The organism is Alcanivorax sp. IL3 (genome assembly GCF_047495465.1).
Lineage (GTDB): Bacteria > Pseudomonadota > Gammaproteobacteria > Pseudomonadales > Alcanivoracaceae > Alcanivorax > Alcanivorax jadensis.
Genome location: NZ_CP179931.1, coordinates 340887 through 398138 on the forward strand (window position 1 = coordinate 340887; position 57252 = coordinate 398138).

At 58.7% G+C, this 57252-nt stretch carries 49 protein-coding genes and 3 pseudogenes (2 of these 52 running past the window's edge); 30 read left to right on the top strand and 22 right to left on the bottom strand.

Annotated elements, in window-relative coordinates; genetic code table 11:
* The 7 genes from ACMG4M_RS01665 to ACMG4M_RS01695 all read left to right on the top strand — a co-directional run.
* Nucleotides 1-547 carry the 3' portion of a hypothetical protein gene (locus ACMG4M_RS01665; protein ID WP_035245930.1) on the top strand. The gene continues 50 nt to the left of window position 1, outside the view, so 547 of the gene's 597 nt are visible here — the last part of the coding sequence; the start codon falls outside the window, past its left edge; its stop codon occupies nucleotides 545-547.
* Between the two features lie 199 nt (nucleotides 548-746).
* Nucleotides 747-1919 (top strand): glycosyltransferase, encoded by a 1173-nt coding sequence (locus tag ACMG4M_RS01670; protein ID WP_156964838.1) that lies wholly within the window; start codon nucleotides 747-749, stop codon nucleotides 1917-1919.
* Nucleotides 1919-3376, top strand: coding sequence for a GMC oxidoreductase (locus ACMG4M_RS01675; protein ID WP_414430614.1), 1458 nt, complete (start codon nucleotides 1919-1921; stop codon nucleotides 3374-3376). Before ACMG4M_RS01670 ends, ACMG4M_RS01675 begins: the two co-directional genes overlap by 1 nt.
* 129 nt (nucleotides 3377-3505) lie before the next feature.
* Nucleotides 3506-4732, top strand: coding sequence for an FG-GAP-like repeat-containing protein (locus tag ACMG4M_RS01680; protein ID WP_414430615.1), 1227 nt, complete (start codon nucleotides 3506-3508; stop codon nucleotides 4730-4732).
* Nucleotides 4733-4792: 60 nt separating this feature from the next.
* Nucleotides 4793-6028: an FG-GAP-like repeat-containing protein gene (locus tag ACMG4M_RS01685; protein WP_414430616.1), complete on the top strand. Its 1236-nt coding sequence runs from the start codon at nucleotides 4793-4795 to the stop codon at nucleotides 6026-6028.
* 96 nt (nucleotides 6029-6124) lie between these two features.
* Nucleotides 6125-7255 (top strand): hypothetical protein, encoded by a 1131-nt coding sequence (locus ACMG4M_RS01690; RefSeq protein WP_414430617.1) that lies wholly within the window; start codon nucleotides 6125-6127, stop codon nucleotides 7253-7255.
* Nucleotides 7256-7261: 6 nt separating this feature from the next.
* Nucleotides 7262-8449, top strand: coding sequence for a glycosyltransferase (locus tag ACMG4M_RS01695; RefSeq protein WP_035245943.1), 1188 nt, complete (start codon nucleotides 7262-7264; stop codon nucleotides 8447-8449).
* Nucleotides 8450-8565: 116 nt separating this feature from the next.
* Here ACMG4M_RS01695 and ACMG4M_RS01700 read toward each other — a convergent pair whose 3' ends face one another.
* From ACMG4M_RS01700 to ACMG4M_RS01715, 4 genes are all read right to left on the bottom strand, one after another.
* The gene (locus ACMG4M_RS01700; protein WP_414430618.1) at nucleotides 8566-9207 is read right to left on the bottom strand and encodes a hypothetical protein; all 642 of its coding nucleotides are present in this window, start codon (nucleotides 9205-9207) and stop codon (nucleotides 8566-8568) included.
* A 3-nt stretch (nucleotides 9208-9210) separates the two neighbouring features.
* Nucleotides 9211-10557 carry a VIT and vWA domain-containing protein gene (locus tag ACMG4M_RS01705; protein WP_414430619.1) on the bottom strand — a complete coding sequence of 449 codons (1347 nt, stop codon included), beginning with the start codon at nucleotides 10555-10557 and terminating at the stop codon, nucleotides 9211-9213.
* Between the two features lie 298 nt (nucleotides 10558-10855).
* Nucleotides 10856-11344 (bottom strand): hypothetical protein, encoded by a 489-nt coding sequence (locus ACMG4M_RS01710; RefSeq protein WP_414430620.1) that lies wholly within the window; start codon nucleotides 11342-11344, stop codon nucleotides 10856-10858.
* A 133-nt stretch (nucleotides 11345-11477) separates the two neighbouring features.
* Nucleotides 11478-11963: a YajQ family cyclic di-GMP-binding protein gene (locus ACMG4M_RS01715; protein ID WP_035245952.1), complete on the bottom strand. Its 486-nt coding sequence runs from the start codon at nucleotides 11961-11963 to the stop codon at nucleotides 11478-11480.
* A gap of 142 nt (nucleotides 11964-12105) precedes the next feature.
* On the opposite strand from ACMG4M_RS01715, the gene ACMG4M_RS01720 reads away from it, so the two are divergent.
* The 4 genes from ACMG4M_RS01720 (at nucleotide 12106) to ACMG4M_RS01735 (ending at nucleotide 16577) form a co-directional block, all read left to right on the top strand.
* The gene (locus tag ACMG4M_RS01720; protein WP_414430621.1) at nucleotides 12106-12774 is read left to right on the top strand and encodes a hypothetical protein; all 669 of its coding nucleotides are present in this window, start codon (nucleotides 12106-12108) and stop codon (nucleotides 12772-12774) included.
* A 117-nt stretch (nucleotides 12775-12891) separates the two neighbouring features.
* A complete protein-coding gene (locus ACMG4M_RS01725; RefSeq protein ID WP_414430622.1) occupies nucleotides 12892-13851 on the top strand; it encodes a hypothetical protein in 960 nt (319 codons plus the stop codon).
* A gap of 14 nt (nucleotides 13852-13865) precedes the next feature.
* A complete protein-coding gene (locus ACMG4M_RS01730; RefSeq protein ID WP_035245957.1) occupies nucleotides 13866-14132 on the top strand; it encodes a hypothetical protein in 267 nt (88 codons plus the stop codon).
* A 96-nt stretch (nucleotides 14133-14228) separates the two neighbouring features.
* Nucleotides 14229-16577, top strand: a complete 2349-nt coding sequence (locus ACMG4M_RS01735; RefSeq protein ID WP_414430623.1) for a helicase-related protein — start codon at nucleotides 14229-14231, stop codon at nucleotides 16575-16577.
* 82 nt (nucleotides 16578-16659) lie between these two features.
* Here ACMG4M_RS01735 and ACMG4M_RS01740 read toward each other — a convergent pair whose 3' ends face one another.
* Nucleotides 16660-17901: an OmpA family protein gene (locus ACMG4M_RS01740; protein ID WP_414430624.1), complete on the bottom strand. Its 1242-nt coding sequence runs from the start codon at nucleotides 17899-17901 to the stop codon at nucleotides 16660-16662.
* Nucleotides 17902-17903: 2 nt separating this feature from the next.
* The gene (locus ACMG4M_RS01745; RefSeq protein ID WP_414430625.1) at nucleotides 17904-20177 is read right to left on the bottom strand and encodes a choice-of-anchor F family protein; all 2274 of its coding nucleotides are present in this window, start codon (nucleotides 20175-20177) and stop codon (nucleotides 17904-17906) included.
* A gap of 287 nt (nucleotides 20178-20464) precedes the next feature.
* Between ACMG4M_RS01745 and ACMG4M_RS01750 the strand changes: the two genes are divergently transcribed.
* Nucleotides 20465-21748, top strand: a complete 1284-nt coding sequence (locus tag ACMG4M_RS01750) for a pyridoxal phosphate-dependent aminotransferase (RefSeq protein ID WP_414430626.1) — start codon at nucleotides 20465-20467, stop codon at nucleotides 21746-21748.
* A gap of 288 nt (nucleotides 21749-22036) precedes the next feature.
* On the top strand, nucleotides 22037-23446 hold the full coding sequence (locus tag ACMG4M_RS01755; protein WP_414430627.1) for an aldehyde dehydrogenase: 1410 nt from the start codon (nucleotides 22037-22039) through the stop codon (nucleotides 23444-23446).
* 58 nt (nucleotides 23447-23504) lie between these two features.
* On the opposite strand, the gene ACMG4M_RS01760 is transcribed toward ACMG4M_RS01755, so the two are convergent.
* Together ACMG4M_RS01760 and ACMG4M_RS01765 are read right to left on the bottom strand one after the other, a co-directional pair.
* Complete coding sequence (locus ACMG4M_RS01760) at nucleotides 23505-24776, bottom strand: ABC1 kinase family protein (RefSeq protein WP_272975103.1); 1272 nt, start codon at nucleotides 24774-24776, stop codon at nucleotides 23505-23507.
* Nucleotides 24777-24918: 142 nt separating this feature from the next.
* Nucleotides 24919-25686: an outer membrane protein gene (locus ACMG4M_RS01765; RefSeq protein WP_272975104.1), complete on the bottom strand. Its 768-nt coding sequence runs from the start codon at nucleotides 25684-25686 to the stop codon at nucleotides 24919-24921.
* 246 nt (nucleotides 25687-25932) lie between these two features.
* Between ACMG4M_RS01765 and katG (ACMG4M_RS01770) the strand changes: the two genes are divergently transcribed.
* Nucleotides 25933-28101 carry a catalase/peroxidase HPI gene (gene katG / locus ACMG4M_RS01770; RefSeq protein ID WP_339841916.1) on the top strand — a complete coding sequence of 723 codons (2169 nt, stop codon included), beginning with the start codon at nucleotides 25933-25935 and terminating at the stop codon, nucleotides 28099-28101.
* A gap of 184 nt (nucleotides 28102-28285) precedes the next feature.
* Complete coding sequence (locus ACMG4M_RS01775; RefSeq protein ID WP_272975105.1) at nucleotides 28286-28861, top strand: NUDIX hydrolase; 576 nt, start codon at nucleotides 28286-28288, stop codon at nucleotides 28859-28861.
* 85 nt (nucleotides 28862-28946) lie between these two features.
* Here ACMG4M_RS01775 and katG (ACMG4M_RS01780) read toward each other — a convergent pair whose 3' ends face one another.
* Complete coding sequence (katG, locus tag ACMG4M_RS01780) at nucleotides 28947-31193, bottom strand: catalase/peroxidase HPI (RefSeq protein WP_349380535.1); 2247 nt, start codon at nucleotides 31191-31193, stop codon at nucleotides 28947-28949.
* A 249-nt stretch (nucleotides 31194-31442) separates the two neighbouring features.
* On the bottom strand, nucleotides 31443-31649 hold the full coding sequence (locus ACMG4M_RS01785; RefSeq protein ID WP_035245969.1) for a cold-shock protein: 207 nt from the start codon (nucleotides 31647-31649) through the stop codon (nucleotides 31443-31445).
* Between the two features lie 273 nt (nucleotides 31650-31922).
* Between ACMG4M_RS01785 and ACMG4M_RS01790 the strand changes: the two genes are divergently transcribed.
* Nucleotides 31923-32525, top strand: a complete 603-nt coding sequence (locus ACMG4M_RS01790; protein ID WP_272975106.1) for a lysophospholipid acyltransferase family protein — start codon at nucleotides 31923-31925, stop codon at nucleotides 32523-32525.
* Between the two features lie 187 nt (nucleotides 32526-32712).
* Nucleotides 32713-33975, top strand: a complete 1263-nt coding sequence (locus ACMG4M_RS01795) for a glutamate carboxypeptidase (protein WP_272975107.1) — start codon at nucleotides 32713-32715, stop codon at nucleotides 33973-33975.
* 161 nt (nucleotides 33976-34136) lie between these two features.
* On the opposite strand, the gene ACMG4M_RS01800 is transcribed toward ACMG4M_RS01795, so the two are convergent.
* A complete protein-coding gene (locus tag ACMG4M_RS01800; RefSeq protein ID WP_339841907.1) occupies nucleotides 34137-34586 on the bottom strand; it encodes a hypothetical protein in 450 nt (149 codons plus the stop codon).
* 348 nt (nucleotides 34587-34934) lie between these two features.
* On the opposite strand from ACMG4M_RS01800, the gene ACMG4M_RS01805 reads away from it, so the two are divergent.
* Nucleotides 34935-35021, top strand: coding sequence for a YHYH domain-containing protein (locus tag ACMG4M_RS01805; protein WP_232222028.1), 87 nt, complete (start codon nucleotides 34935-34937; stop codon nucleotides 35019-35021).
* Nucleotides 35022-35239: 218 nt separating this feature from the next.
* Here the strand turns inward: ACMG4M_RS01805 and ACMG4M_RS01810 are convergent, their stop codons facing one another.
* From ACMG4M_RS01810 to ACMG4M_RS01855, 10 genes and pseudogenes are all read right to left on the bottom strand, one after another.
* A complete protein-coding gene (locus ACMG4M_RS01810) occupies nucleotides 35240-35728 on the bottom strand; it encodes a hypothetical protein (RefSeq protein ID WP_052042537.1) in 489 nt (162 codons plus the stop codon).
* Between the two features lie 387 nt (nucleotides 35729-36115).
* The gene (locus ACMG4M_RS01815; RefSeq protein WP_414430628.1) at nucleotides 36116-36892 is read right to left on the bottom strand and encodes a hypothetical protein; all 777 of its coding nucleotides are present in this window, start codon (nucleotides 36890-36892) and stop codon (nucleotides 36116-36118) included.
* Between the two features lie 46 nt (nucleotides 36893-36938).
* Nucleotides 36939-39707, bottom strand: a complete 2769-nt coding sequence (gene polA, locus ACMG4M_RS01820; protein WP_414430629.1) for a DNA polymerase I — start codon at nucleotides 39705-39707, stop codon at nucleotides 36939-36941.
* Nucleotides 39708-39897: 190 nt separating this feature from the next.
* The gene (mnhG, locus tag ACMG4M_RS01825) at nucleotides 39898-40272 is read right to left on the bottom strand and encodes a monovalent cation/H(+) antiporter subunit G (RefSeq protein WP_414430630.1); all 375 of its coding nucleotides are present in this window, start codon (nucleotides 40270-40272) and stop codon (nucleotides 39898-39900) included.
* A complete protein-coding gene (locus ACMG4M_RS01830) occupies nucleotides 40262-40537 on the bottom strand; it encodes a cation:proton antiporter (RefSeq protein WP_035245977.1) in 276 nt (91 codons plus the stop codon). The genes mnhG and ACMG4M_RS01830 overlap by 11 nt, the downstream gene beginning before the upstream one ends.
* A gap of 144 nt (nucleotides 40538-40681) precedes the next feature.
* Nucleotides 40682-41155: a Na+/H+ antiporter subunit E gene (locus ACMG4M_RS01835; RefSeq protein WP_414430631.1), complete on the bottom strand. Its 474-nt coding sequence runs from the start codon at nucleotides 41153-41155 to the stop codon at nucleotides 40682-40684.
* Nucleotides 41152-42644 (bottom strand): annotated as a pseudogene (locus ACMG4M_RS01840) (Na+/H+ antiporter subunit D). The gene ACMG4M_RS01835 and the pseudogene ACMG4M_RS01840 overlap by 4 nt, the downstream one beginning before the upstream one ends.
* Nucleotides 42641-42988: a Na+/H+ antiporter subunit C gene (locus tag ACMG4M_RS01845; RefSeq protein ID WP_062815256.1), complete on the bottom strand. Its 348-nt coding sequence runs from the start codon at nucleotides 42986-42988 to the stop codon at nucleotides 42641-42643. The pseudogene ACMG4M_RS01840 and the gene ACMG4M_RS01845 overlap by 4 nt, the downstream one beginning before the upstream one ends.
* Nucleotides 42985-43452 carry a Na+/H+ antiporter subunit B gene (locus ACMG4M_RS01850; protein ID WP_273010105.1) on the bottom strand — a complete coding sequence of 156 codons (468 nt, stop codon included), beginning with the start codon at nucleotides 43450-43452 and terminating at the stop codon, nucleotides 42985-42987. Before ACMG4M_RS01850 ends, ACMG4M_RS01845 begins: the two co-directional genes overlap by 4 nt.
* On the bottom strand, nucleotides 43445-45772 hold the full coding sequence (locus tag ACMG4M_RS01855; protein ID WP_414430632.1) for a putative monovalent cation/H+ antiporter subunit A: 2328 nt from the start codon (nucleotides 45770-45772) through the stop codon (nucleotides 43445-43447). Before ACMG4M_RS01855 ends, ACMG4M_RS01850 begins: the two co-directional genes overlap by 8 nt.
* A 375-nt stretch (nucleotides 45773-46147) precedes the next feature.
* Between ACMG4M_RS01855 and ACMG4M_RS01860 the strand changes: the two genes are divergently transcribed.
* The 6 genes and pseudogenes from ACMG4M_RS01860 (at nucleotide 46148) to ACMG4M_RS01885 (ending at nucleotide 51864) form a co-directional block, all read left to right on the top strand.
* On the top strand, nucleotides 46148-48940 hold the full coding sequence (locus tag ACMG4M_RS01860) for a monovalent cation/H+ antiporter subunit A (protein WP_414430633.1): 2793 nt from the start codon (nucleotides 46148-46150) through the stop codon (nucleotides 48938-48940).
* Nucleotides 48940-49274 (top strand): annotated as a pseudogene (locus ACMG4M_RS01865) (Na+/H+ antiporter subunit C). Before ACMG4M_RS01860 ends, ACMG4M_RS01865 begins: the two are co-directional and overlap by 1 nt.
* Nucleotides 49271-50751: pseudogene (locus tag ACMG4M_RS01870) on the top strand (monovalent cation/H+ antiporter subunit D). The pseudogenes ACMG4M_RS01865 and ACMG4M_RS01870 overlap by 4 nt, the downstream one beginning before the upstream one ends.
* The gene (locus ACMG4M_RS01875; RefSeq protein ID WP_414430634.1) at nucleotides 50748-51233 is read left to right on the top strand and encodes a Na+/H+ antiporter subunit E; all 486 of its coding nucleotides are present in this window, start codon (nucleotides 50748-50750) and stop codon (nucleotides 51231-51233) included. Before ACMG4M_RS01870 ends, ACMG4M_RS01875 begins: the two are co-directional and overlap by 4 nt.
* Entirely contained in the window at nucleotides 51227-51496 is a 270-nt protein-coding gene (locus ACMG4M_RS01880; RefSeq protein WP_035245990.1) for a K+/H+ antiporter subunit F, read from the top strand. The genes ACMG4M_RS01875 and ACMG4M_RS01880 overlap by 7 nt, the downstream gene beginning before the upstream one ends.
* A 35-nt stretch (nucleotides 51497-51531) precedes the next feature.
* Complete coding sequence (locus ACMG4M_RS01885) at nucleotides 51532-51864, top strand: Na+/H+ antiporter subunit G (protein WP_297765455.1); 333 nt, start codon at nucleotides 51532-51534, stop codon at nucleotides 51862-51864.
* A gap of 877 nt (nucleotides 51865-52741) precedes the next feature.
* Here ACMG4M_RS01885 and yihA read toward each other — a convergent pair.
* On the bottom strand, nucleotides 52742-53386 hold the full coding sequence (gene yihA / locus ACMG4M_RS01890; protein ID WP_297765457.1) for a ribosome biogenesis GTP-binding protein YihA/YsxC: 645 nt from the start codon (nucleotides 53384-53386) through the stop codon (nucleotides 52742-52744).
* 169 nt (nucleotides 53387-53555) lie between these two features.
* On the opposite strand from yihA, the gene ACMG4M_RS01895 reads away from it, so the two are divergent.
* The 6 genes from ACMG4M_RS01895 to ACMG4M_RS01920 all read left to right on the top strand — a co-directional run.
* Nucleotides 53556-53849: a c-type cytochrome gene (locus tag ACMG4M_RS01895; protein ID WP_297765459.1), complete on the top strand. Its 294-nt coding sequence runs from the start codon at nucleotides 53556-53558 to the stop codon at nucleotides 53847-53849.
* 23 nt (nucleotides 53850-53872) lie between these two features.
* Nucleotides 53873-54514 carry a c-type cytochrome gene (locus ACMG4M_RS01900; RefSeq protein ID WP_272974704.1) on the top strand — a complete coding sequence of 214 codons (642 nt, stop codon included), beginning with the start codon at nucleotides 53873-53875 and terminating at the stop codon, nucleotides 54512-54514.
* 174 nt (nucleotides 54515-54688) lie between these two features.
* On the top strand, nucleotides 54689-55324 hold the full coding sequence (locus ACMG4M_RS01905) for a thiol:disulfide interchange protein DsbA/DsbL (protein ID WP_414430635.1): 636 nt from the start codon (nucleotides 54689-54691) through the stop codon (nucleotides 55322-55324).
* Nucleotides 55325-55335: 11 nt separating this feature from the next.
* A complete protein-coding gene (locus ACMG4M_RS01910; RefSeq protein ID WP_272962505.1) occupies nucleotides 55336-56238 on the top strand; it encodes an endonuclease/exonuclease/phosphatase family protein in 903 nt (300 codons plus the stop codon).
* Nucleotides 56239-56412: 174 nt separating this feature from the next.
* A complete protein-coding gene (locus ACMG4M_RS01915; RefSeq protein ID WP_272962506.1) occupies nucleotides 56413-56910 on the top strand; it encodes an NUDIX hydrolase in 498 nt (165 codons plus the stop codon).
* 160 nt (nucleotides 56911-57070) lie between these two features.
* Nucleotides 57071-57252, top strand: the 5' portion of a protein-coding gene (locus ACMG4M_RS01920) for an alpha/beta fold hydrolase (RefSeq protein WP_272962507.1). 1513 nt of this gene lie beyond the right edge of the window; 182 of the gene's 1695 nt are visible here — the first part of the coding sequence; the start codon lies at nucleotides 57071-57073; the stop codon falls past the right edge of the window.

The window sequence follows — 57252 nt, forward strand, 5'->3', positions numbered from 1 at the left end:
ATTCTTCCGGCTTTTCGGTGATGCCTTTCATCTTTATACGGACACCGGAGAGCTGGCGCTATATTCCAACATGAAGCGCTTCCGCATCCGCGAGGACATTCGCCTGTATGCGGATGAAAGCCAGGAGCAGGAACTGCTGCGTATCTCCACCCGCAGCATTTTCGATTTTGCCGGCGCCTATGACGTGCATGATTCACAGAACAATGAGCATGTGGGCACCTTACGGCGGGCGGGTTTCAAGTCGTCCTTTCTGCGCGACCACTGGACTTTCCTCGATAGCGAAGGCCAGGAAATCGGCACCCTGGAAGAAGACTCCATGCTCAAGGCACTGGTGCGTCGCTATATCGAAGTGTTGGCGTTCTTCTTTCCGCAGCACTACCACGCCAGTGTGGGCGACAAGCCTGTGGCGGAGTACCGGCAACGGTTCAATCCCTTCATTCTGAAACTGGATGTGGATTTCAGTGCGGATCATGACGGGCGGCTGGATAAACGCCTGGGGATTGCCGCCGGAGTGCTGTTGTCCGCCATCGAAGGTCGACAGGAGTAAACCATCCCGGACAAATATTGCTCGGTGACAGGGCAGTACTGGCCATGGGCTTTGATGGTCAAAAACGCAGGATGGCGACGCTTGACTGAGCAGGTCATGCCCATTGTGTTATCCATCGTTGCAGGGAATACGAGCTTGCCTGAAAAGCCGGAACCGGCCACTCTGTGGCCGCATCAGGAGGCGATGATCGGGGGCGGGGATGGCGACAATTCTGTTTTGTTGGGAAATGGGTGAGGGCATGGGGCATCTGATGCCCGTGCGTAAAGTGCTCAAGGCTCTGGTAGAGCAAGGGCATGATCTGGTGGTTGCTGCGGTGGAGGTGCACACGGCCCGTCGGGTATTGGGTTCTTTTAGCAAGTCCATTGTCCAGGCTCCCTCCCAGGTTGATAAGCGCTACCCCTTGGGGCGCCCAGCGGAAGGTGTTGCTGACTTGCTTTCGCTCAATGGTTTCGCCGATAACGCGAGTCTCAAGGGTCGGCATCATGCCTGGTGCCAGCTGGCGACATTGTTCAAACCTGACCTGGTGATAACAGAGCACAGCCCCGGGGCCTTGCTGATGGCAAGAGCCTTGCGTATCCCGGTTGTCCATGTGGGAACCGGTTTTACCCTGCCCCCTGAGCAGTTCCCAATGTGTTTCCCCGGTTTTGCTGTTGGCGACAATGGCAAGCGTGAACAGCGCCACCTGGATGTGTTCAACAAACTGATTGGCAGCTCGGGTGGGCAGCCCTTGAACCACCTTCACGAGCTCTTTAACAGTGTTGCGGGTCGATACCTGCTGAGTTTTGCGGAGTTGGATCACCTTGGTCCTCGGGATGGCGTTCCTTATATGGGAGTGGAAGTGCCCGAAGATGGTGAGCGTCCCGTCTGGCCAGATGCCGGCCAGCATCAGGTGTTCGCGTATCTGAAGCCGTTTGCAGCACTGGAGGGATTCCTGACGGCAGTAAATGCTTTGAAACTGTCTCTTTTGCTGGTTCCGGACCGCATTGACCCTGCTATTTTGCGTCGGCATAAAAGTTCCAATATCCGGGTTGTGGAGGGGCGGCAAAGTATGAAGTCGGTAACTCGTGACGCGGACCTGATCGTTTGCAACGGCAATCATGGTACGGCCGCTGCGGCAATGCTTGGCGGAGTTCCCTCACTGTCTTTCCCTCTGCACCAGGAGCAGGAGGCCTGCGCCCGCAGGGTGGCCAGCTCCAGCCTGGGTGCCATGCTCCCGGTTAAAGACGGCAAGGCCATTCCCCCTCTCCTGGAAACAATGTTGCGTAGCCGCGCCATGCAGGAATCCTGCGGCAAAGCCGCCTCCCGGTATCAGGGTTTTGATTATCAAGACAGTGTTAACCGCATGGTCCGGGAAATCGGAGCGTTGCTGTGATGAAGCGGCGGGAATTCATTCGCGATGTGGCTCTAAGTTTGTCGCTGTCACCGGTGGCATTGCTTTCTGGTTGCCAGAGAAAACTCTCTGCGGAGTTTGTCATCGTCGGCTCCGGCCCTGCGGGCATAGCCCTGGCTGACAGCCTGGCCCAGGCGGGGCGGCAAGTGTTGGTGCTGGAAGGAGGGGCAGCAGAGCCTGATCGGGCGTTACAGGACATGCATGCTGTCGAAGCGGGCAAGTGGGGCCTGGCCTATAACTTTGGCTGGGCAACCCAGCGACTACTGGGCGGAACCACCAACCTCTGGCAGAGCCATTCGCCGCGCCCCCTGGAGCAGGAACTGCACGCTGCCAGCTTGCGTGGGGTGGGGAAGGACTGGCCCTTTTCCATGGACAGCCTGACGCCCTGGTTGCAGTCGGCCGAGCAATGGCTGCATGTGCGTCCGTCCGAGCCGGCCATGAATCCGGCCTTGCCAGTCAATCCTTTCATTGCCAGCAGCGAAGGGCTTCGCAAGCTGTTGACCGGAGCGGGGTATCAGCACCTGGAAGCCGGTGCCTACGGCATGGTTCACCATGAAGGGATGGATGCGCTGCGATTACTGGAAGACGGAGAAATTGACCGCGTGGCCGGGTTGAACACGGTTGCCCTGAAAGATCGCACTACGGTTCGCCGTATCCGCATGAGCGGCGGGCGGGCCGTGGCGCTGGAATGTGCCGACCGGGAGGGCAAGCCGCTGGAGGTGGAGGCCGGTACGGTGATTCTCTGTGGTGGTGGCGTGCAGACCCCCAGGCTGCTGTGGAACAGCGCCAGCAGCAACGGCGGAGCGGCACCGGGCAATCATAGCGATTGGCTGGGTGCAGGCTTTATGGAGCATCCCGGGCAACAGATTTATGGGCGCCGGGAGAAAGCGTTGTTGCCGCAAGGGGCAACGGAGACTCATTTGCATGTCCGCGACATGCTCCATGACCCGGCCTATGACGGCATCCGGGGAACGCTTTTCCATGTGGGGCTCAAACCCGGGCCGCAGGGCTCGGAGTTCACCATGGTCGAGGTATTGTTTGAGCAGGAAGCCAGCAGACAAAACCGTATTCTGCCCGGCCAGAAGACCGATGCCCTGGGTGACCCCCTGCCCAGGGTTGATTATCGCCTCACCGCTGAAGACCGCCGCACCATCAAGGTCGGAAGTGATCTGCAGCGCCAGCTTGCTGAAGCAGTGGGAAGTGTCGACAAGCAAACCGCACTGAGGCCCGGATCGCATCATCTGATGGGGGCGACACGCCTTTCGCTGGACCCCCGCGATGGTGTGGTGGATGCCAACCTGAAAGTCTGGGGTACCGAAAACCTGTATGTGGCTGGCAGCAGTGTCTTCCCCAGCGGGATGACTGTCCCTCCAACCCTTATTCTGACAGCGTTGAGTCAGCGCCTGGGGGCGCTCCTTTCGAAACAGAAAAAGCAATGAACTTAATTCATTCCGATGTTTTTATGCGAACCATTTCACATTGTTGGAAAAGTGACCTAATATCGTGACGAAATGTAAAAAAGCGGCCAAGGATTAACGGCCAGACTCTGGGGTTGATGGGGGAAAATCATGTCTTTATTTAGTCGACAGCCGCTGGCTGCTGCTATTCGTGCGTCTATGCTTGGTGGTTTCGCCATCATTGCCAGCCCTTCATACGCTGGTTTCACCGAAGTGACCGAAAACAATCCGTTCGATGCTATTACCTCTGGCACAGTAATGCCGTCCCTGACTTTGCAGGATTTTGATGATGATGGTGATCTCGAGGCCGTTGTCTTCCATGCTGCGGACGCTGACAGTTTTCCCTATTACGGCAGTGATATCAGCTTTTATGAAAATACCGGCTCTGCCCAGAGTGCCGAATTCACCCAGGTCGCCGACGTTCCCATCTCCGGTTACGGTGGTGATACCTTCGAGGTAAACCCGTTTGCGAATTCCTGGACCTATAGCTCCTATGGCCACCCGGTGGCTGCTGGCGATCTGGATGGCGACGGGGATGCCGACTTTATTGGCGGTTCCAACACCTCTAGCGTGGAAATGTGGTTTGGGGTCACGACTACGGATGCCTATGGCGTAGCCACTAGCCTGGCCGACGGCTACCACAACGGCACGTATTACTGGTTTGACAGTCCCTATTACGGCCAGGGCCTGGTGCCTTATCTGGACGAATACGGCGGATATGCCTCAGCGGTACCTTTGGATATTGATGGTGATGACGATATGGACCTTGTCGTCATGGATAACCAGTTTGTTCGTGTCTATCAGAATAACGGCAGTATCGATGGCGTGGTTCAGCTGAATGAACTCACCGGCAGCAATAACCCCTTTTATGCGGGTGCTTCCAACAGCGTTTATATGGGTATCCCGGATGATATTCCTGCACTGAATCATTCAGAACACTACGGCGCCCCTCTGGCCGCCGGCGATGTGGATAACGACGGCGATACGGATGTCATCGTGGGGGTGCGTAACGGACCCGGGGATATGCTCTTGTTCGTGAACACCGGCACTGCTGGCATGGCCGTGTTTGAGCAACAAGCTGACGCCTCCCTGGACGTATCCACCGACATTTATGCCGCCCCGGTGATGGCCGATATCGATAACGACAATGATGACGATCTGGTCGTTGCTGAACAGCAGGCCAGTGGGGCTGCGTCTTATCGACTGTTCCTGAATGATGGCGCTGGTGCTACGGCGAACGAAAATAACACAGGAAATAGCAGCAGCTCGTCAGGTGGTGCTGTCGGTGGATTGCTTATCGGGCTGTCTTTGTTGCTGCTGCGTCGTCGTCGGCGTTAACGCTATACAGCCCGGTTTCTGCCGGGTTGTTATTTATCGGATACATAAAAGGAGATATTCATGAAGAAATTTCAACGTCGCCGTCTTGCCGTGACTGTCGCAGCCTCCGTCGGCCTTGTCGGGGTCGCTAACGCCGCTTTCGAGGAAGTGACCGAAGCCAATCCGTTTGACGCTATTACGTCCACCGGTGAAAACCCGTCGCTGGTGATGATGGATCTGGATAATGATGGCGATAAAGATGCTGTGCTTTTCCATAATTATCAGAATGACAACTACCCATATAACTATGGCGGAACCAGTGTCTGGGAAAATATCGGTAGTGCAACCGCGCCAGAGTTTTCTCATGTCCCTGATGTGAGCTATGCCGGCCCCGGTTATGCGGGTCAGGACATCGCAGTGAGCCCTTTTGCGGATGATTATGACCGCTATTATGGCCACCCGGTGTCTGCTGCTGACCTGGAAGGTGATGGTGATCTGGATTTCTTCGGTGGGCAGGACTGCGCCTATAGCAGCGCCCAGCTTTCTTTCGCCGAAGTTGAGAGCGATGAAAGTGGGGTTGTCACCGGTGTGACCCATTATCCGTTCACGTACAGTGGTGGTGGGTATGGCTCCAGTGCCAATCCGTTTTACGGTAATGTGCTGGCACCGAGCGCCGCCTACGCTGGCTGTGGATCTGTAAGCTTTGCTGCCGGGGATCTTGATAACGATAGCAAGATCGACATCGTCAGTGTGGATGAAGATACGTTGCGCGTATTCATGAATACGTCTATGACTGTCGAAACCACCCCCTATACTTTCATGGATCTTGGTGCCAACAGCCCATTGGTGGAAGCCAGTGCCTTGACGGCGCCCTATTACGGCGCCCCGGCTGTCCTTCACGATGTGGATGCCGACGGTGATCTGGATCTGGTGATGGGCACTGTTTCCGCTGCACCACTACGCCTTTTCATCAACGAGGGCACGGCCTCCACGGCAGATTTTGTCGAGGTCGAAGATACGTCCGGCAGCCTGGATGTGACCTCCACCGGTTGGGCTGCGCCCACCTTTGCCGACATGGATGGTGACGGCAAGGATGATCTGATTGTCGTAGAGTTGAATATGTCTGAGCCAGAACTCCAGCCTAGACAGTCTGAGAGACGGATTTCTTTGGAAGGCTCGCAAAGCATTCGTTATTTCCGCAATACTAGCGCGGATGACAGTGTTGCTGCGGAAGAGTCTTCTTCTAACGGCGGTTCCCTGGGTATCGCTGCTGTGTTGATGGGCATGCTGTTTGGGCTGCGTCGCCGCCGTCGCTAAGCCTTGGTCCCTCAAATAGAAGCGCCCGGGTTTTGCCCGGGCGCTTTTTTTTCGTCTCAGGCATGATGAAGCAAACGCTAATAGGTTGAGTGATCCATGTCTTTTATTGCTATTTGCGGCACTGGCTTTATCGGAGTCGGCCTGGCTTTGGCCTTGGAACGGCATCCCCGGCTGAAGGTCAGCCAAGTATATACGCGCCGCCCGGTGCGCGAGGTAGAGCATCCATTCCCGGAGGTTCTTACTAATGACCGTGAAAAGCTTCTTTCAGGCTGCGACTTGCTGGTGGAATGCAGTGGCGATGTCTTGCTTGCCAGTGAGATTGTCGCTGCCGCGCATCAACGCGGGATTCCTGTTGTCACCATGAATTCGGAATTTCACGTTACTGTTGGCAGTGCCTTTGTGGACACGGGCTATCTCACGGAAGCGGAAGGGGACCAGCCGGGCAGTTTGGCAGCACTGAATGAAAAAGTGACGGCCATGGGATTTCGGCCGGTGGTCTTCGGAAATATCAAAGGGTTTCTCAACACGAAACCATCCCGTGAGGATATGGTTTTCTGGTCAGAAAAGCAGGGGATCAGCCTTCCTCAGGTCACCGCCTTTACCGATGGCACCAAGATTCAGATTGAACAGGCTCTGGTGGCCAATGGGATGGGCGCAAATCTGCTCCGTTCAGGCATGATGGGGCCGGATTCCCCCGACCTGGAGGCGGCGGCAAAGCAGCTGGCGGAGATGGCAGAAGAGCACGAAGCCGGGCCAGTGAGTGACTATGTGCTTAATGCCGGTGGTCCTGCCGGGGTGTTTGTTGTTGCACGCCATGATGCGGAACAACAGCGCTTTCTCAAATATCTCAAGTTGGGTGATGGGCCTTACTACTTTTTGCTGCAACCCTTTCACCTTTGTCATCTGGAAATGGTGGGAACGATAGAGGCCGTTCTGAATGGCAGGCAACCCCTGTTGAATAATGGAAGAAAACCCTCTGTCGGAGTGTGTGCGATCGCAAAGGCCGACATGGAAGCTGGAGACATTGTGACGCGAGCCTTGGGGAGTTTTGCGTTCCGGGGCGAGACCCTTCCCTTTGAGCAACATCGTGATTTTGTGCCGATAGGGTTGCTGCAGGATTGCCAGCTGATCGATACCATTCGCGAAGGCGACAGGGTTCGCTGGGATCATGTAACGGTGCCAGATTCACTGGCGCTGCGCCTTTTCAATACCTTGCTGGAAGAGTGATAAAAGATGGCGCATCTGGTCGTTGGCTGGGAGCTGGGGCATGGCATGGGCCATATCATGCCACTGCGCATGCTTGCTGAAGTTTTACTGGAAAAAGGACATCAACTGACATTCATCGTGCGAGATGTCTCTGCGGCACAGCGCGCGTTGGAAGGTCTGGATGTTGTCTGGTTGCAAACTCCTCAAGTGACCTACCGCCCCTGGGAAATGACTCGCACCGATTGCTACTCTCAATTGCTGGGTAATATCGGATTTCGGGATCCCGAAAAACTGATGTCTACGGTTACCGGGTGGCGCAGCCTTCTCAGCGCGTTGCAGCCGGATGCCGCACTATTGGAATTCGCGCCATCAGCAATGATTGCCTGTTATATGGAACGTATTCCGTTTGCCTTGCAGGGCAATGGATTTTTTTGTCCTCCTGCCGAGGAGGAGCCCTTCGGGGTTATCAGCAACAAGTTGTCTGAAAAACAGCGAAGACATCAGGATGTCATGTTGCTGGACAGCATAAACACCGTTATTGGTGATAGTCGACCTGCGCTTGAGCATGTTTCTGAACTCTATCGGCTATCTTGCCTGAACGTACTGACCAGTTTTCGCGAGCTGGATCATTTCTGCCGTGACAATGATGATATTTTCCGTGGCGCCTGGGTACCGTCGATTCCAATTTCACCGCGCTGGCCAAAAGGGGAGGGGAAGCGGATTTTTGCCTATCTGACTGCCCGCCCCGGGGTCGACAAAGTCCTTGCGATGCTAAGTCGAACCGGTTTGCCGACCCTGGTGTATTGCCCTGGTGTTGAGGGTAAATTCCGAGCTCCGTTCGAAAACCAAAAGTGTCGTTTTCTTGATGGGTTGGTAGATATCAAGAAGCTGGCTGAGCAGTCCTCTCTGGGTGTGTTTCATGGCAATCATTCCTCCACCGCCATGTTCATGCTTGCAGGTACTCCGACTATGCAGATACCTCTGTATATGGAGCAGTTGATGTTTGCCCGCCGAATCAAAGCCATGGGAGCCGGGGAGATCGCTACTCTCGACCAGCCTCAACGGATTGCTGCGGGGATCAATGCCATCATGTCCAGTCCTGGCTATGGCGAAAGCGCGAGACGTTTTGCGGATCAGTATCGTGATTACGATCAGAATTGCGCCATTCGGCAGGCAGCGGCGGACCTGGAAGTGGCGCTTGGATTAAGCGCGTAGAAGCGTTTTTCGCCGCCACTATTCTGCGTTGTTGCTCATTGACCGGAAAGATTTCACTGTGCATCCGGGCAATGAGCCTGACTTTCTTCAGCATTATTTTTTCTGATAAATTACCTTTATAAAATGTTCTCCGAGTTGTCGGGTTTTCGTCGCAGTCCGCCGCCGATAAGCAGGATCAGGAAGGGCAGTAGTGCGCCGATACCGAAGGCGCCGCCACTCCCGCCCCCGCCGCCGCCGCTGTAGGAAGGCTGGTTGCTGGTGTACATGGGCTGTGCCTGGTCCACCCGGTTGCTGGTGGGGGCCTTGGTCTGGCGTTGAGCCTTGGCCAGTTTTTCGATGTCCCGACGTTTGGCATTGCGACGCTCAATACCGTATTCCGCGAACACCTCATCGCGCAGCACCACCATGGAGGTGTAGTTAGTGACCAGTCCGTATTCCAGGCCCAGGTCGACGATGCCTTGCTGCAGGTCCTTTTCTTCACCGAAATAATTAATTTCCCGCTGCATGTCCTGAATGGTGGCATAGGCCCACAGTCGTTCCAGTTCCGGGTTATCGCCGCCGGTGGCGGGGAAGTCGAAACGGGTTTTGTATTGCTTGTCCTGGCCACCCACGTTGGCACGCAGGGTCACGTCCGCCGGGCCGTTGCCCCAGTAGTGACCGAGCAACACGATCTGGCGGCCATGGTAGATGCTGCCGATGCGCTGCGGTTGCAGGTCGGCGGTGCGCACGCCGTCGATATCGATCTCCACGTCGTTCATGGCCTAGTGGGTGAGCTTGGCGGTGGCGTTGAGAATCTGCCCGGCGATGTCATCGCTGTTGGAGACGCTGATAGCAAAGCCGTTGCTGGCATCGGTCATGGCGGTGAGCATGGGCCTATTGCTGCTGTTGCCCATGACAAAGGTGAATAACCGAACGTCGTGGCTTTCCAGCAAGTCGATGAAATCTTTCTGCTGGGTCTTGCCCACGTTGGCTACGCCATCGGTGACCAACACGATGCCGGTGGGACGATCTGCGTCGAGCGGTTTCAGGGCCAGGCTCAGGCCGCCGAACAGATTGGTACCGCCACGGGATTTGAGCTGCATGACTTTGTCCGTGTAGCGACGAATGCTGTCCGGTGTGGCATCTACAAAGCCGTTGGTAAGTTCTTCGGCGCGGTCATCAAACAGCACAATGCGAAAGCGGTCTCCGCCGAGCAGTTTGCCCAGGGCCTGGCTGACGCCGTCCGCCAGGGTGGCCAGCTTGGCATTCATGGAACCGGAAATATCCAGCACGAACACCCAGTCGCTGCCGGTGCTAATGGCTGGCAGATCATCACCAGGGGTGATGCTGAGCATGAAGGTGCCGCGGTCCTTGCCCGGTGCCTTGTAGGCTACCAGGTCCACGCTGCCGGGCAGGTCCTGCTGGTGGCGCCAGTAGACGACGATGTCCTGATTCAGGGTGAAGGCATTGGTCGGCTGGCCATTGGCGGGCGGGGGCGCGAAGTTCGCTCTTTCGCTGTTTTCGTCTTCCTTGCTGGTAACGGTGGCCGCGCGATTATCCAGTTTTACCTGCCATTGTTGTGGGTCCAGTTGCTGGATCTTCGCCTCGGGATGCTTGGGTAGGCGGAGGGCGTCCACCGGGTAGCCGCTACGCAGGTTCAGGGTAAAGCTGAAGTGTTCTTCCAAACTGTCGTTGGCGGTCCAGAACGCCAGCTTCTTCTCGTCCACGCCGCCTTCTTCCAGCGGGTACACATAGCGGCCGATGCCGGTATCCACAAAAGCGGGCTGCATATAGACCAGCCGTACCCGTGTATCCTGGCCGGCGCGCACCGGTTGTACCCGCACATCAAAGGCCTTGTAGCTGTCCTTTTCGGTGAGGCCTGCCTCGCGACCGGCGGCTTTTTCCTGTTCGTAGACCTGGCGGGCCTGCTGTTTTTCCAGCACTTCGCCGATCACCGGCTTGCCGTCGATCCACACGGTGAATTCGGCAACGGTGCCGCGCTCGGGGACCGGGAAGCGGTAATAGGCTTCCAGATCCTGATCATTGGGGTTGTGGAAGACCTGCTCCACTTCGGTGATGGCGTAGCCGTCTTCCACGTCCACGGTGACATGTTGTTCGCGGATCTGCAAGTGGTGGCAGGCTGCTGTTGGCCGGCGTCATCAACCCGGCGGCGAGGGCCGGTGTAGTCATGCTGCCCAACAGCAGGACCAGGCCGGCCAACAAACGGGTAAATCCGTTCCTGAAACCCATGATGATTCTCCTTGTTATCAATCACGGGAACAGTTGTAGGGCATTGGAGAGATTTTGTTAAACGGTGTTCATTAACAATTCATGTCGCGAGGTGTTCAATAGGAAGGCAAGTCTGAATCATCAACTGCTTGTTCGGCCCCAGGCACGGGTCGCAATGACCCGTGGAGCGATCTTCGATCAGCGTTTCAGTTGCTGCCGGGTCTGCTCAATTAGTGCAGCAAAATCCGGTTTGGTGATGAAGGCCAATACCAGGCTGTATACGCCATTCAAAATGGCCAGGTGGGCATCTCCCTGCATCAGACAGAAGGCGATAACGATCATGGCAACAAAATCGATCAGGCCCAACAGAATGAACATGCTGGTCTGCACTTGCATGGCGGCTTTCTCACCGTCGTTGGCTGGGGTGCTGCCTTGCAGGGGGCGCTGGGCAATGGTTGCCGGAGCCATCAGCAGGTTGCGCAGCGGTCTTGCCACCACCAGCATCAGTGCCATGGCCCCCAGCGCGCCCATGCGCAGGGTGTCCTGGGGTACCAGATCCATGGGCGCCTGATACTGGCCGAACCAGATCATCAGGGCGATGGCGATACCGATCATCATGGGGGCGGCGAGGACGGTAAACCAGAGCAGGTTGAGGCGTGGCACTGCCGGGTGCGAAGAAGCGGACATGAAGTCTCCTTGATTATTGTTATTGGTCCTTGAGCCAGCGAGCCCTTCGCCAGCCTCTGTAGGAGCTATGCTTGCATGGCGAACTTTCCCAACACCGAATTCGCCATGCAAGCATAGCTCCTACAATTAGTACCTAGTCTCTGAAATTATTGAACTGCAGCGGTGTTTCAATGCTTGATTCGCGCAGCAGTGACATCACCGCCTGCAGGTCATCACGCTTCTTGCCATTCACGCGAACCTGGTCGCCTTGAATGGAAGCCTGCACCTTGAGCTTGCTGTCCTTGATCATCTTTACGATCTGCTTGCCGAGGGGTTGCTCAATGCCCTGACGGAAAGTCAGTGTCAGCGAAAAAGTCTTGCCGCTATGTTCAGGCTTTTCCGGACGGTCGGCGCCAGCGACGCTGATGCCCTGCTTGACCGCCGCCTTGGCAAACAGCTCTTCCAGTTGCTGCACCTGAAAATCCGACTGGGTCTTCAGTGTCACATCCAGACCATTCTGCTCAATGCTGGCCTCGACGCCACGAAAGTCGAAACGGTTGGCTAGTTCGCGGTTGGCGTTATCCACCGCGTGGCGCAGGGCCACTTCATCAATTTCAGAGACGATATCGAAAGAAGGCATGGTAAGTCCGCAAGCATATTCCGTTGTAAGAAGGTTGCGATTATAGTCTTTTTGGTCTGCGGGTGCCCGTCAGGGTATCGACAGGCTTCATCGTTCAGGAAGAACGGCAAAAAAAACACCATAAAGATCGCGAGGGAACGTAATGAGTCAAGCTAATGCAATCGTCGTACTGTGTCCAAAACGCCCGGATTTAGCCGGCCAGCCTCTGCTGGGGCATGTGGGGTGGGGATTTGAACTGCCGGATGGGCAGTGGATGGTGGGAGCCGTGGAAGGTGACGGCTGGGCCAACGGAAATGGCATGAACGGCTTCTGGTCACGCAGAGTGTCGGGAGAAAGGCAGGCCACCCAAGTGTTTGCCAACATGGTGCATCATGGGGCGGAGTATAATTATTTCAAATATCTGACCATGACCAGTCAGGTATGGCCCGATCCTGATGCGGCATTGCGTGTTATGGCCTGGGTCAGCGCCCAGCCGTACCAGTTGTTCGGTCGCAACTGCATGAATTCCACCTACGATATTCTGCGCGCCTTTTCCCGTGGTGGGCATTTCAACGGCAAGATCCTGCCCAGCCCCGATTTCAACTGGATTCCCAATGGCTGGTTCAATGCCATTCAGGTGCCACAGAGTGATTATCACCATCTCCCTCCCGCTTCGCAGTCGGTACAGACGTTTGCGGCAGCCGAGGCCGATCTGCAGGAAGTCGCGGAATGCCCCGACTGGCGCAAACCGGAGTCAGAGGATTATTTGCCGCTAGGGGAGACACCAGAGGAGCCCGTTCCGGCGGTACAGGTAGTTCCGCCGACGGATTAACCGGGAGTGAGGCGACCGGCAAATTGGTACGCTCGCTTTATATGCAATAAATGCCTGTCTGGTTAGAGTATGAGCGCACACCGGAGTGTGCGAACTCAACCCTGCCAGGAGGCAAACATGTCACTAAAGGAACGGTTGTCTGCGGACAACCTGCTGGATTCTCTCCCGGTTTCCCGGGATCTTCTCACCCGCCTGGGCGTTCTTGGCGCCCAGGTTTCCCGCAAAATCGCCATCGATCAAGTCAGCGTGCAAGACGGCACGCTCAGTAACCTGCGCGTGGACAAGGTCACTTTGGGCAGTGCCAGCATCGGCAATCTACACGTGGAAAATACCCAGGCCTCGGTGGATAGCGCCAAAGCCGTGCTCAACCAGGTGCGAACCATTGTCGAGCTGGGGTTCCGCCTGGACTGGAAAATTGACTTGGGCTGGCTAGGCAGCTGGGATGGCAACGAGGATATGGGCAGCCTGGATATCCCGGTGGATCTGGGCACCATCACAGTGCCGGACCTGGGTAATATCGACCTGCAGATTCCGGCCATTGATATTCCCGGTCTGGTGGCGCAGATGAAACCCATCGACCAGCTCAATCTGGGGAACCTGGATCTGTTCGGTATTCGCCTGGATAAACTGGGCCTGCCCAGCGCCGGGTTGTCCGTGACCGGTATGGGCATCGGCGAGCTGTCGCTCAGTTCCTTGTCGGTGCCAGGAGCGAACGGCGAAACCCTGCGGGTGAATCGGGCGGCTCCGACCGAACAGCTGGTCCTGCCCGGCGCCAGCCTGGAAAACATCAGCATCCCGTCCGTGACCATGCCGGCGGCCACCAGCCAGGCGTTCAATGTGGATGCCACGGCCTCGGATAAATCCCTGGGCGTGGATCTGGGCATCCTCAAGGTGAGCATCGCTGTCACCCCCACGGTGCATTTGAACGTGGGCAGCATGACGCTCAGTGATGCCAAGCTCGGTGCCACCCTGGGCAAGGTGTCGCTCAACGACATCAGCCTGCCGGTGGCCCTGGAGGGCATCAGCGGCGGCGAGCTGGGGCTGAACAGCATCAGCGTTAATAAACTCACATTCTGAACAGGGAGGTTGTCATGACATTGAGCCACAAGGAATTCGAAAAACGCTGGGAGCAGGCCCACCGCAAACAGCACATCACCCAGAAGAAGTCGTCCATTGCTCCGTTGGTGCACCTGTCGGTACTGACGATTCTGGATAACTACATGCACCAGCTGCACAAGGCGGTGGATGGCCATGCGCTCAGCAAGGAAGAGTGCGACGCGGTCTGTGAAAAAATAGCCGAGCTGAAACCGCTGGCCAAAAAAGCGGATGCCAAGGCGGCGAAATATCTGAAGGTTTGACCCTCCCTCCATGCGCCACTGCCGTCCAGTGGCGCTTGGTTCCTTGCGCCAAGCCCCTTACCATCGCGGTTTGATTCAGGGCGGATAGCAGGAGCCATGACAGATCACGATTCCCTTCCCATTGATGGACTGAAAACCCAGGTTGACGCGGCGTTGGCCGATGGCTCCATAGTGGTTTCAGCGGCCACAGGCTCAGGCAAGTCTACTCGCCTGCCGGTGTGGGCCGGGGCGCTGGGTCCCGTGTTGGTGGTTGAGCCGCGCCGCGTGGCTTGCACTGCACTGGCCACTTTTCTGGCGTCTTGCCGTCGCGAACACGTGGGCCAGTCTGTGGGCTACGCGATCCGTTTTGACCAGGCATTCAATGAAGACACCCATATCGTTTTCGTAACCCCAGGTATTGCTCTGCGCTGGTTGCAGGAAGGTCAGTTGGGGCGTTTTGCCACTATCATGCTGGATGAATTTCACGAGCGCCGCTGGGATACCGACCTACTGCTGGCCCTGCTGCGTGAGCACGGGCAATGTCGCTTGATTGTCACCTCGGCGACTCTGGATGGTGACCGCCTGTCGCGCTATCTGGATGCCCCGCATCTGATGTCTGAGGGACGTGGTTTTCTGGTGAGAGAAAACTATCAGGCCAGCAACGACCGGCAGATGCCATCGCGCCATGATCTGGCCAACCGTGTGCACAAAGCGGTTAGCGCAGGGCTGGCAAACACAAACGGTGATGTACTGGTGTTCATGCCCGGTCGCGGTGAAATCCAGCAGGTCGTATCCGTGCTCAAGGGATTGGAGGCGGATGTCATCCCCTTGCATGCGGGGGTGCCGGCGGCCGGGCAGCAGCTCGCCCTGCAGTCTGGTGCCCGTCGGCGCATCATCGTTGCCACCAATGTGGCGGAAACGTCCGTTACCATTCCCGGTGTCACCCTGGTGGTGGATAGCGGTATGGAGCGCCGAACTCATCAGCGTAATGGGCGAACGGTACTTTCCCTGCAACCCATCTCCCGGGCCAGCGCCGATCAGCGAAAGGGGCGTGCCGGGCGAACCGCGCCGGGAAGTGTCATCCGCTTGTGGGGTCGAAATGCTCCACTGGAGGAGCGCACTCCACCGGAAATCCAGCGCGAGGAGCTGGTGGATCTGGTGCTGGCATCGGCCTGTGTTGGCACACCGGTGGATACGTTAGTTTTTCCCGATCCCCTGCCTCCTGCCACACGGCAACGGGCTCTGGGTCAGCTCGCTGCCCTGTCCGCCGTGGATGAAAAGGGACTGGCTACGGCACGTGGCCTTGCCCTGTCGGCCCTGCCGGTGGATACCTTTTTTGCCCACCTGATCATGGCCATGCCCGACGCTGACGCTAAAGGCTACATGGTGGATCTGGCGGCGGCTCTCAGCGTCTGGCGGCGGCCGGTGACGTTGCCGCGCGGCGAGGAAGGGCGGCAGGTCATGGCAGCCTGGCAGCCACAGCCCTGCGACGCCACGACCCTGATACAGGCAGTCCGTCAACGACCGCCCCGGGAACTGCAGCCGAACCTGGCAGCAAGAGATGAGGCGCGCAAGCTGGCAACACAGATGCGTCGGACTCTGGGTCTGCCGGAGATACCGGATTCGTTACCCAAGTCTCTGTCGGGTGTCTGGGGAGCGGCCGCCCGGGTGGCCCCGGATGCCGTATTTGTGCGGCGGGAAAAACGCAAGCGCCGTGAGGCCATGGGTAACGGAGTCAGTGAACTATGGATCGGTGATGACTCTCGTTTTGACGATAATGTGGAAGCCGCTCTTGTGCTGGATAGCCACAGCGTCCCCGGTCGCGGCACCCGCGAGACCTTCACCGCAGCCACCTGCCTGGCGCCATTATCGTTGTCGGTGTTGGTAAGCCATGGATTGGCCGAACCCCGGGTCGGTCCGGTCCGGCAGCATAATGGTGAGCCGGTGGCCACCCGGGAATGGTGTTATGCCGGCCGGGTGATTCACACCGAGGTGGCGGAACCGGAAGGAGCGGCTGCTCGTCAGGTCCTGGCCCGGCTGATTCTGTCAGGGGAGTGTCTTCATCCCGCCGGTGGGCAGTTGCTGGACGATCTGGAAGCCTGGCGATTGTATGTGGCCCTGGAGGAAGATGAGGGGGAGGTGCCGGAAGCAGAGGACTGGCTGCTGAAGAAACTGGCAAGCCTGGGTGTGGAGCGGATGGAAGACAGGGCACTTCTTGAGGCGGGTGACATGCGTTTTCCGGGGATACCCGACTGGGAGCGGGAACGATTCGATGACAAGTATCCACGCCGGGTAAACCTGAGTGATCTGAAACTTCGCATCCACTACAAGGTGCCGGTGCGCCAGGTTATTGCCGAATATGTCAGTGGTGGCCGAAAGGGTGATCCCAAGCGGTGGGAGCTGCCTGCCTGGTCGGGATGGAAGGTGAAATATCGCAAGGCCAGCCGGGTGGTGGATGTACGTTAGACAGGCGCCGCCAACCCCTCCCCCTCACCACTGCCTGGTGCATGGGAGAGTTGTTGAACATGCGTCCTGATGTTGTGTGGCTTCAGTCTGTGGTATCGGGCTCATCAACGTTGGCGACAATCCTCACGCGACGATTGTTCTGCCGCCCTTCGGGAGTGTCATTGGTGTCGATGGGAACGCTCTCGCCAAAACCTGCCGTCTCGATGCGATCGGCGTTAATCGCATAGTACTCAACAAGATAGTTTCGCACGGCCATTGCCCGCTGTTCGGACAGGTCCTGATTTTTGGCTTCCGGACCGAGACAATCACAGTGGCCCTCAATGTACACAGTGGCTTGCGGGTTCTGTTCAAGAAACAGGGCCAGTTTGCGGAATATAGTCCGCTGTTCTCTGTCGATATCGTCGCTGCCTTTGGCAAAATGCACGGTTCCTTCAAAGGAGTCCGGCTTGATAACCGGTGTGCTCACCAGCACAGGGACTTCCACGGGCACTTCGACAATTTTTGTGACCGTTTCCGGGCGGGGTTTCTTGAAATGGTAGGTTGCCGCAATATCAATCCCGTGGTCACCACGGTTCTGGTATTCCAGATTGATGTCCCATTTGTCATGGATCTGGAAGTTCACACCGAGCATACCTCCCATGCTGGATTTAGCGTTGATGGTTTCGCTAACGTAGCGCGTATCAACGAACCCTGACACGTCTGCATTCGTATCCAGGTAGAAGGCGCCGCCGTAAACATCAAACGCATTGAAATGCTTTTGCACCATGGCGCCTGCCAATAGATCTCTTAGGCCATCAGCCTCAATGACATAATCGGTTGAGCCCACGGTTCCCACAAAATCGTAGTCGGCATGGTTGGTATACTGCACAAAGGTGCCGATGTCGAAGGCATCAGACTTATAAATCCGTCCTTTCAGCTGCATGCCAAAAAAGGTATCCCGCATATCTGAACCCAGCTCCAGAGCATCCTGGTCAGGGTCGTTGGCGATGTCCTCATAACCATAAATGCCTGATAGCAACCAGCCTGGATAGAACTGATAGTTCAGGCGCAGATAAGGCGCATCACGGGTAATATCTCCCAGCGCATCATCGGCTAACGGGCTGTCAAAGCCTTCAAGGTCACTGCGCTGGTAATAGTACCCCGCGTCAAGGGAAAAGAGGCCGTCGTTATCCCTGACGCTGGGCAGTGATCCAATGCCTGTTGCCAATGCCGGTGAGCTAAGCAGAGTTACACAAGGCAGCAAAAACAACGCTTTTTTCATGTCGAAAATTCCAAGCCCTGATTGATGTACGGATAACGGTGAACATGGTTTTCTGATCAGCATGCTCAGGCCTCCTTCTTGCCGTTATCTTTGCGGCGGCGTGCAAGCAGCAGGCCAGCCACAGGAAACATCAGAATCCCCAGCGAACCGCCACTTGAGGAAGATTCCATGAAGGGCACGCTGTCTGCCGGATCGACGACGGGTTCATCCACTCTTACCGTAATCAGTGCCGAGTTTGACAGTTTGCCGTCCACCAGCACGTTGTAAGTGAACCTGTCAGATCCCACATAACCATTCGCCGGCGTATAGGCGATGGTATTGTCTTCTTCCACTACAGCCGAACCATTCAGCGGGGTGTTATCCACGCTAACCAGGATGGAGATCGGGGATCCCTTGTTGAGGTCGTCATTGGCTAGCACATCCAGCGTTACGGGTGTGTTCCGGAAAGTGACAGCCGCATCATTGGCAGCAATAGGGGCATCCGGAACCGGCGTGGGTTCCACGTTAACCGTCACGGTTGCCGTATTGGATTCAATGCCGCCAGCGGCTGTAACGCTGTATTCCAGGGTATCGACACCGGAGAAGTCAACATCGCCGGTATAGATGATGGTGTTCTCCAGTGCCGGGTCAGAGCCGGAGTACACCTCGGCGGTACCATTGGCGGGTGCCGTCAGAATATTCACCGATACAACATCCGTGGCTTCAAGCGCTCTGACATTCATATCCGCCACCTTGAAAAGGTCATTGGCGAGTACGTTGATGGCCTCGGTGATGTTTTCTTCCGTAGCTCTTACATCGTTGAGAGCGATAGGTGTGTTGTCGTTGCCCGGCAAGTAGTCAGCCAGGCTCGGGGCATTGCTCACCAGCGGAGTAGCCGGGTCCATATCATCGTCAATCATCCAGTCAGGCGCTTCGGTGCCGGCCACATCGCCGATGACCTGGGCCACCGAATTGGCAGTCACTCGCAGGGTGATGGAATCCAGCGTTGGCTGGCCGGTTTCGTCCAGCAGTTTTTCACCGATGAAGATAAAAATGTCCGTATTCAGGCCTGACAAATCATCGCTCAGAAAGCTGTCAAAACGGATGATCTGTTCTCCCGGGGCTTCACCCAGCTCGAGGCCAAGCAGTTGCCCCGCCCATTGCTCCAGCTGATTGTCAGGAATGATGGTGTAGTTGTCGGGGGTGGTAGCAGGGTCACCGTCCAGGCCGGCGCGTCCTGAGCGCCAGTTGGTGCCGTCCCAGATGGCATGAACTTTCTCGGACTCGCCGCCCACATCATTGGTGTGATACTCACCGATCACGGTTGGCAGCAGTGAGTCGGGCAGCATGTAGCCCAGCATGTTGCCGGGAAGGGTGACACCCTGGGTACCGGCCACATCGAAATAGTTTGGCGTGATGGAGCCAACTCTGCCATCAACAATGGTCAGGCCGCTGTCGATGATAGAGCTTTTTTCAATCCCGGCCGCCGGTATCTGAGGCGGCAGGAACCCCGCAGCCTGATGATCCAGGAACCCGGGCTCAAACCGGTCACGACTGCCGTCATCAAACATTTTCGGTGAGAAGGTGGCAAACCGTAGCGGATTCCAGACACGAATATCCGGTGCGCCGGTTTCCCCTTCCAGGAATTCGCGCGGTACCAGACTGCGCATCTCAAAGGACACACCATCATCTTCGTAGTTCAGGGGCTGGAACGCATCGCCCAGGCCGGTACCGATTTCGAACTTGAAGCTGGCAATGCGCTCGTCGGTATTATTGATGATTTTCTGGATCACACGATAGATGCGACCGATATCATAGGTTTCCCGGAATTGGGCGAGCTCCTCGCCGCCGTCAGTTGCCGGGTCCTTGATGCCTTTGTAGCGGATATCCTTGGCCCCAAGGTTAAATACCAGGTCCACAGGCTCATCGCTTTCTGTCAGTTCAAGGAAGTAACGTTTTGAGCTCCCCTCCGGGTCACTGCAGGTTTTGGGCAGGACAACGCCAAATTCGTCACTTTCCAGCTCGCCCGAGGCCATGATGCAGTTATTGGTAGGAAAGTCGAAATCGTCGGTGACTACCTGGATACCCGGTGCACGACCGCTACCGTTATCGAGTTCCCAGTAAACCGCAGCAACGCTGCCGATGTTTGGGTCGTTTTTTGCGTCAACGGATTGATAGATATGGCTTTTCGCGGTGGCGCCAGTGGTGCCATCAATGGTGTGAACATTGATGTCGCTCCAGCTGGTTAACTGCGGAGCTGGCAAGTCAACATAGGTGTTGGGTACCGTGGTGGGTTCGCCGGCATAACCGCTTGGACTGGTCAGCAAGGCAACAAGTGCAATGGAGATGCTTTTCTTCATGGCATGATCCCGATGTTCAGTGGCTGCATTCACAAAACAAAAAAATATATGCTTATAACATTATGTGTCATTGACCAGAATCAACAAAGTGGTAAATAGATAGTCAGCATTGCTGCCCACAGGCTGGGCGGGTGATGCTTTGCCTTGTTGTGTTTACCAGGACAGGGCGGTGATTGCCTGCTCGCGGAATTCATCGAATAGTCTTGGGGGGAATGTTGATTCCTCCCTTTGTCATGTTCGCTCCCCTGAACTAGGGTGAAAGACAGGACCATTGCCGGGGGAGTCGTATGCCGTTTCAGCCCGATGTACACCTCAACCTGAATGTCCGAGGCATGGGGGTGTCTGCCACCCTGGCCATCAACGAGCGCAGCAATGCCCTGCGTCAGCAGGGGCGGCAGGTCTACAAGTTGGGCCTGGGGCAGTCACCGTTTCCGGTGCTGGCCTCGGTGGTGGAGGCGTTACGTGAGTTTGCCGGCGAGAAGGATTATCTGCCGGTCAAAGGCCTGCCAGCGCTGCAGGAGGCCATTGCCAGCCATCTGGACCGCGAGCACGATGTGGCCTTCCGGGGCGAAGACATCATGATCGGCCCGGGTTCCAAGGAGCTCATGTTCATCCTGCAATTGGTCTACTATGGTGACCTGGTGATCCCTACGCCGAGCTGGGTGTCCTATGCGCCCCAGGCCAGCATCATCGGCCGTCGAGTGCACTGGCTGCCCACCCACCGACACAATAACTGGAAACTGAGTGCCAAGAGTCTGGATGCCTTGTGTCAGCGTGATCCGGGTCGTCCCCGGCTGGTGATCCTCAACTATCCAGCCAACCCCCATGGCTATACCTTCACCGACGACGAGCTACGTGATATCGCCGAGGTGGCGCGCTATCACCGGCTGATTCTGCTTAGTGACGAAATCTACGGGCGCACCCGCTACGACGGGCAGCACCGCTCCATCGCTCGCTATTACCCGGAAGGGACCATTATCAGCGATGGCCTGAGCAAGTGGTGTGGTGCTGGCGGGTGGCGTTTGGGTGCCTTTGCCTTTCCGCCCAACCTGTCCTGGCTGCGCGATGCAATGGCCACCGTGGCCAGCGAAACCTACACCTCGGTGGCGGCGCCGATTCAGCATGCGGCAGTGAGAGCCTTTCAGGGCGGTGCCGACATTGACGACTACCTGTTTCAGTCCCGGCGTATTCTCAAAGGGCTGGCGCGTTATCAGGTGGAGGCCTATCAGCAGGCCGGGCTGGATCTTGCCATGCCCGATGGCGCCTTTTACCTGTTTCCGGATTTCAGTCCGCTGGCAGAGCGCTTGCACCAGCGGGAGATTCACGACAGCACGGCCCTGTGCGAAACCCTGCTGGAAGACACCGGCGTGGCCACCCTGCCCGGGGAAGCCTTCGGTCGCCCGGCCGGGGAGCTGACCTTGCGTCAGGCGTTTGTGGATTTCGATGGCCAGGCGGCGCTGGCGGGGGCGGCAACGGTGCCGGCGGAACAATCCCTCGGTGATGATTTCCTGCGGCAGTATTGCGGCAACTGCACCACCGCCATGGACCGCATCGTGGACTGGCTGGCGTAGCGTTTCCTCGTTCCGTTGGAGCTATGCTTGCATGGCGAACTGGTTTGCGCTGATCGCCTTCGGCGGTTCGCCATGCAAGCATAGCTCCTACAAAAAAACCATTCGGTATATATGGAAGCGGGACATGTATGTTCTGTTTGTTTAAGTGACAGGAAAAATATCTTTTTTCGCCACTTTCTGATTGTTTTGGTCAGGTTGATTGCCCGCTTTGTGTAGAGCCGGGGCGCTACCCATGGAACACTCGTTTCCCCAACCCTTGCGGTTAAGCGAATAACGAGGAGGCGAGTCATGGGTGCGGTATTGGACAGTGAAAACCTGAAGCAGTCACAAAGCTGGGCCGGTGCGGCGGTAGAGCTGCAGCGGCGGTTTTTCGAAACCGGTGCCACCCGCAGCTATGACTTTCGGCTGCGCCAGCTTACGAAATTGAAAGACGCCATCGTGAAATATCAGGAAGAAATTCAGGATGCGCTCAAGGCGGATATTGGCCGCCCGCCATTCGAGGCCTATATCGAGATCAGCACCGCCATCGAAGATCTCAAGCACACCCTGAAACACCTGAAAAGCTGGATGAAGCCGAAAAAAGTGGGCACATCAATGTGGGCCCAGCCCGGCCGTAGCCGCATCGAGTCCACTCCACAAGGGGTGACTTTTTTGCTCGGCCCCTACAACTACCCCTTCCTGTTGCTGGTTCAGCCTCTGATCGGTTCCATCGCTGCCGGTAACACGGCTATTCTCAAGCCGTCGTCACTGAATCCCACCGTGGCGAATGTGATCGAGAAGATGATGAAGGAGTGCTTCAGCGATGAATACGTGGCGGTATTCAAGGGCAGCACCGAAGTGACCAATGCGCTGCTGGAAGAGCGCTTCGATCATATTTTCTTTACCGGTAGCCCCCGTGTCGGTCGTATCGTGATGGCGGCCGCAGCGAAGCATCTCACCAAGGTCACCCTGGAGCTGGGCGGCAAGAGCCCCACCATCGTACACAAGGACGCCAACCTGAAAGTGGCGGCCCGGCGTATTCTCTCCGGCAAGATGCTCAACGTGGGACAGACCTGTATCGCGCCGGATCATGTTCATGTCCATGCGGATATCCGCGATGCCTTTGCAAAGGAAATGGTGGAGACCCTGCGCGAGTTTTACGGTGATGAACCGAGCCAGAACCCGGATCTGGGGCGCATGATCAACGATCGGCATTTCGATCGGGTGGCCGCACTGATCGACAAGGCCAAGGTGCTGGTGGGTGGCCAAACTGATGCGGGGCAGCGTTACATCGCGCCGACCCTTCTGAAAGATGTCTCCATGGATGATGCGATCATGCAGGAGGAAATCTTCGGCCCGGTGTTGCCCATGCTGACCTACTCCACCCTGGAAGAGTTGATCGTCAACCTGAAGAAACTGCCACAACATCCGCTGGCGTTGTATTTGTTTACCAGTAGCGATCAGGTGGAGCGCCAGGTGCTGGATAACACCCAGTTCGGTGGCGGCTGTATCAACAACACGGTCATGCATGTGGCCAATCCCAACCTGCCATTTGGCGGCGTGGGTGAAAGCGGCATGGGGGCCTATCACGGCAAGAATTCATTCGATGCCTTCTCCCACAAGCGCAGCATCCTCAAGGCCACCACCCTGTTCGATATCAAGTTCCGCTACGCGCCTTACAAGGACAAGGTGAACATGCTCAAGAAGATGATCAAGTAACGACTGGCGCCGTTTTCGGTGCAGTTCGCCTCAGGCGAACTGCACCGCAGTGATCGATTTAACGAGCACCAAAACCACCCCAGGAAAACGGAATCTGGTAGCGGGTCATCAGCCCGCCCACGGTGATCAGCACCCGCACCATGGCTACGAAGGAATCCGGCATCACCAGTCGCAGGCGGCGGAATTCGTCCAGCAGGGTGCGCAGGTTATCCGCCAGGGTGGCATCGGTATCCTGGCGGGCGGAGACCAGTGCTGCCGACAGTTTTTCCAGTCGCTCCTCTGTGAGCCCGCTAAAACCGGCGGCTTCGAACAGGGGTAGCAGCGGCCCGTCGCCCATCCCCAGCAAGCGCATCAATAGCGCGGTGTAGTGTTGGCGGTCCTCGGCGGCCACATACTCCACGGCACCGAAATCCAGTACTGCCAGATCGCCGTCCGGGGTGACGATAAAGTTGCCCGGGTGCGGGTCTGCATGAAACAGGCCGAACTCCAGTACCTGCTGCATCATGCTGGCCTGTAAACGCTCCAGCAGCGGCCTGGCCTGCTCTTCGTCCTCACGCAACAACGTGGAAAGACTCTTCCCCTCGATCCACTCCGTTACCAGCATCTGCGCACTGCATAGAGTCGGGTAGACCCGCGGCACCTTGATGCCGGGCAGGTGTGGCAGTTCGCTGAAATCCTGCATGTGGGCCATTTCCAGGCGGAAATCCAGCTCCCGTTCGGTGGTGGTGATCAGCTGGTTGACGATCTGTTCCACATCCACTTCGCGCAGCAGCGGTTTCAGCGCCTTGGCCAGCAATCGCAGCGCGGCGGCATCTTCGGAGAACTCCTGGCTGACCCGGGGTTGCTGCAGTTTCACGGCCACTTCGGCGCCGGATTTCAGGATGGCGTTATGTACCTGGGCGATGGAAGCCGCGGCCATGGGGATGATATTGAAGGCGCTGAAAGAGTCCGCCCAGTCATGGCCAAGCTGGGCTTTCAGCCAGGGCTGGATGTCATCGAAATGGGCTTTCGGCGCGTTTTCCCGGAGGTGGGAAAAGGCGTCGATATAGGGCGCAGGCAACAGGTCCGGGCGGCAACTGAGAAACTGGGCAAACTTGATCCAGGCGCCGCCGTTGTCGCGAAACAGGGTGGCCAGGCTGGCTGCCACATCCTCATGAAGAGGCTGCAGCGCCTGCTCATCGCCACTGCCCAGCACCTTGCGATGTTTCCACACCACTTTCTGCAGGCTGGCGGCAGTGGCCAGTACCCGCTTGTAGCGGCCACGGGCGTTCCACAGCATGCGCGTGGTTTCACCCAGGCTCTGGGGCTGGTCGGGCGTGCTCGATTCCATGGGGATCCCTGTGCCAATACGATATTGGCAGCATAGCAAAGGTGCTCTGATTATGTGCGAAATCAGGGAAGGCAGAAAAGATGGGCCCCGTCCTGATTGCTGGAGGGGCCCATGCCGCTGCTAGAAAGCAGCGAGGAGAGGTTTAGAACTTGTAAGCGGCACCAAGCTCAAGGGTTTGCCGGACGACTTCAATTGTCGCGTCTGCTCCTAAACTTGAGCCGCCCTGAGCTGGTATGGCAGTAAAGTCGAAATCGCCATAATCGGTGTAACGATATTCTGCTCTCAGAACCAGGTTATCAGAGAGGAAATGTTCCGCCCCAATACCTAGCGCCCAGCCGCTCATGCGCTCGTCATCACTGAAACGCTGGAGCCCGTCAGCCGGGTTGCAGACGTTGGTGTCGGCGGGGCAGGTGCTTGTCGTTTCGACTTCAAGCTGGGATACGCCAAGGCTGCTGTACACCATGGTGTTGTCATGCAGCATGTACCCGCCGCGAACGCTAAGGCCCAGCGCCAGGTCGTCAGTCTCGACTTCAGAAAAACTGGTCGGATTGGAGTTGGGGTCTCCCAGCCCGGGGATACGATTGCGGATCTCGTCACTGGCATCAGTCTGCACCGCGGAGAATTCCGCGCCCAGCACCCATTTCCCCTGACCAACCACCCAGTTATAGCCAGTAAAGAGGCCATAGCTGGCATTGGAATCATCCAGTGATTCGGTGGTGTCTGATGAGGGAGCGATAACACTACCGTTGGGGGCTAGTGTTAGGTTGGTTTTCCAGTCCATATCCGTGGTCTGGTAACCGAGCGTTGCGCCAGCGTAAAACCCGCCAGGGCCGGTCTCAGCCATGGCAGGTGTTGACAGGGCGGCAATTGAAAGCGCGCCGGTCATGGCAAGCAGGTGTTGTTTTTTCATTGGTTCCTTTCCCTTTTTTTGTAGTCCAGCTGTCATTTTAATCTATATGTCACTATTTGTATAAATTTTGAATGGCGCATCTAATGCGGGAACATTAGCCGGGGAAAGCCTGTATTGACGCACTTGCGTTCGTTTTTAATAAAAACTATCACCTCATTTGGCAAACTAAACTGGCCAATCCGGCATCAAAAGGACTACAACAGAGTAACAAATACGCCGAACCCACCTACAAGGAAGGAGAGCGCTATGACAGAGAGTAAATGTCCGATTAACCACGCAGCAGGTGGGGGGACGACCAACCAGGATTGGTGGCCCAATCAGTTGCGTCTGGACCTTCTCAATCAGCATTCCGCCAAGTCCAATCCCATGGATGAAGGTTTTGATTACGCCAAGGCATTCAACAGTCTTGATCTCGCTGCGGTGAAGAAAGATCTGGATGCGCTCATGACCGACTCTCAGGACTGGTGGCCGGCGGATTTCGGTCACTATGGTGGTCTTTTTGTTCGCATGGCCTGGCACAGTGCTGGTACTTACCGCATCGGTGATGGTCGTGGCGGCGGCGGCCGTGGTCAGCAGCGTTTTGCGCCGTTAAATAGCTGGCCGGACAACGTGAACCTGGACAAGGCCCGTCGCCTGTTGTGGCCGATCAAGCAGAAGTACGGCAGCAAGATTTCCTGGGCCGACCTGATGATTCTGGCCGGTAACGTGGCGCTGGAATCCATGGGCTTCAAGACCTTCGGTTTTGCTGGCGGCCGGGAAGATACCTGGGAGCCGGACAACGACGTCTACTGGGGTGCCGAGCAGGGCTGGCTGGATGGCGACAAGCGCTATTCCGGCAAGCGCGACCTGGAAAACCCGCTGGCCGCGGTACAGATGGGCCTGATCTACGTGAACCCGGAAGGCCCGGACGGCAACCCGGACCCGAAGGCCGCGGCCCATGACATCCGCGAAACCTTTGCGCGTATGGCCATGGACGATGAGGAAACCGTCGCGCTGATCGCTGGTGGTCACACCTTCGGCAAGGCTCACGGTGCGGGCGACCCGGAAAAAATCGGTCCCGACCCGGAAGCGGCAAGCCTGGCCGAACAGGGCATGGGCTGGCGCAACCCGGTGGGCACCGGCAAGGGCGACGACACCATGGGGGGCGGCCCGGAAGTGACCTGGAGCCAGACGCCTACCCAGTGGAGCAACTACTTCTTCGAAAACCTGTTTGGCTATGAGTGGGAGCTGACCACCAGCCCGGCGGGTGCCAAGCAGTGGGTAGCCAAGGACGCAGATGAGGTTATTCCTTACGCCCAGGACAAGAGCAAAAAGCACAAGCCGATGATGCTGACTACGGACTTGTCGCTGCGTTTTGATCCGGACTACGAAAAGATTTCCCGGCGCTTTTATGAGAACCCGGAGGAATTCGCCGACGTGTTTGCCCGTGCCTGGTTCAAACTGACCCACCGTGACATGGGCCCCCGTGATCGCTACCTGGGTCCGGAAGTACCCAAGGAAGAGTTGATCTGGCAGGACCCGGTGCCGCCAGTGGATCATGAGCTGGTCAACGACCAGGACATTGCTGCTCTCAAAAGCGAGATCCTGGAGTCTGGCCTGTCCGTGGCTGAGCTGGTATCCACTGCTTGGGCGTCTGCCTCCACCTTCCGGGGTGGCGACAAGCGTGGCGGCGCCAATGGTGCCCGTCTTCGTCTGGCCCCGCAGAAGGACTGGGAGGTAAACCAGCCACAGCAGCTGGCCAAGGTGCTGAAGACCCTGGAAGGCATCCAGAGCGACTTCAATAGCGGCAGCAAGAAGGTGTCGTTGGCAGATCTGATCGTACTGGCCGGCGGTGTCGGTATCGAGAAAGCCGCCAAGGATGCCGGGCAGGCCATCACCGTGCCGTTCACTCCGGGGCGGACCGATGCCAGCGAGGAGCAGACCGATGTGGCGTCCTTCGAGCCCATGGAGCCGGCGGCGGATGGTTTCCGCAACTACCAGAAAGGCCCGTTCAGCATCGGTGCGGAACACCTGCTGGTGGATCGGGCGCAATTGCTCACCCTGACTGCGCCGGAGATGACGGCACTGGTGGGTGGTCTGCGAGTATTGGGCGCCAACCATGACGGTAGCCAGCACGGTGTGTTCACCGACAAGCCGGGCACCTTGAGTAACGACTTCTTCGTCAACCTGCTCGACATGGGGACGGAGTGGAAAGCTACCTCCAGCGATGAAGAAGCGTTCGAAGGTCGTGACCGCGACAGCGGCAAGGTGAAGTGGACCGGAACCCGGGTGGATCTGGTATTCGGTTCCAACTCGGTCCTGCGGGCCCTGGCCGAAGTGTATGCCTGTGCCGATGGTCAGGAGAAACTGGTCAACGACTTCGTGGCCGCCTGGACCAAGGTGATGGACCTGGATCGTTTTGATCTGAAGCAGTAATCCATCGCTTGTCAGTCAAAACGGTGCGCTGGAAACAGCGCACCGTTTTTTTTGTTGGAGCCTTGCTCGCAAGGCGAAAGGGGTTTAATTGATGCCGGATCATTCGCCTTGTGAACAAGGCTCCAACGGCAGATGTTTGATCCTGATGGTATTCTACGTGGAGTTATTGCTACCGTGAGCCGTCATGCCACCCCTGAGCTGGCTACAAAAATATCGCCCGCAAAAGTTGCCGTTCCGGCGCCACGTTACCCGTGCCTCGGTGGCGCTGATCTACCGTGGGCCCCGTTCGCGTGATGGGGAGCTGTTCTTTATTCAGCGGGCCCGCCGCGATGGCGACCCCTGGTCCGGCGACATGGCCTTTCCCGGCGGACGCCTGGAGCGCAGCGATACCTCAAGCCGCCACACCGCCATGCGCGAAACCCTGGAGGAAACCGGGCTGGATCTGTTTCGCCAGGGCGAGTATCAGGCGCGGTTGTCGGATCTGCTCACCCGCCACCACAGCCGCTGGAGTCCCATGGTGGTGACGCCTCATGTGTTTGCCTGGCAGGGCGATCACAGGGTCTCGCTCAACCATGAAGCACAACAAGGCATCTGGATTCCCCTCGATTACCTGAGCAATCCGGCACACCGTTCCACGCTGCAGATCCGCACGCCGGTGGGGAAAATGACGTTTCCCTGTTGCCGTTATCAGGGCTACTGCATCTGGGGGTTGAGTTACAGCATGCTGCAGGAGTTTTTGAGAAAGCGCGGGGAGGGATAACAAAAAAACGGCGGCGCTTGTGGCGCCGCCGTCGGGTTCTGAGTGCCGGCGCGGCCTTGTGGGCCTGCCGGCGTTGCAGGGCAGATCAGAAGCGTACGCGGTCCAGGTTCATGACCTTGGTCCAGGCGTCGACAAAGTCCTGCACGAACACGTCATCGTTATCGTTGAGCGCGTAGTACTCGGCCACCGCACGCAGTTCTGCATTGGAGCCGAAGATCAGGTCCACCGGGGTGGCGGTCCACTTCTGTTCGCCGCTCTGGCGATCCATGCCTACATACAACCCTTCATTCTCTGCGGATGGCTGCCATTTCGTGGACATGTCCAGCAGGTTGACGAAGAAGTCGTTGCTCAAGGTGCCCGGCTTGTCGGTGAACACGCCGTGGTTGCTGCCGTCGGCATTGGCGCCCAGGGTGCGCATGCCGCCTACCAGCACTGCCATTTCCGGCACGCTCAGGGTCAGCAGGTCCGCCTTGTCCACCAGTGCATCGGTGGGGGCCAGGTGGCTGTCCTTGCTGAAGTAGTTACGGAAACCGTCGGCTTTCGGTTCCAGCACCGCGAAGGAATCCACATCGGTGAGTTCCTGGGTGGTGTCGGCGCGACCCGGCGTGAACGGTACTTCGATGTCGTAACCGGCATCGGCAGCGGCCTTTTCGATGGCGGCGGCGCCGCCCAGCACGATCATGTCCGCCAGGGATACCTTGCTACTGCGGAACAGGCCGCCTTCATTGAAGTCGGCACGGATTTCCTCAAGGGCAGCCAATACCTTGTCCAGCTCGTCCGGGTTGTTTACCGGCCAGTCGTTCTGCGGTGCCAGAGCCACGCGGGCGCCGTTAGCGCCACCGCGCATGTCGGAACCACGGAAGGTAGACGCGGACGCCCAGGCGGTGCGGATCAGCGCCGGTACCGTCAGGTCGGACTCCAGGATCTGTGCTTTCAGATCCTCGGCCTGCCCGGCGGAAATCAGCTTGTAGTCCACCTCGGGGATCGGGTCCTGCCAGCTGAGGGCTTCAGACGGGACGTCCGGGCCCAGGTAGCCCTCGCGGGGCCCCATGTCACGGTGGGTCAGCTTGAACCAGGCGCGGGCGAAGGCGTCTTCGAAGGCTTCCGGATTTTCATGGAAGCGCTTGGCGATTTTCCGGTAGGCCGGATCTTCCTTCAGGGCGAGGTCAGTGGTGAACATGATCGGCGCGTGGCGCTTGCCTTCAATGTGGGCGTCAGGCACCAGGTTGGCGGCCTGGCCATCGGCGGGGATCCACTGAGTGGCGCCAGCCGGGCTCTTTGTCTGCACCCACTCGAAACCGAACAGGTTGTCCAGGTACTGGTGAGTCCAGGCTACCGGGTCTACCGACCAGGCGCCTTCCAGGCCGCTGGTGATGGTGTCGGCGCCCTTGCCGGTGCCACAGTTGTTTTTCCAGCCGAAGCCCTGTTCTTCAATGGCGGCAGCGGCAGGTTCGGCTTCCAGGCATTTTTCCGGCTTGTGGGCGCCGTGGGCCTTGCCGAAAGTGTGGCCACCGGCGATCAGGGCCACCACTTCTTCGTCATTCATGGCCATGCGACCGAAGCTTTGGCGAATGTCCTCGGCGGCCAGCAGTGGGTCCGGCTTGCCATTGGGGCCTTCCGGATTCACATAGATTAGGCCCATCTGAACCGCGGCCAGAGGCTTTTCCAGCTCCCGGTCACCGCTGTGGCGCTCGTCGCCCAGCCATTCGGTTTCCGAGCCCCAGTAGGTAATGTCTGCTTCCCAGTCATCCACGCGGCCACCGGCAAAGCCATAGGTTTCGAAGCCCATGTCTTCCATGGCAATGGTGCCGGCCAGCACCATCAGGTCGGCCCAGGAGATATTGTTGCCGTATTTCTGTTTGATCGGCCACAGCAGGCGGCGGGCCTTGTCCAGGCTCACGTTGTCCGGCCAGCTGTTGAGCGGCTCGAAGCGCTGTTGGGCGCCACGGGCGCCGCCGCGACCATCATGAATCCGGTAGGTGCCGGCGCTGTGCCAGGCCATGCGGATGAAGAGCGGGCCATAGTGGCCGTAGTCCGCGGGCCACCAGTCCTGGGAATCGGTCATCATCTTGCGCAGGTCGGCTTTTACCGCTTCCAGATCCAGCTCGGCAAAGGCGTCGGCGTAGTTGAAGTCGGGGTTCAGCGGGCTGGATTTTTCAGCGTGCTGACGTAGCGGGCGAAGGTCCAGGGTTTCCGGCCACCAATACGGGCTGGCCATGGGGGAGCGGGCGGGACTTTTCTGATAATGGGGATGGCCAATGGGGCTGGCCGTGAGGGTGGCTGAGGCGGCGAAGGCAATGGCGGCCGCCAGTGTTGCAGTCTTTATTCTCATGGTGTGCTCTCCTCTTGGTTGTTTCTCGCAAGGCACCAGGAAAATATAGACGTTACTCATTTATGACAGCAATGCTGGTTTCCTATGGTCGGTATCAGGAAAGCTGATAGGGCAGGGGGCGCGGCAGCCCAGTCACCATGCATACATGGCTCCGACAGGGTGTCGGTCTGGTGTGGTTCAGGCGAAAAAGCACATAAAAAAAGGGCGCGTCCCGAAGGAGGCGCCCTTTTTTGTTACCGGAACGATCGCTTACAGAGCGACGATGTTCTCAGCCTGAGGACCTTTCTGACCTTGAGTCATGGTGAACTCAACTTGCTGGCCTTCGGCCAGGGTCTTGAAGCCAGAGCCGGTGATGGCGCTGAAATGTGCGAACACATCCGGACCACCTTCCTGCTCGATAAAACCAAAACCTTTAGCTTCGTTGAACCACTTAACGGTACCTTTCACTGTAGACATAATACTAATCCTGAAAATAATGATGTTTCGCCGGTTAAGGCTTGTGTAGCTGAAAAACGGAACTTGGACTTGTGGACTGCAGGACGAGTTATACGAATAAAACAGCGAAATGTAGTACTTGATTCAAGCGTGATTTTTTAGCTATTGGTTACGTTACAGAGGTCGCCAGCGCCTGTCCAGCTAAATTTCACTACCGACAGTCGGATAGGGTGACAGCTGCCGGAGCAGGGCGGTAATCCGATATACTCCCGTTTTTTCATAGCGGAGCACTTAATGAGTCACCATACGGAAGGCCGCAAACGTCGGGCTCCCCTGGGCCAGCTGATCGCCCAGGCCCTGCTGCGCCTCACCGGCTGGCGGGCGGGCCCCTTCCCGGACATCGACCGCGCCGTGATCGCCGGCGGCCCGCATACCTCCAACTGGGATGGTGTGCTGGCCCTGGTCAGCCGCTCTGCCTTGCAGCAGGACGTGAACGTGATGATCAAGCACAGCCTGTTCAAGGGCCCACTGGGCTGGCTGCTGCGCAAGCTCGGCGCCATGCCCATTGAGCGCGGCAAGTCGGGCGGCATGGTCGAGCAGACCGTGGCGCAATTCCGCCAGCGCGACAAGCTACTGATCGCCGTCACCCCGGAAGGCACCCGCAGCAACGCCGAGCAATGGAAGCTGGGCTTCTACCACATCGCCAAGCAGGCCAATGTGCCGATCATCCTGGCCCTGGCGGACTACAAGGCGAAGACCTTCTCCTTCCCGGTGGTGATTTACCCCAGTGACGATATGGAAGCCGATCTGCAGCAGATCTATGCCCACTTTGCCAGCGCCACCCCGAAGCACCCGAGCAAACTGTCCGGGCCGGTGCGGGCGCATTACGGAAAGTAGGCGTTGAATGCCTGATGCTGTCGTCTGCCTTCTCTGCGTCCCTTGATTGCAGCGCCCTGGATGAGCCTCCGGAATAGAGCCGGAACATTGACGTAACCTTGGTGCTGCCAGAATTACGCTGATTTACTACGCAGGACTCACTCAGCAGGCGGGCTGGCGCCTGGAATAGCAAGGAAGAGGCATTGAGATGAAAGGAATGAAGCGCTTTCTGTTTATTGGCCTGGCAAGTCTGGTTTTCATGGGGTGTTCGGATTCTTCCCCCTCCGCCGACAGTCTGCTTGAGGCGGCCGAAAAGCAGGAGGCCGGCGTGATTCAGTCGCTTGAAGACATGGTGCTGATCGAATCCGGTTCTGATGATCTGCCGGGGGTGGCCAGGATGGCGGACTACGTGGAGAAGCGATTACGCAAGCTGGATGCCAAGGTCTCCCGCATCAAAACCACCACCGGCACCGCGGATATCATCAAAGGCACACTCAGTGGTAATGGCGCTCTGCGCATCATGCTGATTGCCCACACCGATACGGTGTATGCCAAAGGAATTCTGGAAAACGAGCCGCTATATCGCGAAGGCAATCGTCTCTATGGCCCGGGTGTGGCGGACGACAAGGGTGGCATCGCGGTGATTTTGCATGCCCTGGATATTCTCAGGAAGCAGGGCTGGCAGAATTACGAACTGATCACCGTGCTGTTTAACCCGGACGAAGAAATCGGCTCCACCGGCTCCGGTGAGATCATCGCCGACGAAGGGGCCAGCCAGGATGCGGTGCTGTCGTTTGAGCCCAGCCCGGCCAGGGCGATGCTGGGCGCTGACGGTGTGCTGCTCGGGGCGGCGGGCACGGGGCAGGCTGTACTGACGGTAGAAGGGCGAGCCGCTCATGCCGGCTCCGCCCCGGATCAGGGCCGCAATGCATTGCTGGAGCTGTCTCACCAGCTACTGCAGACTGAAAAAGTCGCGGATGATATGGACGACGCCCAACTGAACTGGACCACCGCCCATGCCGGACTCAAGCGCAACCAGATTCCGGCTGACGCGCAAGCCTCCGGTGATGTGCGAATATTCAGCGAGGAAGCCGGTGAACGATTGCTGGCAGCGCTGAATGAAAAAGTCAGTGAGAGCCAGCTTGTGCCGGATACGCAAGTGAGTGTGCGCCTGGAGCCGGGCCGTCCACCTTATATGGCGGGCGAAAAAGGCATCGCCCTGGCGCGCAAGGCGCAGGCGATCTATGACGAGCTGGATGGCCGCAAGCTGATCTTGATCCCGCGCACCTTTGGCGGCACCGACGCCGGCTATGCCGGCCGCTCAGGCAACCCGGCTGTGCTGGAGAGCCTGGGCCTGGCCGGCTGGGGCTACCACGCCAAAAATGAATACATCGAAATCGATTCCATCGTACCCAGACTGTATCTGGCATCCAGATTGATGATGGAGCTGGGGGACGAGTACGCGCAGTAACGAGTACCTGCATGGCACGGCATCTTTGTTGTGATCAGAAAATGCCGTGTGTTGGCTAGTCAGAGGCGTATCGGCACGGACGTTGCCTTGTCTATTCACCATCAAGACTGATCGGGGTGCTCACGAAGTGGGGTTCTCCGCTATCACGTTGTCCCTTTCAGCTAACCTTGGTCTCTGCGCCTGGGTTTCACCGTTCCCTGTGGCCTGCCCGGCTTGCGCCACAACTGCACGCCTCCGGGAATCAAATGCCCGGCCACATTCATAAACCAGATCAGCCCCTTGGGGTTGCCGCTGAGCCGGATCTTCCGCTGGCGCATGCCGGTCACAAAGACGCGCTGGTTTTTCAGTAGCTGGATCAGCGTTGCTGTCCCGTACTCCGCATCGTGAAAGCTCACGGTGACATGGCATCGGTCACGCAAGCCGGAGCCGCTGCGGACGCGATTTTCGGTGAAATGAAACCAGCGAGCGATGCGGCCGTCATGGGTGCGCCACAGCATCAGGGTATTGCGCCGTTGCAGCGCCCTGCGAAAGACCGGATTGCGCCAGGCCAACCAACGCAGGCGCAAGCTGACAAACAGCATGATCAGCCAGAAACCCATGTTGTGTTTCATTCTGGCAAGCCGTTGACGCGCAGCAGAGTAAGCCCTGGATAAGGAAGGTGGTGTCATTATTATTCGGCAGGCACGTTATGGTTGATGAACCTTGGCAGCTGGATGCGGTTGGCTAAAGGTGGCGAGTGTCAGGGGCTTTAGCTTGGTGGTTCGTAGCGGGTTAGCTCAGGGCCTGATTAGTCGTTTTCCCTAAGTGGCTGCCCCTTTTCCTTTCTAGTAAACAGCAAAAGGCTGACATTCTGGTCAGTTATTGTGCTTGATGGTTGTGAGAGGCAGTATGGTTGGATAATAAACCAAGGGAAGGTAATGACTATGAAGAAGGTAATGGCCGCTATTGCTCTGATTATGATGGTCTCTGGCACCGCACTGGCTCACTCCGGCGGTACTGACGCCAACGGTTGTCATGCAGGGAAAAAACCATATCACTGCCACTGATTTTCGGTGCGCGATAGTTTCTTGGTATCGCGCCACTACTCTTCCTTTCGGATGTCATCTGGGGTAACCGTGTTTTCGGTCTGCTTCGGAGGTTTTTGCGTGTCCCTTTTTCCGCTGCAGGATTATGGGAAATGGGAGGCCTGACCCCCGTGAGCCTGTGCGCGATAGCTTCCCGGCTATCGCGCGATACTCCCACTTCCCCCGTTGTGATTGTCTAGTTACTGCGCGCCCCTGTCTTCCCGCCGGGCCTTGGTTCGCGGTCGCCATATCTGTACGCCGCCCGGGACCAGGTATTCAGAGACGGTTTTGAACCAGAGTAGTCCCTTGATATTGCCGTTGAGCCTGATCTTTCCCTGACGCATGCCGACAAAAAACAGCCGCTGATCGTCCAGCAGCTGGATTAGAGTCGTTGCCCCATAGTCGGCATCCCTGAAGCTCACGGAAATATGGCAACGGTCGCGCAGGCCGGAGCCGCTGCGAACGCGATTGGGGCCGAAATGAAACCAGCGAGCGATACGCCCGTCATGGGTGCGCCACACCATCATGATGTTTCGCCGTTGCAGTTCCTTGCGAAAAGCCGGGTCGCGCCATGCCAGCCAGCGCAGACGCAGGGCGACAAACAGCAGGATCAGGCGAAAGGCCAGGTGATGTTTTCTCCTGGCCAGCCATGCACGGGAGCGGGTGGTGAGTCGCGGGGCTGGTGGCATTCTTGTTCTGTGGGTTTGTTGTGGTGAGCGAACCTTAGCAGCTGGAGCAGGGCAGGGGCACGTATGAATCAGGAAGGCCAGCCGGGGACTGCAAGAGGCTGGTTCCTGCGGAGTGCCGCTCTGGTAAGTTATGCGTGTCCCCTATTGCGTTGCTCCGGCTCCAGTACAATTTTTGCTATTAATAAGTTTGAATTGGTTGTGCAGATTTAATTTTGCTCATTATCGAACTTTCAATCAATTGCCCACGTTCGTCTGAAAAGCAATCCGGGTCGTAATCTATCTGCCATTCAAAGCTTTTAGGGTCTGGAACTTTATAGGAAGACAGTGGGTGCCCGCAAAATAATGCAATATTGAAGTAGCTCTGCCTTAAGAAACGATAAGTGGGGATTATTTTTTTTTAGCACAAAAAAGTGTCCTTGGGGTACTGTCTATGAATGATTCTGAGCTTAGATCTAAGGCGTAATTGTTGGATATTTCTACATCAAGTGTCATGAGGTTTGCTGCAGCATTTAGATGATCGGAAGCGGCCACATAGCTTCTTTGTATTTCATCTTTGTCTTTCGATGTTAGTGCAATACAAAGATTTTTTCTTGCTGACAATAAATCGTCTTTTATGCATCCTAGATAGGATTGAGAGTAGCTTCCTATTCCTTGGTGTGGGCTAGAATCTGGGTAAAGAAAACGAAAGGTTCCTGGGTCTATGCTGTAGCTGCAATTTATTTCTTTTGAGTTTTTATCATTCCTTAGAGATTTGAAGTAATCAATATAGAATCTGAAATGAGTATAGTAAGAGTCGGAAATATTTTTCTTTTCTGATTCTGTGATTTGTGCGGCTGCCTGAATCGTTCTGTGTATGCTTGATACGACAGCTGTGGCTGGAATCATGGCGCCAATTATAATTAGAGAAAGCTTGTTGTTTCTTATGAAAAAGTCATATTCTTCTGGGCCTAGTTTGAAATCGTATTCATAAGAAGCATGTACGGCCAAGGTTGTCCCTAGGAATATCGGTGTTAGTAGGGCAAGCCAAAAAAGGCCTTGAGTATGAAGGGCCTTTTCGTCGATAAGAAGGGCGTGTCTTGCCCTAGCTCCTTTGTTGAGAGAAGGGATTAAGACGGATATGAGAAGAGCTAAAAAAATTGGAATGATAATTATAGCGTAATCCATTACCTAAACCTTCTGGATTTTTTAAGGGAAGACTGGGGGAATGCACTCAATGAGCCTCTTCCCAATTCTCCCCAACCCCCGCATCCACAATCAATGGCACCTTCAACTCCGCCGCTGACTCCATGCGAGCCTTCACTTCCTTGACCAGATCGTCCACCTGATTTTCCGCCACTTCAAACACCAGTTCATCGTGTACCTGCATGATCATCTTGGCGTCGAAGTGGGTGGTGTCGAGCCAGTCGTGGACCTTGATCATGGCCTTCTTGATGATGTCCGCCGCGGTGCCCTGCATGGGGGCGTTGATGGCGGTGCGTTCGGCGGCCTGGCGGCGTTGGCCGTTGCTGCTGCGGATTTCCGGCAGGTAGAGGCGGCGGCCGAACAGGGTTTCCACGTAGCCTTGCTCGGAGGCCTGGGCGCGGGTTTCTTCCATGTAGCGTTTTACGCCTGGGTAGCGTTCGAAGTAGAGGTCGATGTAGTCCTGGGCTTCCTTGCGGGGCAGGCCGAGCTGTTTGGCGAGGCCAAAGGCGCTCATGCCGTAGATCAGGCCGAAGTTGATGGCCTTGGCGTTGCGGCGGTCGTTGTCGCTGACTTCCTCCAGGCTTTTGCCCCACACTTCCGCGGCGGTGGCGCGGTGGATATCCAGGCCTTTTTCGAAGGCGTCGGTGAGGCCTTTATCCCCTGATAGATGGGCCATGATGCGCAGTTCGATCTGGGAGTAGTCGCAGGCGACGATCTTGCGCCCTTTGGGTGCCAGGAAGGCCTGGCGGATCTTGCGGCCTTCTTCCGAGCGCACCGGAATGTTCTGCAGGTTGGGGTCACTGGAGGACAAACGCCCGGTGGCAGCCACCGCCTGGTGGTAGGAGGTGTGCACGCGGCCGGTGCGCTGGTTGATCAGCTCCGGCAGTTTGTCGGTGTAGGTGTTCTTGAGCTTGGCCACGCCACGGTAATCCATGATCACCTGGGGCAGGGGGTACTCCAGGGCCAGTTCCTGCAGTACCGGTTCGGCGGTAGACGGCGCGCCCTTGGGGGTCTTCTTGATCACCGGGATTTCCAGCTTCTGGTAGAGGATTTCGCCGAGCTGCTTGGGGCTGCTCAGGTTGAATTCCTGGCCGGCGATTTCGTAGGCCTTTTCCTGCAGTTCGGCCATGCGCTTGGCCAGGAACTGGCTCTGGTGCTTGAGCAGGGTGGCGTCCACGTAGGTGCCGTTGCGTTCGATGCGGCTGAGCACGGTAACCAGGGGTAGTTCGATGTCGCGGAATACCTCTGTCAGGCGGCCTTCTTTTTCCAGCTTGGGCCACAGGGTCTGGTGCAGGCGCAGGGTCACGTCGGCATCTTCGGCGGCGTAGCGGCTGGCTTCGTGCAGGCCTACCTGGTTGAAGGTGAGCTGCTTGGCGCCCTTACCGGCGATTTCTTCAAAGCTGATGGTCTTGCGGCCCAGGTACTTGAGCGACAGGGAGTCCATGTCGTGGCGGGTGGCCACGGAATCCAGTACGTAGGATTCCAGCATGGTGTCGTAGGCCACGCCGCGCAGGGTGATGCCCACATCTTCGGCCAGCACGCTCATGTCGTACTTCAGGTTCTGGCCGATCTTCTTGAGGTTGTCGTCTTCCAGCAGGGGCCTGAAGGCGTCCATCACCAACTGCTTACCGAGCTGGTCCGGGGCGCCGGGGTAGTTGTGGCCGAAGGGAATGTAGGCGGCCTTGTCGTCCACGGCGATGCAGAAGCCCACCAGTTCCGCGTTCATGTAGTTGAGGCTGGTGGTTTCGGTGTCGAAGGAAAACTCGCCGGCGCTTTTCAGTTTGTCGATCCACTTATCCAGTTGTGCCTGGGTGTAGACGATGTCGTAGGCGTCGCGGCTGAACGTGGGGGCCGCGGGCGCATCGTCATCCGCATCCATCTCGACCTGTTTGCCTGCGTCGTCGGCCACCGGGTCCTTGCCGCCCAGCAGCTCCTTGAGCCAGCCCTTGAATTCCAGGGTGCGGTAGTACTCGGCCAGTTTCTCCGCGTCCGGGGTTTGCAGTTGCAGGTCGTCCAGGTTTTCGCTGAGTTCGCAGTCCAGTTTGATGGTGGCCAGCTGGTAGGAGAGGAAGGCCATCTCCTTGTGCTCTGCCAGCTTCTTGCCCAGGGTCTTGGCGCCGCGGAAGCTGAGCTCGGCCACCTTGTCGAGATTGGCGTAGATGTTTTCCAGTGAGCCCAGGCCCTGGATCAGGCCCAGGGCGGTCTTTTCACCCACGCCGGGCACGCCGGGGATGTTATCCACCTTGTCGCCCATGAGGGCGAGGAAGTCGATGATCAGTTCCGGGCCCACGCCGAATTTCTTTTTTACGCCTTCAATGTCGTAGAGGGCGTCGTTCATGGTGTTGATCAGGGTGACCTTGTCGGTGACCAGCTGGGCCATGTCCTTGTCGCCGGTGGAGATCAGCACTGGTGCACCCTGCTCGCCGAAGATGCGTGCGAAGGTGCCGATCACGTCGTCCGCTTCCACGCCTTCCTCGATGATCAGTGGCAGGCCCATGGCGCGGATCAGGTCGTGCAGGGGTTGCACCTGTTCGCGCAGGTCGTCGGGCATGGGCGGGCGGTTGGATTTGTACTCTTCAAACAGTTCGTCGCGGAAGGTTTTGCCTTTGGCATCGAAGATCACCGCCATGTATTGCGGGTCGTAGTCCTTGAGCAGTTTGCGCAGCATGGACGCGACCCCGCGCACCGCCCCGGTGGGCTGGCCGCTGGAGGTGGTAAGCGGCGGCAGGGCGTGAAAGGCGCGGTACAGGTAGGAGGAACCATCGACCAGGATGATGGGTTTTTCGGCTGCGGACATGAGGCTCGACTTCTGCTGACTAAAAGATGCAGAGAGTGTAGCGGAAAAGGGGGCTTTCGGCAGGGCGTGGCTAACTGTAGGAGCACCTCTTGAGGTGCGAACCCGTTCTGGATCGCCCTGTGGGGGATTCCGTCGCCTGGGCTCCGGTTCGCGGCTCAAGCGCCGCTCCTACGGAGAGGGAGGGGCGGCGTCAGGGGTGTTTGTCGTCGTCCGGGTTGCCCAGGATGTGGGTGTCCGGGTCGTAGCGGTTTTTCAGGTCGTCCTTGAGCATCTTGTCCCACAGGGGCACACCGACGAAGTAGGCGGCGCGGCCGATGGCGTGGGCGGCCACCGGGGCGGTGAGCAGGATGAACAGGATGATGGCCAGGGTGCGGGCGGTGACGCCGGCATCCAGGAAGTGGGTGGCCACGGCCAGCATTACCAGGCCGGCGCCCAGGGTGCCGGCCTTGGTGGTGGCGTGCATGCGCATCAGCAGGTCGGGCATGCGCAGCACGCCGATGCCGGCCAGAAACATGAAGAAGGTACCGGCGACCAGCATCACCGATACCAGCAGGTCATTGATCACCTCGGTGGCCTCCTTTTTCCAGGTAGCGGGCAAAGCCCACGGCGGTGAGGAAGGCGGTGAGCGCCAGCACCATGGCCACATCCAGGAAGGCGGTGCGGTCGTTGCTCAGGGCATAGACGCCGATAAAGGCCACGGTGAGCGAGGCCATCAGCTCCAGGGCCACCACCCGGTCGGGCAGGGTGGGCCCGCGCACCAGCCGCACCAGGGCGCAAAGCAGCGCCAGGCTGAGCAGCAGATAGCTGATAAAAAGTGCGCCTTCCAGCATGCCTCTCTCCGTTTTCAATCGCCTGTGTTTCTTTCGTAGGAGCTATGCTTGCATGGCGAACCCGCTGCCTTCGCAATGAAATTCGCCATGCAAGCATAGCTCCTACGGCGGGTTTGTCATGTTGCCTGCCACCTGCCGCGCGTCCTATTCCAGTAACGCCAGCACCCGGTCTTCCAGCGCGTGAATCTGCTGGCGTAGATCCGCTTCGTCGTCCAGGTACATGACGTGCAGATAGAGCACGCTGCGGTCGCTGGACACGTCCAGGCTCAGGGTGCCCGGGGTCAGGGAAATCATGTTGGCGAGGATGGTAATGGCGCCATCGGTTTTGGCTCGCAGGGGCACCGCCACCACCGCCGGGCGCATATAGTGGGTGGGGGTGAGTACGTCGTAGGCCACCCGTAAGTTGGATGCCACCAGGTCTCGCAGGAAGTGGCCCAGCAGCAGAAACAGCCGGGGCACTTTTTTGCGATAGCGGGCGAAGTCCGGCACGTCGCGCAGGGCGAAGCCGAGAATCAGGTAGCCCAGTACAAAGCCCACCAGCAAGTTGGCGCCGCTGAAGTTGCCGGTGACGGCGGCCCAGATCAGGGCCAGGATCAGATTCCAGCTCAACGGGCTCATGGCGCCTCTCCGAGTACCGCAGTGATATAGAGGCTCGGGTCCAGCAACTGTTCGGCGGCGGCCTGGGACAGTACCAGCACCGGCTGGGCGCCCAGGCCGATGGCCACGGTGATCAGCGCCAGGCCGGTCACCGTGGCATAGAGCAGGGTGTTGCTGCCGCTGGCGGCGGGGGGCGTGTTCTCCGGGGCGGCTTTCCAGAATACCTCAGCCCAGATCTTGGTCATGGAGTAGAGCGTCAGCAAGCCCACCACCAGGGCGGCGGCGACCAGGGCCCAGGCGCCGGCCTCCACGCCACCGCGAATGACGATGAACTTGCCGAAGAACCCGGACAGCGGCGGCATACCGGCCAGGGACAGGGCCGGGATCAGAAACAGCAGCGCCAGCCAGGGCTTGTCCCGGTACAGCCCGCCCAGCTGCTTGAGCTCGTAGCTGCCGCGCAGGCGGTAGACCAGACCGCTGACAAAGAACAGGTTCGCCTTCACGATGATGTGGTGAATGATGTAGAAGATACCGCCGGCCAGGGCCAGCACGCTCACCGAGGCCAGCGCCAGGCCCATCATCATGTAGCCGATCTGGCTGACGATATGGAACGACAGGATGCGGCGGAATTCGAACTGGGCGGCGGCGCCCAGTACCCCGGTGACCATGGTCAGCCCGGCGCCCCACAGCAGCACCTGATGGATCAGCGGGTCATCCATGCCGAAGATCAGGGTGAAGACCCGGAACAGGGCATACACGCCCACCTTGGTCAGCAAGCCGGCGAACAAGGCGGACACCGCCACCTGGGGGTGTGGTAGGAGGCGGGCAGCCAGAAGAAGAAGGGGAACGCGGCGGCCTTGATGCCGAAGGCCACCATGAACAGCATGGCGATCACGGTGGTCATGCCGGTATCCACTTCGCCCAGCTTCACGGCAATGTCGGCCATGTTGAGCGTGCCCACCAAACCATAGAGCAGCCCGATGGCGGACAGGAACAGGGCGGACGACACCAGGTTGAGGGTCACGTACTTGATGGCCCCTTCCATTTGTGCGCGCTCGCCGCCCAGGATCAGCAGGGAGAAGGACGCCACCAGCATCACCTCGAACCACACGTACAGATTAAAGATGTCGCCGGTGAGGAAGGCGCCGTTGACCCCGGCCAGCAGCAGGTGCATGAGCGGGAAATAGCCGGCCTTGCGATGGGCGATGCTGATGCTGCCCAGGGAGTAAAACGCGGTGGCGGCACCGGTGACGGCGCTGAGCAACACCATGATGGCGGCCAGCAGGTCACTGACCAGCACGATGCCGAAGGGGGCGGGCCAGCTGCCCAGCTCGGACACGATATGGCCCTGCTCCCAGGTGGCCAGTAACAGCGCCACGGCACTGATCACCAGGGCGATGCCGCCGATGACCGCCAGGGCGCCCTGCACGCGCTGGGAGTGGCGCCCCAGCAGGGACAGGGCGCCCGCCGCCAGCGGGATCAGAATGGGCAGGATCACCAGAAGATTCATGTGTCGGTATCCCGCATCTGGTTCATGTCGTCCGCTTCCACGACTTCGTAGGCGCGGCGAATCAGTACCACCGCAAAGGCCAGTACCCCGAAGCCAATGACGATGGCGGTGAGAATCAGCGCCTGGGCCAGCGGGTCGGCCACCAGGCCGGCGGGCACCTGGGCGTCATCCGGCACCAGCGGCGGGGCATCCCGGTGCAGGCCGGCGGCGGTGAAGATCAGCAGGTTGGCGGCGTTGGACAGCAGCACCAAGCCGATCACCAGTTTGACGATGGAGCGGCGCAGCATCATGTAAATGGCGGCGGCGTAGAGCACGCCCACCACCAGGGCCATCAGGCTGGTCATGTGTCCTGCTCCGCCAGGTTGATGATGATGGTGCTGGCGGTGCCCAGCACCACCAGAAACACTCCCAGATCGAACAGCAGCGGCGAGCCCAGCTTCAGTTCACCGAACACCGGCAGGCTGACGGTGAGCCAGTGGGCAGTGAGAAACGGCTGGCCACTGAACAGGCCGATGACCCCGGCGGCCAGCGCCAGGATCAGTCCCCAGGCGATCAGGTCGCGGGGGTCTACCCGCAGGACCCGGCGGGCGCCGGCTTCGCTCATGGCAAACAGGTGCACCGCGATGGCCGCCGACGCTACCAGCCCGGCGATAAAGCCGCCGCCCGGCGCGTTGTGGCCGCGCAGCAGCAGGAACAGGGCAAACAGCAGCAGCAGCGGCAGCAGGAAAAAGCCGGTGGTGCGCAGGATCAGCGACTGGGTGCGCAGGGCGTTGCGGTCCGGTGGCGGAATGCGGCGCTCTCTAGTCATGGGTTTCCTCCGGTTCCGTGGTGTCGCCCTTGCTGCGCAGTTTGAGCATGGCGTAGACCCCGGTGGCGGCCAGCGCCAGTACGAAGATTTCGCCCAGGGTATCCAGGGCGCGGAAGTCCACCAGAATCACGTTGACGATATTGCGGCCGTAACCGGCGGGCACGCTCTCGGTGATGAAGTAGTGGGCAATGCTGCCGTGGTAGCGACTGCCCAGCACGCTGAGCAACAGCACCGTGACCATGCCGCCTACGGTAATGCCCACCAGGGCGTCCGCCAGCCGAGTGCGGGTACGGGTGAGGCGCAGGAAGCCCGGCAGGCGGAACAGCACCAGCACCAGCATGATCACCGTGAGGGTTTCCACCAGTACCTGGGTGATGCTCAGGTCCGGGGCGCTGAACAGCACATAGAGCAGGGCGATGGAAAAGCCCACCGCGCCCAGGCTGGCCACCGCTCCCAGCCGCGATTGCAGGGTCACCGCTGCCAGGGTGGCGCTGACCAGCACGGCGGCGATCACTGCTTCGTGGAGCTGGATGTCGGTGAAGTCCGGGCGCAGTTTGAGGGCATCCGGGTGCAGCCACAGGGCCGCGGCGACCAGGGCCACCAGGGTCAGCAGGGTGCTGATCAGGTAATAGCGCAGGTAGCCGCTTTGCAGCAGCCGGGTCTGGCCATTGGACAGGGCGACCAGGCCATTCATGAGGCGGTGATAGGCCTGTTCCGGGCCGAAGCGGGCAAGGCTGTCCGCCCAGCGGGTGTGATGGCGAAAGCCCTGCCAGTAGCGGAACAACACCAGCCCCACCAGCACCGCGCCGATGCTGATCAGCAGGGCGGTGTTGATGCCGTGCCACAGCGCCAGCGGTTGCGTCACCGTCTCGCCCAGACTGGCGCTGGCGGCGGCACTGAGCAGGCTGCGGTCAATCAGCCCGGGAATCAGCCCCAGCAGCAGGCCCAGGCCGGCCAGCAGGGCCGGGCCCAACAGCATGGCCGGCGGCGCTTCGCTGGGGGTGTGGGTGAGTGCGGCGGGCTTGCCGAACCAGGGGCGAATACCGATCACGGCGGCCACGGCCACCCCCAGGGCGGCGGCGACCACGATGGCTGCGCTGAACAGGGGCGCCAGGGCATGGCCGTGGTTGAGGCCGGCTTCCAGTAATTGCTCCTTGGCGATAAAGCCGAACAGGGGCATCACCCCGGCCAGGGACAGAGCGGCCAGGCCGGCGCAGGCACTGGTTACCGGCAGGTAGCGTGCCCAGCCGCCGGTGTCGAGAAAATCCTTGCGGCCGGTCTGATGATCGATGATGCCGGCCACCATGAACAGGGCGCCCTTGTAGAGCGAGTGGGCCAGCAGGTAACTCATGGCGGCGAGCAGGGCGGTGCGGGTGCCCAGGCCGATCAGCATGGTCAGGGTGCCCAGGGCCATCACGGTGGAATAGGCCAGCATGCGCTTGATACCGGTGGCGCGCAGGGCCAGGAACACCCCCAACACCATGGTGATGGCGCCGGCGCCGCCCAGCAGAAGCAGCCATAACTCGGTGCCGCCCATGGCCGGGTGCAGTCTCGCCAGCAGGTAGATGCCGGCTTTCACCATAGTGGCCGAGTGCAGGTAGGCGCTCACCGGGGTGGGCGCGGCCATGGCGTTGGGCAGCCAGAAGTGGAACGGGAACTGGGCGCTCTTGGTAAAGGCGCCGAGCACGATCAGCACCAGTGTCAGCCCGTAAAGCGGGTGGGCGGTGATGGTGTCGCCCCGGGTGATCAGCACTGACAACTCATAGCTGCCGCCGATCTGCCCCAGCAGGATAAAGCCGGTCATCAACGCCAGGCCGCCGCCCACGGTGACGATCAGCCCCTGCAGGGCCTTGGCCCGGGCGTTGGCGTCTTCGTGGTTGAAGCCGATCAGCAGATAGGAGGTGATGCTGGTGAGTTCCCAGAACACGAACAGCACGATCAGGTTGTCGCTGAGCACCACGCCGAGCATGGAGGCCATGAAGCATAGCAGCAGCACATACAACCGGGGCAGGTCCCGGTGGTCTTCCAGGTAGCGACCGGCATAGATGAAGATCAGCGCGCCGATGGCGCAGATCATCAGGGCAAACAATAGCGACAGGCCGTCGAGCATGAAGCTTAGCGGCATGGCCAGCGCAGGAACCCAGTCGATGTGGGTAAGCAGCGGGCCTTGCTGGGTGACGGGTAGCCATTGCAGAAAAAAATACAGCGTCAGCCCGGCGGGGAGCAGGGCGAGAAGCCAGCCGCTGTAACGGGGGAAAAGCCGATGCAGGGCAGGGGCCAGGGGTGCGAGCAAGAATCCAGACAAGATGCCTGTCAGCATGGCGCTCCGTTCTCAGTGGCCCGCTTTCGCGGAAGATGACACCGCCGTAAAGCGATGATTAGTTTGGAATTATCCTACGCATGATGTGAAAACTCAGGCAAGGTAAAGTTCCGATTCAGGGCGAAAAAAGGGGCTTGTTGCTTCTTATTTAAGAGCCTTGATTGGTGTAAAAAAATATGCATATATTTTTGCATAAGCCGATAAACGCCATCCCGGCTCATTGCTAATCCTGATGGTCGTCGGTTTTTTGTTGTCTTGTTTGTCCGCTGTTACTGAAGCGCCACGGTGGGATTCTTGCAAGGGAAAGGGGGCATGGCATACTTGCCGGGCTTTGCTGCCTGGTGGCAGCACAAGGATTGATATTCAAGAGAGCACATGATGTTGCCTGCAATTGTTCTGCTTCCTCTTCTGGCGGCGCTACTCCCCATGTTCACCCGCCATCTGGGGCGCCGTTGGTGTGCCCTGCTGGTGGCGCTGCCGGTGGTGGCCGCCCTGGGCTTGTTGGCCCAGGCGTCCCTGCCGATCTGGGAAGGGGGGATGCAGCAGTGGTCCATGGCCTGGCTGCCGTCTCTGGGGTTGAATCTGGCCCTGCGCCTGGATGGCCTGGCGTTGCTGTTCTGCGTGTTGATTCTGGGTATCGGGTTGCTGGTGGTGGTGTATGCCCACTATTACCTGCCGGCCAAGGATGACGGTGGTCGCTTCTACACCCTGCTGCTGCTGTTCATGTTCAGCATGCTGGGGGTGGTGACCAGCGATAACCTGTTGTTCCTGGTGTTTTTCTGGGAGCTGACCAGCCTTAGCTCCTTCTTGCTGATCAGCTACAAGCAATACGACAGTGCCGCGCGCAAGGGCGCACGGATGGCGCTGACGGTCACCGGCATGGGCGGCCTGGCGCTGCTGGCCGGGGTGCTGCTGATCGGTCATGTGGTGGGCAGCTTCTCGTTGAGCACGGTGCTGGAGAACGGCGCCCTGGTGCAGCAGCATGCCCTGTACCCGGTGATCCTCTGCCTGGTGTTGCTGGGGGCGTTTACCAAGAGTGCCCAGTTCCCGTTCCATTTCTGGCTGCCCCATGCCATGGCGGCGCCCACGCCGGTGAGTGCCTATCTGCATTCGGCCACCATGGTGAAAGCCGGTATCTTCCTGCTGGCGCGTTTCTATCCAGTGCTGGCGGGGACGGATCTGTGGTTCTATCTGGTCACTACCGCCGGTATGGCCACCCTGTTGTGGGGGGCGGTCTGGGCCTTGTTTCAGCATGATCTGAAAGGGTTGCTGGCGTTTTCCACCATCAGCCACCTGGGTTTGATTACTCTGCTGTTTGGCCTGAATTCGCCGCTGGCGGCGGTGGCCGGGGTGTTCCACATCATCAACCACGCCACCTTCAAGGCGGGCCTGTTCATGGCCGCCGGGATCATCGATCAGCAGACTGGCACCCGTGATATGCGTCGTATCAACGGCCTGTGGAAGTACATGCCCTACACGGCGGTGCTGGCCATGGTGGCGTCGGCGGCCATGGCCGGGGTGCCGTTGCTGAACGGTTTCCTGTCCAAGGAAATGTTCTTTACTGAAACCCTGCAGTCCGACCAGCTGGGTGCCATGAGCTGGTTGTTGCCGCTGGGCGCCACCTTGGGCGGGGTGTTCTCGGTGGCCTACTCGGCGCGCTTTATCCACGATGTGTTCTTCAATGGCGAGCCGGTGAATCTGCCCAAGTTTCCGCCCCAGGAACCGCCCCGCTACATGAAGATTCCGGTGGAAATCCTGGTGGCCCTGTGTGTGGCGGTAGGGGTGTTCCCGGCGATTACCGTGGCGGCACTGCTGGCGGTGGCGGCCACTGCCACCCTGGGCGGTACCCTGCCCGAGTATCACCTGGCGGTGTGGCACGGGCTCAATATTCCGCTGTTGATGAGTGTTATCGCCCTGGTCGGGGGTATCGCAGTGTATGCCTGCCGCCGTCGACTGTTTACCTGGTATGCACGCTTGCCGGAGATTGATGCCAAGCGGGTGTTCGAAGGCCGTATTCAGGCCGTGGTGCGACTGACCGCTGGCGTGACCCGGCGATTGCAGACCGGGTCTCTGCAGGGGTATCTGGCCTGGGTGCTGGCGCTGGTGGCGGCCGTGCTGGTATGGCAGTTGCCCAACCTGACCAGCTTCACCGGCGAGCGCGCCATGCTGCCGGTGGACGGGGTGTCGGTGCTCTGTGCCTTGATGCTGATTGCTGCGGCCTTGCTGACCACGGTGCTGCATCGCCAGCGGATGATGGCGATTATCTGCCTGAGCGTGGTGGGGCTGATTGTGTCGCTGATCTTCGTGCGCTTTTCAGCGCCGGATCTGGCCCTGACCCAGCTTTCTGTTGAAGTGGTCAGCGTGTTGTTGTTGATGCTGGCCATGTACTTTTTGCCGGCGCGGGCCAAGGCCGATTCCAACCCCCTGCGGGTGAGCCGTGATGCGGTGCTGGCGGTGCTGATCGGCACTGGCGTGGCCGTGGTCGCCTTGCTGGTGATGACCACCGACACCGCCACCATCAGCCCATTCTTCCTGGAGAACAGTGTGCCCGGTGGTGGCGGCACCAATGTGGTGAACGTGATCCTGGTGGATTTCCGCGGCTTTGATACCTTTGGCGAGATTACTGTGCTGGGTATTGCGGCTCTGGGCATCTACGCCCTGCTCAGTGATCTGAAACTGGCGTCGGCCAAGTACGATCCCTTCGGCCGACCCTGGGCCCATGACGCTCACCCGCTGGTGCTGGTGACCCTGTCGCGGCCGCTGTTGCCGCTGGCGCTGATGATCGCGGTGTATATTTTCCTGCGCGGCCACAACCTGCCCGGCGGCGGCTTTGTGGCGGGGCTGATTACCTCGGTGGCCTTGCTGCTGCAGTACGTGGCATCCGGGGTGACCTGGGTGCACAAGCGCATTCCCGGCGATTACCACCCGCTGGTGGCGTTGGGTGTGTTGCTGGCCGGCCTGACCGGGGTGGGCAGCTGGGTCTTCGGTGCGCCTTTCCTGACCAGCACCTTTACCCATGTGCACCTGCCACTGATCGGCGACTTCGAGCTGGCCAGTGCCATGCTGTTTGATACCGGCGTGTTCCTCACCGTGGTGGGCGCCACCCTGCTGATACTCGCCAACCTGGGCAAGCTGTCGCTGCTGGATGACAAGAAGGAGACCACCTGATGGAATTGTTAGTGGCGCTGATTATCGGCGTGCTGGTGGCCACCGGCGTATACCTGTGCCTGCGTGCGCGCACCTTTTCGGTGGTGCTGGGGCTGACTCTGCTGGGTTACGGGGTGAATGTGTTCCTGTTCTCCATGGGCGGCCTGAAGATCAACCAGGTGGCAGTAGTGGGCGCCAGTGCCGACCCCACCGACCCGTTGACCCAGGCCCTGGTGCTCACCGCCATCGTGATCGGTTTCGCCATGACCGCCTTCCTGGTGGTGCTGGCCCTGCGTAGCCAGGGGAGCAGCACAGTGACCATGTGGATGGTCAGGACGGGGAGCAACGTTCATGACGCACTGGATTATTGCGCCCATCCTGATTCCGGCCCTGGCCGGCTTGCTGCTGTTGCTGGAGGTCCGCGAGCGGCAACGGCTGCGGCGGGTGACCGGTCTGCTCTCCTGTATCGCCCTGATACCGGTGGCGCTGGTGTTGTGGCAGCAGGCGGCCCAGGGTGACGTGGGCGTTTACCAGCTGGGTAACTGGCAGGCGCCGTTCGGCATCGTGCTGGTGCTGGACAAGCTCAGTGCCCTGATGCTGCTGCTGACCGCCGTGCTGGCGTTGCCGGCGCTGTTGTATGGCTGCGCCGGTGATGATCGCCGGGGGCCCAACTTCCATTCCCTGTTTCAGTTTCAGTTGATGGGCATCAACGGGGCCTTCCTCACCGGTGACCTGTTCAACCTGTTCGTGTTCTTCGAGGTATTGCTGATCGCCTCCTACGGCCTGGCGCTGCATGGCCGCGGCCCGGAGCGGGTCAAAGCCGGCCTGCATTATGTGGTGCTGAACCTGGCCGGCTCGGCCCTGTTCCTGATCGCCCTGGGGCTGATCTACGGCACCACCGGCACCCTCAACATGGCCGATTTCGCGGTCAAGGCCCAGGCCCTGGAGGGTAGCGACCAGATCCTGCTGACGGTGGCGGTGTTGTTGCTGTGGGTGGTGTTCGGCCTGAAGGCGGCCCTGTTCCCGCTGTACTTCTGGCTGCCGGCCACCTATGCCAATGCCACCGCGCCGGTGGCGGCGTTGTTTGCCATCATGACCAAGGTGGGGATCTACGCCATCCTGCGCATGCAGGCACTGGCCTTCAGTGACGGGCCGCTGGCCGGGCTGGGGTCCGACCTGCTCTGGTGGCTGGCGCTGGTGACCCTGGGGCTGGCGGCAATCGGTGCCCTGGCAGCGCAACGGCTGGGCGGGCTGGTGGCCTACCTGGTGGTGATGTCGGTGGGCACGCTGGTGGCGGCGCTGAGTCTGGGAGACCCGGAGACTGTCGGCCCGGCACTCTATTACCTGATTCATTCCACCCTGATCTGTGGCGGCCTGTTCCTGCTCTGTGATCTGCTGCGCCGCTCCCGGGGCGATAGCGATGACCGGCTGGAGTCCGGTCCGCCACTGGCACATGGCAACTGGCTGGGTGCGGCCTTCTTTGCTGCTGCGGTGGCGGTGGTGGGGTTGCCGCCCCTGTCCGGTTTTGTCGGCAAGGTGGCGCTGTTGCAGGCGGTGCCCAGCGCGCCTTACTGGGCGCTGCTGTTGCTGGGGGGCTGGCTGGCCTGATGGGCCTGAGCCGGGCCGGTTCCACGCTGTTCTGGCGGGTGCACGGAGAGGTTGTCGGCAAGACACTCGGTAAACGGCGTGTCTTTGCCATGCTGGCCCTGTTGCTGATGAGCCCGGCGTTGACCCTGGCCGCGGAGCCTCTGCTGCAGCTATGCGCTGGCGTGGCCGATCAGCTGGCGGACCAGACGATTTATATTCGCGCGGTGTTGGGAGGTGCCTCATGAAGCACTTGCTTCCCTATCCCAGTCTGACTCTGGTGCTGTGGCTGACCTGGCTGCTGCTCAATGGCTTCAGTGTGGGCCATGCCCTGTTGGGGCTGATTCTGGCGGTGGTGTTGCCGCTGGGCACCCGGCCCTTCTGGCCACAGGTGCCGCTGGTTCGTGATCGCATGGGCCTGCTGCGTTTCGTGCTGCGGGTGGCCAAGGATATTTTGCTGGCCAACCTGGCGGTGGCCCTGAAGGTGTTGGGGCCGGTGAAGGATCTGCAGCCCGGTTTTGTGGAGGTGCCACTGGACCTGCGCGACAGCTTTGCCATTACCGTGCTTACCAGCACGGTGTCGCTGACCCCGGGGACAGTGTCCGCCGATGTTAGCGAGGACCGCACCCGGTTGCTGGTGCATGCCCTGCACGTGGAAGATCCGCAGGCCCTGGTGGCGGAAATCAAGCAGCGCTACGAAGGGCCGATCAAGGAGATTTTCGAATGCTAGAGAGTGCCATCTCGTTGACGTTTGGCCTGCTTACGGTGGCCTGGGTGTTGAACCTGTATCGGCTGGTGATCGGACCCTCCTTGCCGGATCGGGTGCTGGCCCTGGATACCATGTACATCAACAGCATCGCCCTGATCGTGGTGTACGGCATCCAGGTGGATAGCAAGCTGTACTTCGAGGCCGCCATGCTGATTGCCCTGATCGGCTTTGTAAGCACCGTGGCGGTGGCCAAGTACATTACCCGCGGCGACATCATTGAATAATGCCTGGCACCCGGTGCCAGGCAAGTGGAGCTTTTATGAACGTCTTGATCGAATGGCTGGTGGCAATTTTTGTGGTGGTGGGCGGCATCTTTGCGCTGATCGGCTCCATCGGCCTGGCGCGGTTGCCGGATTTCTACACCCGCCTGCACGGCCCTACCAAGGCCACGACCCTGGGCGTGGGCGGCACCATCATTGCGTCACTGCTGTTTTTTTCCTGGCAGGAGCGCGGGCTGCAACTCCATGAGGTGCTGATCACCCTGTTCCTGTTCATCACCGCCCCGGTGTCTGCGCACATGCTGGCCAAGGCGGCCATGCATCGGGATCTGAAACGGATGAAGGGTACGCGGGGCGAGCCGTGGAAGCAGTAAGGCAGCGGCGAGCTTCTAGCTGCTAGCTTTGAGTCGCGACATGACGGTGGGGAGGCCTTGAGGCTGTACCCGCGTTTCGGGATGTTTTGGAGTTGGGGTGAATCGCGGTGGAGAGTTTGGAAGTGTGGCGCTTGCCGATAACCGCGTCGAAGCTAGTAGCTCGCAGCTTATCTTGTAAGAAATGTAAAAGGTGAAGCCGGCAGGAACTTTCGGAAAAACGCTACGGTCCTAAAGAATAGCTACGGATTGGCACCCCCCGATCCCCCAGTACCCTCGCTGATCCGTAGCATTTTGGACTCCCCAATCTCTCCCCAGAGGTTGGGGCGGCAAGCCTCCCTGGCAGCACAGTCGTTCCCTTCCCCCAAGATTGCTGCCAGGGATTTTTTTTGCCTGCCGATTGGTGCTGGCAGGCCTCAGCAAACCGTAAAATCTTGTCGTTTTGTCTCAGCGTGCTGATTGCCGTCTAAATAACAAGCAATCGCTGTGCCAGATTTTCTATGTGGTCATTAGTGCTTTCTGATCAGCAAGATAGGAATTTTTTCCCACGTGAAGCCAGAGGTTTATGGTGCCCGGAGGTGAGACTGGAGTGCCCTTTAGCGCCAGTTTTGTGACGCACATCGACAGTCGGGCAAAAAAGAAGATGAAGGGCTGGAACTTTTTGCAAAAAACGGCAGTCTCTATAAGTGCGACGGGCCGGCCCCCCCGATCCCCCAGTACCCTCACCGGTCCGTCGTGTTTTGCCCCGGTCCTCTTCCCCCAAAGAGACCGGGGTGGCAAGCCTCCCCGGCAGCAAGTCGTTCCCTTCCCCCAAGAATTGCTGCCGGGGATTTTTTTGTCTGTAGAAAAGTCGATCGCCTGACGCTAACTAAAAGATGGCCTAGTCGCCCGACGTCTCACGGTCGGCGTCTGACCCTATTTCCAGCCATTCCCCCAGTTTTTCCCAGGCGTCGTCGCAGCCGGTACCGTTGGTGGCGGAGAATAATTGCAGTGATAGTGGGGCGGGGTGCCCCTTGAGCTGGCTTTGCACCTTCAGCAGGGTGGATTTGGCGGCACCGAACTTCAGCTTGTCGGCCTTGGTCATCAGGATATGGATGGGCATGTTGGCCTGGGCGGCCCATTCCAGCATCATCAGATCGAAATCCTTGAGCGGATGGCGGATGTCCATCATCAATACCAGCCCCACCAGCACCTGGCGTTCAGCCAGATAGTGGTCCAGGTGCTCCTGCCATTCGTTGCGTTTGCTTTTGGCGACTTTTGCGTAGCCGTAGCCGGGCAGGTCCACCAGCCGGCGCTCGTCGTCCAGGGAAAAGAAGTTGATCAGCTGGGTGCGGCCGGGGGTTTTGGAGGTTCTTGCCAGGGATCTCTGGCCGGTTAGGCGGTTGATGGCACTGGATTTGCCGGCGTTGGAGCGGCCGGCGAAGGCCACTTCCCGGCCCTCGTCAGGCGGGCACTGGTCCAGGCGCTGGGCGCTTTGCAGGAAGCTGGCCTGGTGGAGCAGGATTTCAGCGGGATGTTGTGGCATAACCTTACCCTTCACATGGAATATGACGGCGCGTGCCAGACTGGTATATAATCCCGTCCGCCTGACCCTCCTGGCGGTTGCCAGGGCGGTCGACGTTCTACAAGGGTTTGACGGGAAAGGCAAATCCACACTTCGCCAGCGGTTGACGCCAGCATAGCAGAGGTAGGATATGAAGGGTTTGGTAGCAGGTATTGCATTGATGATGATGGCAGGAGCGGCCAGCGCCGCCACCGTGGAAGAGCGCTATAACAGTAGCTGCACCTTCTGCCATACTTCCGGCGCCGCCGGTGCCCCCAAGGCCCACGATGAGGCCGCCTGGAAGCCGCTGTTGGCCAAAGGCATGGATACCCTGGTGAAGCACGTGAAGGAAGGGTACAACGCCATGCCGCCTAAAGGCATGTGTAACGACTGTAGCGACGACGAATACCGTGCTCTGATTGAGTACATGTCCAAAAGCAAATAAGACGCTGTACGAAAGGATAGGCCATGAAGTTTTTCAAACTGTTCGTGCTGATGGCGGCTGCCGTAGTAGCCAACCCGACTCTGGCTGCAGGTGATGCTGAAGCCGGTGAAGCAAAAGCCGCTACCTGTGCGGCTTGCCACGGCCCCGGCGGTAGCAAGCCGATTGCGGGTAACTATCCGAAGCTGGCGGGTCAGGGTGAAGCCTACCTGGTCAAGCAGCTTCAGGATTACAAGTCCGGTGATCGTGAAAATGCCATTATGGCTGGTCAGGTCGCTAACCTGAGCGAGCAGGATATAGCAGATCTGGGCGCCTATTACGCTTCCCAGGAAGCCGAGGCCGGTCAAGCTGACCCAGACTGGGTCGAGCAAGGCGCCAAGCTGTACCGCGGCGGTGATATGGCCAACGGCCTGCCGTCCTGCTCCGGTTGCCACGGCCCCGCGGGTCAGGGTGTCGATGGCGCCAAATACCCGCACCTGGCTGGCCAGAACGCCCAGTATGTGGAAGAGCAGCTGAAGGCTTTCCGTGCTGCTGGCCGTAATGACCTGGGTGATAACGTGGTCAAGCGTACCAATGATCCTGCCAGCATGATGCAGACTGTTGCTGCCAAGATGAGCGACTCCCAGATCAAGGCGGTAGCCAGCTATATTACTGGTTTGTCCAAATAGAGCTGATTGGTTACGGTTTGTAGAAAAGGCAGCCTGCGGGCTGCCTTTTTCGTTGTTATCATGAAAAGATAAATGGCCCCTCCCTGCGCTGACGGTTTTTTTGCCTGGCCGCGGGAGAAAATAATGATTCCGACGGTCCTACCGTGCGGAGACCAACAATAAGGAGAGGAACCAATGCTTCGCTTTGTGACGGCTTTGCTGATGAGTCTGGGCCTGGCAACCACTGCGGTTGCGGCCGAAGAACATGCCCGTTTTGCTGTGGATACCCACTACAAGATTCTTGATGTACCCGGCAATGTGAGTGACCCCAGCAAGGTGGAAGTGCGGGAGTTCTTCTCCTATGCCTGCCCCCATTGTTACTCTCTTGAGCCTGCGGTAGATACATGGCTGGAATCCAAGCCGGACTTCATCGATTACGTACGCACGCCGGTGCTGTTTCTGCGTAATGCCGAGCCCTTGGCCCGCGCCTACTATGTGGAAGAAACCCTGGGGCTGACAGAGGAAATCCATGCTCCCCTGTTTGATGCCATTCACAAGCACCGTGAGCCGCTGTTCAATGAGCCGGCACTGGCCAACTTCTTCCGTAAATACGGCGTGGAGCCGGACAAGTTCAACCGTCTGTACAGCTCCTTCGGTGTGTCTACCAAGGTCCGTCAGGCAGAAGCGCTGACCAAGGAATACAGAATTCCCGGCGTGCCCAACTTTGTCGTCAACGGCAAGTACCTGGTGTTGCGCGAGAACCTGAAGACCACCGACGAGCTGTTCGAGGTCATCGAGTATCTGGCCAACAAGGAAAAGACGGGCGGTTAATGTAGACCCCTATGCTGCTGGATCGTGCCCGCACCGCCTATCGAGACTGGAAAGCCCGCCCTGCGGGCTTTTCCTTCGCTCGGCAAGGGGTGCGACGCACCCGTCAAACTCGTGAAATCCTCCTTCCTGACACGAGCATCAAGCTGCTCAGCTTCAATATCCAGGCCGGTATCGGTAGCCAGAAGTTTGGCGATTACATCACCGGTAGCTGGAAGCATCTGGTCGCGCACCCGCGTAGCGTAGAAACCATTGAACAGATTGCCGAGGTGCTCAGCCACTTCGATGTGGTGGGTCTGCAGGAGGTGGATGGTGGCAGCCTGCGCTCACGCAACATGAATCAGCTGATGCACCTGGCATCGTTGGGCGACTTTTCCTTCTGGCACCAACAACTCAACCGTAATCTTGGCCGCCTGGGCCAGTTCAGTAATGGCTTTCTCAGCCGTCACCAGCCCTTTGAGGTCAAGGATCACCGGCTACCCGGGCTGCCCGGTCGCGGTGCCATTCTGATCAAGTATGGTCACCCGATACAGCCTCTGGTGGTCGTGGTGGCCCACCTCGCCCTGGGGGAGAAGGTACGCAATACCCAGCTTGCCTACCTGGCCAGGCTGCTTGAAGACTATAAGTATGTGGTGGTGATGGGTGACTTCAATTGCCGCCTGGAGCACCTGGAAGCCTCGCCGCTGGCAAGCCTGGGGCTGCGGACCGTGGAGGCAGACAGCCTCAACACCTATCCGAGCTGGGCCCCGGATCGACATATCGACCACATCCTCCTTTCCCCGGCGCTGCAATGTCGTCACACCCGTGTGCTGGCAGACTGCCTGCTCTCCGACCATCTGCCTCTGGCGACGGAAATTCTGATTCCGGACGAGGTGGTTGCGGCGACGCGGGAGCATCGGTTGCCGCTTATCAGTTAACAATGAACAGTGAATAGTTCGCGATTGAGTTTATGGGTTACTCCAGCCTTTGAGGCCGCGCCACATTATGGGTCGCGGCCTCTTGCGTTGGGGGGGGGGGGGTAGAAAGCGTTGCCCGCTTTTCACTCTTCACTGTTAACTATTGAGTCCCATAACTGGCCCATGGGGAAAAACATGAAGCGAATGCTCTATCTGCTTTGCGTGCTGTTGCCGGGCGCTCTCCTTGCCGATTGCCCCAGGGTGTCTGGCCAGGAAGACGATCGCAGTGCCAATGCGGGCTGCCTGATTCTGAACGAAGACAAAGTGCTGCTGATCACCCACCGCTGGGGTGGCAAGCTGGGGGTGCCCGGCGGCACCCGGCAAGCGGATGAATTGGCACAGTGCACGGCGTATCGGGAAACCCATGAGGAAACCGGGCTGGATGTGACCGTGGGCCGGCGTCTCAAAGTGATGAAAAATGGCTTCCATCTATACGATTGCAAGCTGTCGTGTTCTCCGGGAAAGCTGGATGTGCCCGCTTCTGGTCGCCTGGAAGTGAGGGCGATAGGGTGGTATCGACTGGATGAACTGGACAGGGAGAGCTGGCGTTTCTCATATCAGTTCGAGGACTTTCAGCAATTGCTGCGTGAGCAGGTTGGCTCCAGCGTTGCGTCTTCACGGGGAGGGTGCTGACACTGACAGTGTCGTCACAACAGTAGGGATCCCCTTTTTATGCTGATTGACGATGCGGCTGCGGCCGCCGGATCGGTTTGGTTCACTGGTGACACTCCGCCTGCTCTTCTGTCATGGTGCAGTTGATTTTAATGTCGGGGTGACGACAGGAGGAGGGGGAATGACGGGGTTTTCCACATCGGATCTGGCCTTGCTGTTGTATCAGGCCGCTCAGGATAAAAATCGTTGGCCGGTGTTGGTGGCGGCACTGCAGGAAACAGCCAACCCTTTTGACGACGATGCTATCTACAGGAATCCGGCCGCCAGGCGAGAGTTGCTGGATCAATTGCTGCCTCATATCAG

Coding starts and splice junctions, on each gene's coding strand:
- ACMG4M_RS01810 (WP_052042537.1), bottom strand. CDS start 35,728: ATGCCACCAGCCCCGCGACTCACCACCCGCTCCCGTGCATGGCTGGCC.
- ACMG4M_RS01710 (WP_414430620.1), bottom strand. CDS start 11,344: ATGTCCGCTTCTTCGCACCCGGCAGTGCCACGCCTCAACCTGCTCTGG.
- ACMG4M_RS01880 (WP_035245990.1), top strand. CDS start 51,227: ATGCTAGAGAGTGCCATCTCGTTGACGTTTGGCCTGCTTACGGTGGCC.
- ACMG4M_RS01850 (WP_273010105.1), bottom strand. CDS start 43,452: ATGACTAGAGAGCGCCGCATTCCGCCACCGGACCGCAACGCCCTGCGC.
- ACMG4M_RS01765 (WP_272975104.1), bottom strand. CDS start 25,686: ATGAAAAAACAACACCTGCTTGCCATGACCGGCGCGCTTTCAATTGCC.
- ACMG4M_RS01875 (WP_414430634.1), top strand. CDS start 50,748: ATGAAGCACTTGCTTCCCTATCCCAGTCTGACTCTGGTGCTGTGGCTG.
- ACMG4M_RS01845 (WP_062815256.1), bottom strand. CDS start 42,988: ATGACCAGCCTGATGGCCCTGGTGGTGGGCGTGCTCTACGCCGCCGCC.
- ACMG4M_RS01730 (WP_035245957.1), top strand. CDS start 13,866: ATGACATTGAGCCACAAGGAATTCGAAAAACGCTGGGAGCAGGCCCAC.
- ACMG4M_RS01795 (WP_272975107.1), top strand. CDS start 32,713: ATGAAAGGAATGAAGCGCTTTCTGTTTATTGGCCTGGCAAGTCTGGTT.
- ACMG4M_RS01815 (WP_414430628.1), bottom strand. CDS start 36,892: ATGGATTACGCTATAATTATCATTCCAATTTTTTTAGCTCTTCTCATA.
- ACMG4M_RS01775 (WP_272975105.1), top strand. CDS start 28,286: ATGCCACCCCTGAGCTGGCTACAAAAATATCGCCCGCAAAAGTTGCCG.
- ACMG4M_RS01670 (WP_156964838.1), top strand. CDS start 747: ATGGCGACAATTCTGTTTTGTTGGGAAATGGGTGAGGGCATGGGGCAT.
- ACMG4M_RS01905 (WP_414430635.1), top strand. CDS start 54,689: ATGCTTCGCTTTGTGACGGCTTTGCTGATGAGTCTGGGCCTGGCAACC.
- ACMG4M_RS01740 (WP_414430624.1), bottom strand. CDS start 17,901: ATGCTGATCAGAAAACCATGTTCACCGTTATCCGTACATCAATCAGGG.
- ACMG4M_RS01760 (WP_272975103.1), bottom strand. CDS start 24,776: ATGGAATCGAGCACGCCCGACCAGCCCCAGAGCCTGGGTGAAACCACG.
- ACMG4M_RS01785 (WP_035245969.1), bottom strand. CDS start 31,649: ATGTCTACAGTGAAAGGTACCGTTAAGTGGTTCAACGAAGCTAAAGGT.
- ACMG4M_RS01750 (WP_414430626.1), top strand. CDS start 20,465: ATGCCGTTTCAGCCCGATGTACACCTCAACCTGAATGTCCGAGGCATG.
- ACMG4M_RS01675 (WP_414430614.1), top strand. CDS start 1,919: ATGAAGCGGCGGGAATTCATTCGCGATGTGGCTCTAAGTTTGTCGCTG.
- ACMG4M_RS01690 (WP_414430617.1), top strand. CDS start 6,125: ATGTCTTTTATTGCTATTTGCGGCACTGGCTTTATCGGAGTCGGCCTG.
- ACMG4M_RS01695 (WP_035245943.1), top strand. CDS start 7,262: ATGGCGCATCTGGTCGTTGGCTGGGAGCTGGGGCATGGCATGGGCCAT.
- ACMG4M_RS01720 (WP_414430621.1), top strand. CDS start 12,106: ATGAGTCAAGCTAATGCAATCGTCGTACTGTGTCCAAAACGCCCGGAT.
- ACMG4M_RS01805 (WP_232222028.1), top strand. CDS start 34,935: ATGGTCTCTGGCACCGCACTGGCTCACTCCGGCGGTACTGACGCCAAC.
- ACMG4M_RS01735 (WP_414430623.1), top strand. CDS start 14,229: ATGACAGATCACGATTCCCTTCCCATTGATGGACTGAAAACCCAGGTT.
- polA (WP_414430629.1), bottom strand. CDS start 39,707: ATGTCCGCAGCCGAAAAACCCATCATCCTGGTCGATGGTTCCTCCTAC.
- ACMG4M_RS01915 (WP_272962506.1), top strand. CDS start 56,413: ATGAAGCGAATGCTCTATCTGCTTTGCGTGCTGTTGCCGGGCGCTCTC.
- ACMG4M_RS01790 (WP_272975106.1), top strand. CDS start 31,923: ATGAGTCACCATACGGAAGGCCGCAAACGTCGGGCTCCCCTGGGCCAG.
- ACMG4M_RS01900 (WP_272974704.1), top strand. CDS start 53,873: ATGAAGTTTTTCAAACTGTTCGTGCTGATGGCGGCTGCCGTAGTAGCC.
- ACMG4M_RS01725 (WP_414430622.1), top strand. CDS start 12,892: ATGTCACTAAAGGAACGGTTGTCTGCGGACAACCTGCTGGATTCTCTC.
- ACMG4M_RS01910 (WP_272962505.1), top strand. CDS start 55,336: ATGCTGCTGGATCGTGCCCGCACCGCCTATCGAGACTGGAAAGCCCGC.
- ACMG4M_RS01800 (WP_339841907.1), bottom strand. CDS start 34,586: ATGAAACACAACATGGGTTTCTGGCTGATCATGCTGTTTGTCAGCTTG.
- ACMG4M_RS01830 (WP_035245977.1), bottom strand. CDS start 40,537: ATGCTGGAAGGCGCACTTTTTATCAGCTATCTGCTGCTCAGCCTGGCG.
- ACMG4M_RS01745 (WP_414430625.1), bottom strand. CDS start 20,177: ATGAAGAAAAGCATCTCCATTGCACTTGTTGCCTTGCTGACCAGTCCA.
- ACMG4M_RS01715 (WP_035245952.1), bottom strand. CDS start 11,963: ATGCCTTCTTTCGATATCGTCTCTGAAATTGATGAAGTGGCCCTGCGC.
- katG (WP_349380535.1), bottom strand. CDS start 31,193: ATGAGAATAAAGACTGCAACACTGGCGGCCGCCATTGCCTTCGCCGCC.
- ACMG4M_RS01755 (WP_414430627.1), top strand. CDS start 22,037: ATGGGTGCGGTATTGGACAGTGAAAACCTGAAGCAGTCACAAAGCTGG.
- ACMG4M_RS01855 (WP_414430632.1), bottom strand. CDS start 45,772: ATGCTGACAGGCATCTTGTCTGGATTCTTGCTCGCACCCCTGGCCCCT.
- katG (WP_339841916.1), top strand. CDS start 25,933: ATGACAGAGAGTAAATGTCCGATTAACCACGCAGCAGGTGGGGGGACG.
- ACMG4M_RS01700 (WP_414430618.1), bottom strand. CDS start 9,207: ATGAACGACGTGGAGATCGATATCGACGGCGTGCGCACCGCCGACCTG.
- ACMG4M_RS01860 (WP_414430633.1), top strand. CDS start 46,148: ATGATGTTGCCTGCAATTGTTCTGCTTCCTCTTCTGGCGGCGCTACTC.
- ACMG4M_RS01680 (WP_414430615.1), top strand. CDS start 3,506: ATGTCTTTATTTAGTCGACAGCCGCTGGCTGCTGCTATTCGTGCGTCT.
- ACMG4M_RS01685 (WP_414430616.1), top strand. CDS start 4,793: ATGAAGAAATTTCAACGTCGCCGTCTTGCCGTGACTGTCGCAGCCTCC.
- ACMG4M_RS01885 (WP_297765455.1), top strand. CDS start 51,532: ATGAACGTCTTGATCGAATGGCTGGTGGCAATTTTTGTGGTGGTGGGC.
- ACMG4M_RS01835 (WP_414430631.1), bottom strand. CDS start 41,155: ATGAGCCCGTTGAGCTGGAATCTGATCCTGGCCCTGATCTGGGCCGCC.
- ACMG4M_RS01895 (WP_297765459.1), top strand. CDS start 53,556: ATGAAGGGTTTGGTAGCAGGTATTGCATTGATGATGATGGCAGGAGCG.
- yihA (WP_297765457.1), bottom strand. CDS start 53,386: ATGCCACAACATCCCGCTGAAATCCTGCTCCACCAGGCCAGCTTCCTG.